Genomic DNA, 56,639 nt, shown 5'->3' on the forward strand with positions numbered 1-56,639 from the left:
GGAAGCAATCGATAGCGTCGGTTTTGTGAACTCACGAGCAGCATCGAACGCTCACAAGGGTTTTTGCGCGTGTCAGAAGCGCGAGTTCAGCATCCGTCGCAACGCGTCTTAGCGCGCCAACGACGGATATTTCAACGGCCTGCTAGATCGGCCTTGTGAGGCTTGATGAACACGTGGTTCATCTTGTCGTCGTCGATTTCCCACTGGACGCTGTCGCCCATCGCCGGGTCAGCAATTAGCTTCTCGCCCTTCTCCAGCTCGATCGTCGTAAGCTTGAGCGGTGCGGTCAGCACGCGGTAGATTTGGTCGCGGCTGTATGGGAACACGCCAATGCGCGCGTCGCCCGGCATCGTCAAAGGATCGGCCCCGCCGTTGAACGGATTGATCGGGCTCATGGGGTCGCCCGCGACCATCGCAGCATTAAATGCAGAATCGCTCACGGCTTTCTTAGCCGCAGCCGGTTGAGCAAGGAACGCTGCGCATGCAGCGAGAACGCACATGCCGATGACCGGCGGTTTATGGAGAGTGGTTGCGGTCATGCTTATGCGGTCCGCTCAAGGCGGAAGAACGGAATGAAGATGCCGAAGGGGTTCGTCGTCAGCGCTTGCTCGGCAGTGGGAGCGACGATTTGATAGCGCAGCGTGAGTGCGTACGACTTCACGTCCGGCTTACCCGTGGCGCCAGCCTGCGACGTCGTCGTCGTGAATTCGACAAGTACCGTCGAGTCTTCAAGCAACGCGATGTTGCGCACGTCGACTTCGCGGATCAGTTTCGGGTTTGCCGTGATCTGCTGGAACGGTGTGTCAGCCTTCAGCCAGTCGCGGAACTGACCGGCTGCCGCGCCGATCATTTGCGCCTTGACCGAGTTGATGTTGGCGGTCATGCGCGAAGTCTCGAGACGGTCCGACAGCACCGGCTCGATCGTGAACCAGCGAATCGCCATGTCTTTGACGGTCGTGCGCACAGCTTGCGAGTCGGGCTTGTAGGCGACCAGCTCGGTCACGATCGGATGGCCGCCGGTGTCAGCAGAGACGCCCACAACTCGAGTGACTGAAGGCGGAGGTTGGCGCGTCCAGACAGCACCGGCGGCGATAAAGGCCAGGCCGAACGAAATCAGCATCCAGCGGTTTGCTTCAAGCTTGAGCTTCGTGCTCGTCTCGAAAATCACCTTGCTTGGATCTTCTTCGGCGTATGAGCCGGGGGCCGTGGACAGCGCGGCCCGTCGCTTATTCTTGAGAAGACGCATGGCAACCCTTTGGAATGGTCACCATTGAAACAGCGTGCGCGTGCTTTTGTCGGCGGAAAGACGGCTTGTTTCGTGCGTCTTTGCACGGTGCGCCGTTCGGTACCGTGCTGCGGTCGGTTAGCGTTCGCTAGGAATTATCATGATAATTCTCGATCCGTGAGAACAGGCGCGAAAAGATGTCGCTTTCCGCTGCAGACCTAGGCCATGTATGTACTAGCCAAACGGCTCGCTCGGCGATCCTGCGAGTGGGGTGTAACATTTTCGCAAGTGTGCGGATTTGTTACACCCTCGTTTTGGACAGAAAAAATCTTTAGAAACAAGCGTTTATCGTTTAGGGGCTGACAAGCTAGGAATTATCATGATAATTCGTAGGCTCATTTGGCGATGTTCGGCGGACGTAACCACGGCACAGCGTTCCGGTGCCACGGCATTACATTCCGCTCCCAGACTCGACTGCGTTCCAGCGTTCCGCGCAAGGCACGCGATGCTTGCTCGTTGCGATCGAAGAGTCAATTGCTCACACTGGACGCTGTCGCCCATCGCGGGGTCGGCAATCAGCTTCTCGCCCTTCTCCAGCTCAATCGTCGTCAACTTGAGCGGGGCGGCCAGCACGCGGTAGATCTGGTCCCGGTTGTTGAACACGCCAATGCGTGCGACGCTCGGCATCGTCAAAGGATCGGCGCCGCCGTTGAACGGATTGGTCGGGCTCATGGGGTCGCCCGCGACTATCGCTGCATTGAACGGCGAGTCGCTTGCGGCCTTCTTGGCCGCAGCCGGTGGCCAGTCGCGGAACTGCCCCGCTGCCGCGCCGATCATTTGAGCTATCACCGCGTTGATGCTGGCGGTCATACGCGACGTTTCAGGCGGTCTGACAGCACCGGCTCGCTCGTGAACCGGCGAATCGCCATGTCTTTGACGGTCGAAGCGTCACTACGGTCACCAGCGTTGACCAGCAAATATCACGAATGCTAAGCCGTGACATACCGGTATGAGCTGTACCAAGGATGAGTAAGGCCGACGACAAACGCTGATACCGACCAGCTTTCTTGACCCTACCACGTCATCGCGTTCCGCTCGCGACCGGGATCTCCGTGGAGTCGTGCTCTGTTTCGCACGTCTTTTACGGTCGCTCGCAGATGAACCCTATGCTGTGGCGGACCGACTAAGTTGTGACGGAAGGAGCGTTTGGGCACATTTGTGCATCTGCGCATGTTTGCGGACTGCCGCGAGCGCCGTAGGAAATGTCACGATACCTACAGCCGGCTCGGGTCCTCGAGAGAGTGTTACGATTAGGAACAAAAAGGGAATTCGGCACAAAAAGCACTTATGCGCCGCTGTTCACGGACGTGCCGATCCTTGTAGTCACGTCAGCTCTTCGCAACTCGTCGAGCCTTCATCAAATGGCTTCCGAGACGTACGTACCCGGGATGAATAGCTTGTAAAGTATCGCCCTACCTTTGAAATGCAATCTAACCATGACGCTTCGTTGAATGGAGATTGCGATAAGGCTGGTGTGCTCAGGTTCTCGCATCCTGCGTGTATGAGGTCAGCCCGATCTTTGAACGATACAAAGTTGTGCCTCCGGGCTAGAGGTCTACTCGCCCTCGACGCGCTGTCCGAACTTTGGCGCACCCGCGTTGTTCGTCGCCGCGCATCGACACATCAACAAATCAATGACTGTCGACTTATCTACAAAATCGTTAGGAAAAAATCCGCTCCTGCTTGCCTCCGTCTATCAAAGCGGACTTGGGAGAACATGGCAGAATCAAACTCAGGCTGCCAAAGCGCTCGCCGGGCTCAAAGTAACTCGTGCACACATAAACCGAGCGGCGCGGCTGATTGCGATGCCGGAAGCAGTCCTGTCGCTTTTTTCATCGACGAAGGTTAGAGACGCAACTGCTCGCGAGTTGATACGGCTCGAAAACAAGTTCGGAAGGGATGAAGTGCAACGGCGGGCTGAGAGGATCGATGCCAATGGCCGAAGCTGGCAAGAGTTGGTAGCGATGCTAGAAGGGGTGCCCCCGCCTGTTCGAAGGAGGGCAGAGTGGAAGGACGTCTCGCCAATTGAGCGGGCGTCCCAGTTTGCGGACGGCTTGGCTTCTAATCTTTGGTCAACCATGGCAGAGGCGGCCACCATCACTGGTTGGGACCGGTCGACGCTTGCAAGGGCGATCGCAATCTCAAAGCTTCCATCAATAGTCCTCAGCTTGTTCGACGGATCATATATGTCGCTAGAGGTCGGCGAGACGCTGATCGGGATCCAGAGGACGGTCGGCGAAGAGAGACTGATTCGGAACGCAAGGGCGCTCCACGACAGGCCCAAGCGTCGCTCTACGGATGAACTGTTAAATGCACTGGCGGGGGCACGGGACTATTCCGACATGTCTCTGAGGATACGCGCAACGCCGACAAAGATCAGCTTTGAGATGACGTTCAACGTCGAAGATGCGAGGGGATTGCTAATCGACGAGGATGAGGTGAAAGGGTACATCCAAGCTTTTTTGATGTCGTCGCGGCGAGAGAAACGAAAAAAATAAAGACTCTGGACGCTTGCCAGTGCAACCGAGCGTGCGCATGTAACGAGACTTGTCCAACGAGAGTGCGGGCCAGTTACGCGGGACTCTTCAGAAAACGACTGTTCTCGCCTCGCGGATACATCGCTACGCTTCCGCGCCTCGCTTACCGCGACACGCGGACCTGCGGCTTGGTGCGTCCGGACGAACTGACCGAAGTCCCACGCAAGATCCGAATGTCCGAAGATATTGCAGTCGGATAACGCGGATGCGTCCAACTGAAGACGCTTGAGCGTCAGCTTGCCCTGCGCCGAAAAAACCTAATTATCGTATTTTTGGGTTGTAGCGGCTGTATCCTAATGTCGGGTTCTGGCTATTTACAGATGTCGAGTTTTTGACCGGTGGCAAGCTGGGGGCTGACCGTTCAGACGGGAGCCCGTCATGTCACCGAACGCACCTGTGAGTTTGACCATGGGCGAATGGGACAGACTGAAGGTTATCGAAGCGGTCGTCGAGACGGGTTTGAAGCCCGGACGCGCGGCTGAGCGCTTGGGTCTGACGGTGCGTCAGATCGAGCGCCTGCTGACGCGCTATCGGGAGCACGGACCGCAAGGCGTGGCGTCGGGTAAGCGTGGCCGACCGGGCAATCGCAAGCTGGACGACGTCCTGGCGCAGCGCGCCGTGAACCTCATCCGGGAACGCTACGCCGACTTTGGCCCGACGCTGGCCCGCGAGAAGCTCGAGCAATGTCACGATATTAGCTTTGCTTGGTTCATTGCCGCGCGTCTGCTTGGCGTCTCGCGCCGCAGACGTGTTCGACGGATGTATGCCACGCGATGATCTTTAACGCGTGCCTCTACGGCGTTTCCGATGGCGTCGGGTGCGCGACTTCAATTCTGCCGTTCAACACGTCGCACTCGAAGCGCGTCGGCAGGATGTCATAAAGCATCACGAGCGCTTCCCCGTCGCTGTAGTGCATGGCCGCTTGAACACGGCCTCGTCCGCCCGCCGATATCGGCCTGTCGATCCGCGCGGCGCGCCAGAACTATACTTCGAGCAGGAAGTGACCCCGCGCGGGTGCGATTAATCGATTCCCTGAAACGGTCGCGAGGCCCGCTCGCGCGCGGTCCGCCGCCCCCTTTGTCCGGGGCGATTCTGGCGAACCTGAGGACCCGCTATGGTTGACGACGCACGTCTCGACGAAAACCATTTACTTTCGGTTTTGCCAGAAGCAGAAAGGGTGCGCCTTGCGCCGCATCTCGTTCCGGTCGACATGACTTTGGGGCAGGTCGTGTACGAATCGGGCGATCGCCAGCGCTTCGTCTATTTCCCTGCGACATCCATCGTGTCTCTGCTCTACGTGATGGAGGATGGCGCGTCCGCAGAAATTGCGATCGTGGGTAATGAGGGGCTCATCGGCATCGCACTGTTCATGGGCGGCGAAACGACGCCGAGCCGCGCTATCGTGCAAAGCGCCGGGGCCGCCTTCCGGCTGGACGCGCAGATACTCAAAGAGGAATTCATCCGCGGCGGCCCCGTGCAGCGGCTGTTACTGCGCTATACGCAAGCCCTGATCACGCAAATGGCACAGACCGCCGTTTGCAACAGGCACCATTCGATCGACCAACAACTGTGCCGGTGGCTGCTGCTCAGCATGGACCGCCTGCCCTCCAATGAACTGAAGATGACCCAGGAACTGATTGCCAACATGCTCGGCGTACGGCGTTCCGGTGTGACGGAAGCAGCGCTTAAGCTTCAGGACGCCGGGCTCATTCGCTACGGTCACGGACACATCCAGGTGCTCGACCGGCCGGGGCTCGAAAAACGTGTCTGCGAGTGTTATCGCGTCGTGAAGCAGGAGTTCGACCGTCTGCTGCCCGATCTAAAGGCCGTCTAAATCGCGCCTCGCGCGGCGCTCTGTGCCACCGGCAAGGCGCCTTTGTTATTCCCTACTGCGTGCGCTTCGACGACAGCGCCGTGAGCTCCTGCATCGTCTGCTCGGCGCGCTTGCTGATCGCCGCTAACGATTCCGTCTGCGACTTCTGTGCCATTTCAGCAAGCTCGCGCATGTTTTCGAACGCCGTCTGCAGCGACTCCTGGATGAACGCCCCCCGCTTTGCCATCGCCTCCGCTGCATTGTCGCCGCTCATCCGGCCCGCTGCGGCCTGAATCGCCTGCGCGCTCGCATTGAGCATCTCTGTTTGCTTTCGAACCAACGCCTGCATGCCTTCATACGCGAGTGTGTTGGCCTTCGCGAGTGCTTCTACGTCCTTGCGCCGCGCTTCCAGCAACGACGTCATATCGACGCCGGGAAACTTGAAGCTCTCCAGGATCTTGCTGAAATCAGCGATCTGCGTAACAGGTGTTGCCATGGTGACTCTCCTTTCGACATGTTGTTGAACAATCAGTAGCGTGACTAGCTTGTGGCATCGTCCGCCATCGTCCGCTGCAGGATGACCGCGTGCCGGCTGAACGTCCGCGCCTCGCCATCGGAAACACGGTCCGCTCATATACTTCGTTGATGACATCGGCGGCCGACAGAAAGAACGCGAGCACGGCAGTGAGCAGACCGCCATATCCGCCCGCCATCCGCAACGCTACCGAGCCCGTCCATTCGCCACCGGCGAGCAGGAGAAAACGTGATCCATAACGCCAGAAAAATGAACTGGAGCGGCGCGCGCGGCGAGCGGAACGTGGCAAGCCACATGTAGAACATGAAGACGCCCCAGAGAAACAGATACCAGCCGATGAAGGCGGCAGGCACCTTCGCATGGAAGTCAAGGCGGCGCGAAATGTGATGAAGGGAGGCTGCCGATGCAGGCGATCGACGACGATCATGCCGCGCGGGGCCGTCTCGGGCGCCTTTCAGTGGGACTGCGGAGCGTCTACACCACAGTGCGCGCGCCCCGGGGCAAAGTCGGTACGGTAGCGTACGGGTTCGAGCGTACGCAGCGTGGAAGGGAAACCCGATTGGACGCTCGACGAGCAGCGTACCCACCACCGGGCGCTGCTCTCGACATGTGAAACCGCACTTCGCGACTGGCAAGTGCGGTCATAGCCTGCAAAAATGGCGAAGGCCGTTCAAAGGAAAACCGTCGAAATCCAGGGAATAAAGGCAATTGCGATCAGTCCAAGAAGCAGCATGCCGAGATAGATCCAGATCCGCCTGAGCCCCGCTTCCGGCGACACCTCGCCGATGATGCACGCTGCGTAATAGCACAAGCCGAACGGCGGCGCGAACACCCCGAGCCCCATTGCGAGCACGACGACCATCGCATAGTGCACTTCGTGTATCCCGAGCTGATGCGCAACCGGAAACAACAGCGGCCCGAACAGCACGATGGCGGGAATGCCCTCCAGCACGCTGCCAAGCACGATGAACGCAGCGATCGATACCAGCATGAAGCCCGCGGCACCGCCAGGGACTCTCGTCATCATGTTCGCAAGGTCGTGCGAGAAGCCGGACTGCGTCAACGCCCAGCCCATCGCGCTCGCCGCCCCGACGATGAACAGAATCGCGCCGGATAGTGCCGCCGTCTGCAGCAGCATCGGCATGATCGCTTTCCACTTGAGGCCGCCGCGATAGATCAGGAGGCCGATCACGAGCGAATAGGCGATGCCGATCGTCGATACCTCCGTCGCGGTCGCGATGCCTTCGACCACCGCGCTGCGAATCAGAAACGGCAGCAGTAGCGCTGGTAATGCGATTACGAACGTGCGACGCACCTGCGACCACGGCGCCCTCACCGCGCCAGCGCGGCTCTCCGCCGTTTCTTCCTCGCGCCCCGCACGCCACCACGCGACGACGCCGAGCACGAAAGCAAGTACGATCGCCGGCAAAATGCCCGCGGTGAAGAGCGCCGCGATAGATATGCCCGTCACCGACGCGATCGCGATCAGCACGAGCGACGGTGGAATCGTTTCGCTCATCGCACCGGACGCCGCGAGCAGCGACACCAACTCGCCGTCTTTCATCCCGCGCTTGCGCATCTCGGGGAAAAGCACGGGCGCAACCGCCGCCATATCGGCTGTTTTCGATCCGGAGATGCCCGAGATCAGCAGCATCGCTCCGAGTAGCACATACGACATGCCTCCCCGAACATGACCGAGCAGCGAAGCGAGAAACGCGACCATCACGCGCGCGACGCCCGTCACATGCACGAGTTGGCCGAGCAGCACGAACATCGGCACGGCGAGCAGGATCAGTGTGCTCATGCCCTCATCCATGCGTCCGACCACGACGCTGAGCGGCGTCGACGTGGTGGTCAGCAGATAGGCGCTCGTCGCGAGCGAGAACGCGAAGGCGATCGGCACGCCGGCCATCACCGCCGCGCCAAGCACGCCGACAAAAAACACGAGTAGCGCGCCCTGCCCCATGTGCGTCAAGGGCCCCTTGGCGAGAAAGCAGCCGAACGCGATCAGCAGGATGAGCGCCAGCGCACCGACGATATGACGCCGGTCATGCCGTGCAAGACGCAGCCCGCAACTGACCAATGCCGCCGCACAGCCGAACGGAATCGCCAGCGCTCTCACCGAGCCCGACCAGCCGAGCGCCGGCGTTTCGACGAATGCCTGATCCTGCACATAGTCGAACGCTGGATGCATCACGAGCGCGAAGAAGGCGGCCGCGGCAGTGACCGCCAGCGTCTCGGCCCACGCCTGTGCGCGCGGCGTCATGTGTGATACGAAAAAGGTCAACCGCATGTGACATGAACGCTGCACCGCGAGCGCGCTGCCCAGCATCGCAAGCCAGAGGAACAGGATGGACGCGAGTTCGTCCGACCAGATGAGCGGTTGATGAAACACCGCACGCGCGACGATGCCGACGAACAGCAGCACAACCTCGCCGACGACCGCGGCTGCGGCGAGCACTTCGATGCCACGGCGCAACCAGCGTTCGATGCCGGTCTCGCCGTGATTGTCGCGTACGAACGACGGCCCCGGCACCTCCAGATTGTGTGCGGCGCTCATGATATTTTCCCCGTCACCGCTTCGAGGGCACTCCAGGGACCGGCACCGAACTTGTCGCGCCATTGCGCATAGAAGCCGGCTTTCGAGAGCGCTGCGCGAAACGCGTCCCTGTCCGCGGGAACGAACGTCAGTCCCTTGCTGGAAAGCTGGGACTTCAGCGACGTGTTCAACCGCGCGACATCCGCACGCTGCTCGACACTCGCTCGATCGAATTCGCGTCTCACGATCGTCTTGAGATCGTCGGGCAGTGCGTTGAATGCGCGCGGATTGCCGAGCAGCCAGAACGGGTCCCAGATGTGGTTGGTCTCAGCCACGTATTTCTGCACTTCATAAAGCTTGCCCGCCTCAATCGTGACGAGGCCGTTTTCCTGGCCGTCCACGAGATGCGTCTGCAACGCGGTGTAGAGCTCGTTGAAGTTGATCGACGTAGGGTTTGCGCCTAGTGTCTGGAAGAGCGACGTGAACATCGGCGAGACCGGCACGCGAATGCGGTAGCCGCGCAAGTCGTCGGGTGCTTTGATCGGTTTCGTGGCGGACGTGATCTGCCGGAAGCCGTTGTCCGCCGCCTTCGACACCGACACATACCCGCTCTTGTCGATCTGCGTGCGAATGATCTTGCCGAGATCGCCATCGACGCCGCGCCAGACCTGATCGTAGTCGGAGAACGCGAAGCCGAGATTGGTGATCGCCGCGAGCGGAATCACGGTCGACATCACCGAGCCTGAGATGTTGAGGAACTCGACGGCGCCCGAGCGCGTCTGCGAGAGCAGATCGGTGTCCGAGCCGAGTTGCGATGCGGGGAAGAAGCGGATTTCGAGCCTGCCGCTGCTCGCCTCGCGTATGCGGTCGATGGCTTCCTTGAGCCGCGCATTGATCGGCTGATTAAGGGATTGCCCGGTGGCGAGCTTGTAGGTGAACTCTGCGGCGCGTGCGGGCCGGGTCCATATCGTTACCAGCGGAAGGGCGGCCGCGGCCTTCAACACCGCGCGTCGCGAGAGGCGGCGCGGCGAGTTCGACGTGCTCATGATGCTGTCTCCTGTTTATGAACTTGCGTGTCCACGCGCCACTTTGTCTGTATGGCGTCGCGGCACGTCGCGACACTTGTTCGACTCTCGTCGAGGCGCCGCCGGTCCTGCGTGTGCAAAATATAAGAGGCTTGTTGGTGAAGGACAATTCAATTATTTTGCGCAAAGGTGTAGCCAATCTAAAGGGTGAGTCATGTATCTGCCATTGCGGGCCATCAGTGTTTTTCATGCGGCTGCGAGTTCGGGGAGCATCTCTCGCGCAGCCGCGGAACTGAACGTCACACCATCGGCCGTCAGCCAGCAAATCCAGTCTCTGGAGACGCATCTGGGCACTACGTTGATGACGAAGGTCGGACGTGGTGTGGCATTGACCGAAGCAGGCGAGCGCTACTTCGCGATGATTTCAGAAGAGATCGACCGCATCGCCGACGCGACTCAGCGTATACGCGGGTTGCGCTCCGTCACGCTCCTGACCGTGCGCGCGACGCCAACGCTGTCCACCAAGTTTCTCCTGCCGCGCCTGCGCTCGTTCCTCGACGGTCATCCCGATCTCGAAGTGCGTCTTAACGGCACCAATGAAATGACCGACTTCGCGCAGGAATCCGTCGATATCGAGATTCGTCACGGCACCGGGCAATGGCCGGGCTTGTATGTCGAGGCGCTGACCGAGGAATCGTTCCTGCCGGTCTGCTCACCCGCGTACTGCGCACCGTCGAGTCTCGATGCCGCCGAACTGCGGCGCCATCGGCTCATCTATTCGATCAAGTCGCAGGTCCAGTGGCCGCACTGGTTCTCGGTGGCGCGCACAGAACCGCTCGATCCGGGGCAGCGCGTGCTCTTCGACCGCAGCCATATGGCGATCGATGCCGCCGTCGACGGCATGGGCATTGCCCTCGAAAGCACGCTCATGATGTGGCGCGAACTGCGCGACGGCACGTTGATCTGCCCTGTGCGTGAGCCTCCGGAGATACGGCTGACGACGCAGTGGGTCGTCTGTCCGTTCGAGCATCTGCACAAGAAGAAAGTGATCCTGTTCCTCGACTGGCTGCGCGCCGAGCGTGCCGCCTGGCAAGCCGCTTCGTAGCGTGCCGCCGCCCGCTGACGTTGAAGCCTGGCTAACAAATCGCCTCGGAAATGTTAATTGTTCTGGCTGAACCCCCTGACTACACTTGCTCGCAAGTAAGGCGCACCGCTGTCATGCCTTCGAACACGCCTCCCCGGCCACTCACCGCGCGCCGCGCTCGCGGCCACGATCCATAGTCTCGACCACAAAGGATTGCAAATGAATCTCTCCAGTCTGCTCCAGGCACGCAACGCTTCCGGACGCCCCGTACGCGTCGGCCTGATCGGCGCCGGCAAGTTCGGCTCGATGGTGCTGTCGCAGGCCCGCCATATCGAAGGGCTGCATGTCGTAGGCGTCGCCGATCTCGACGTCGGCAAGGCGCGCGCATCGCTTGCGCGAGTCGGCTGGCCTGCCGAACAATACGGCGCACGCACCCTCTCCGATGCCGTCGAGACCGGCGCCACCTGCGTCCTCGACGATGCCGCCGCACTCGCCGCCTGCGGGGAAATCGAATGCATCATTGAAGCGACGGGCCATCCGATCGCCGGCGTGCGTCACGCACTGGCCGCAATCGAAGGCAACAAGCATGTGGTGATGGTCAACGTCGAGGCCGACGCGATGTGCGGCCCGCTGCTCGCCGCCCGCGCTCGCGAGCGCGGTCTCGTCTACAGCATGGCATACGGCGATCAGCCCGCGATCATCTGCGAACTGGTGGACTGGGTGCGCTCGTGCGGCTTCGAGCTGATCTCGGCTGGCAAGGGCATGAATTTCGAGCCGCGCTATCGCTATTCGACGCCGGACACGGTATGGAGCTTCTTCGGCTGGACCGAGGAAGAAGTGGCCAAGGGCGACTTCAACCCGAAGATGTACAACTCCTTCACCGATGGCACGAAGGCCGCGATCGAAATGGCTGCGGTCGCGAACGGAACCGGCCTCGACTGTCCGGACAACGGCCTCGCCTTTCCTCCCGCTGGCCTGCATGATCTGGCGCGCGTCTTTCGGCCGGCGCAAGACGGCGGACGCTTGTCGCGCAGCGGTCTCGTGGACATCGCCGCGAGCCAGGAACCGGACGGCCGCGAAGTGCTCAACAACATCCGCTACGGCGTCTTCGTCACGTTCAAGGCGCCGAACGAATACGCGCGCGCGTGCTTCAAGCAGTACGGCCTGCTCGTCGATCCGACCGGCTGGTACGGCTCGATGTGGCGTCCGTTCCACATGATCGGTCTCGAAACCAGCGTGAGCGTGTTGTCGGCCGTCTTGCGCGGCGAGGCCACGGGTTCGTCCAAGGAATTCCGCGGCGACGCCGTGGCGACCGCCAAGCGCGACCTCAAGCCGGGCGAGACGCTAGACGGCGAAGGCGGCTACGCAGTCTGGGCCAATGCGATCCCGGCATCGAAGAGCCTCGCCATCGGCGGCCTGCCGATCGGGCTCGCGCACAACGTCAGACTCAAGCGCCCGGTCGCCAAGGACACCATCGTGCGCTTCGAGGACGTCGAACTGGAACGCGATCTCGATGTCGTCGCGCTGCGTCGCGAGATGGAGCAGAGCGCGCTCGGCAAGCCCGCGAAAGCAGCGTGAAGTGCGCACATCATGTGCATCGATTGGAGAGTCCAGCATGGATAGCCGAACGGAAGCATTCGTCGTCGTCGCGGAGTTCGAAGTGAAGGCCGAGTGTGTGCGCGACTTCCTTGCACTCGCACGCGACGACGCGCGGCACTCGCTTGCCGACGAGCCCGGTTGCCGGCAGTTCGACATCGTCCAGTTCGAAGAAACGCCGGCGCGCGTCATGTTCTACGAGGTGTACGACAATCGCGCCGCGTTCGATGCGCACTTGCAGACCTCGCACCTCGATCGGTTTCGTGCCGGCTTTCCGGCGCTGATCGTGAAGGAGCGCCCGGTGTGCTTCGGCCGTCGCGAGCCTGCATGATGCGCGCGAGCCTTGCAGTAGGTTTCATCGGCACGGGCATCATGGGCTTGCCGATGGCCCGGCGCGTGGCCGGCGCCGGCTACCGGGTCGCGGCGTGGAACCGCACCCGGGACAAGGCGGCGCCGCTCGTGTCGGCGGGCATCGAGGTGGTCGGTCATGCAAGCGAAACTGCGCGCGATGCGGACGTTGTCATCTGCATGCTGAGCTCGGGCGCCGCGTGCGACGACCTCCTGCTTGGCGACGACGGGATCGTCGCCAGGATGCGTGCGGGCAGCGTGCTGATCGTGATGAGTTCGATTCCTGTCGATACCGCGCAGCGCCACGCGCAGGCCGCAGCGGCGCGTGACGTCGGCTATCTCGACGCGCCCGTTTCTGGCGGCGAGAAAGGCGCGCAGGACGGCACGCTCGCGATCATGGCCGGCGGCGAGGCGGAGGTATTCGAACGCGTGCGCGCCGTGCTGCAGACGATGGGCCGTCCGACGCGCATCGGCCCGGCGGGCACGGGCCAGCTCGCGAAGCTCGTCAACCAGATGATGGTCGCGAGCACGATCGCCACCGTCGCCGAAGCGATGCTGCTCGCGGAACGCGGCGGCGCCGATCCCGCGCAGGTCCGCGCGGCGCTCCTCGGCGGATTCGCCGACTCGACGATCCTGCGTCAGCACGCGGCACGCATGATCGCGCAGGATTTCAAGCCGGGTGGGCCGGCCAAGTATCAGATCAAGGATACGAAGACGGCGCTCGGTTTCGCGCACAGCGTGGGGCTGGAGCTGCCGGTGCTGGGGCTCGTCGACGGCCTCTTCACCGACATGGTCGAGCATGGTGACGGTGAGCTGGATCACAGCGCGTTGATCCGCGAACTACGCAGGCGCAATGGCTTGCCGGTGGCGTGACGGCGTGACGAATGCATCGCGGCTTTTTCTCACGACTTCGCTTTTCGCATTCGCATCGCCGTTTCCGCGAACAGTCGATCACCACCTCGCGCAGCCAGCGATCGCCTTCGTCGCGGTGGACTTTCGACCGGCTTGACCCATTCGCCCCCCGCCGGGAACCCGGTCAATCGACCCTGCGCACCTTCCGGCGCCCCGTGCCGCACTCATACGCGTACGCATAGCCGAGCAACGCGGCCTCATCCCACTGCCGTCCGACGAAGATCAGCCCGAACGGGGAGCCCGACCGATAGTAGCCCGCCGGCACTGCGATGCCCGGCAGACCCGCGATATTGATCTCGCCGACCGTCGTCTCCTGGATGAGGTCCTTGCCGTGAAGCGGCGGAAGCTCGCATCGCATCTGCGGAAAGACGAGCGCGTCGAGCCGATGCGTGCTCATCACCCTATTGAAGATCGTCAGATAGCGCGCCTTCAGTTCGATGAATTCGGGCATCTCGGGCGGCAGCGACGGATCGGCCAGCGCCGAGCGGAAATCCGCGAGGCTATGCAGATAGCCAAGCACGCCTTCGGGGCCGAATGCATCGTCGTCCCTCGTCGCTTCGGCGAATTCCGCGAAGCTCTTGAGCGGCGCATGCTTGCCGAGCCGTTGCAGATACTTCTCGAGATCGTACGGAATGGATTCGAGACCGCGCGCATCGAAATGCTCCAGCGGCGGCGTCGGCTTCCTCAAGTCGGCGAAACCGGAGCCCGAGAAAGGATCGTCCATCAGGACCGCGCCCAGCCGCGTCAACTCATTCTTCACGCGCTCGTACAGCGCGGCGGCTTCATCCGAAAGCGGCTGCGTGCGCCATCCGGGGCCGTATAAGCCGATACGCTTGCCCTTCAACGCGTCCGGCTTCAGCGCCGACGCATAACCGCTCTCCGGTTGACGGCCGACGCTGGCGAGCGTCTTCGGATCTTCGCTCGAATAGCCGGCAAGCGCGTCGAGGCACAGCGCCGCATCCCGCACATTACGCGCAATCGGTCCCACGACGTCGCGATTACCGGACAGCGGAACGACGCCCGCGTTCGGCACGAGCCCGATGGTCGGTTTGATGCCGACGAGATCCTGCGCCGAAGCCGGGTTCTGGATCGATCCGCCGGTCTCCTCGGCGAGTCCGAGCACCGCCATGCCCGACGCCACCGCCGCTGCCGTCCCAGCGCTGCTGCCGCCCGGCACGCGGTCGGGCATTGACACATTTATGGTCGGCCCGGCCCAGCTATCGTTCGCATGCGATCCGGTGTGACTCAGAATCGGCACGTTCGTCTTCCCGAGCAGGATCGCGCCCGCGCGCCGCATGCGCGCAACGACCGGCGCATCGCGCTCGGGCATCAGATCGATGCCGCCCCGCTTGCTGTACAGCTTCGCCCATCCCGCCGTGGTCGGAAAGCCGACCATGTCCATCGGATCCTTGATGACCACCGGCACGCCCGCGAGCGGCCCCAGGGATTCACCGGCAGCACGCCGTTCGTCGATTCTGCGCGCATCGTCGATTGCATCCGGGTTCAGGAAGATCAGCGCGTTGTACTTCACGTTGTCGCGCTCGATTCTGTCGAAGCAGGCACGCGTCAGTTGCTCGGCCGTAAACGTGCCCGCCCGAAAACCCGCCTGCACGGCGTCGACCGTGAGAGCGTCCAGATCGATGTCCTTTGCACTGCCCTGTTCCATTCGATGCTCCTGTTGAATTGCCGCTCAAAGCTGCACGCCGCGCGTGAGCGCACCATCGACGACGAAGTTCGCCCCGCTCACGAAGCTTGCCGCCGGACTCGCGATAAACGCCACCGCGTTGGCGATTTCCTGCGGCCGGCCCATGCGTCCGGTCGGATTCAATGCGAGCGCGCGTTCGAACAGCGCTGCATCGTTATGTTCGATCCAGTCCCATACGCCGCCCTCGAAATACACGTTGCCCGGCGACACAGTATTCGCTCGGATGCCCTTCGACGCGAGTTGATTCGCGAGCCCCTGCATGTAGTGAACGAGCGCGGCCTTGAATACGCCGTACGGCCCCGCCGCGAAGTCGATCTCGCGTCCCGACACGCTGGATATCGCGACGATCGAAGCGGCCCGGCTCGCCTCGAGAAACGGCATGGCGGCATCGACGAGATTGACCGTTCCGAGCAGGTCCGTCTCGAATTCCTTGCGCCACGATCCGATGTCGTTGCCGATCGCAAGCGCACTCACGTTGGCCACGATGATGTCGAGCCCGCCCCACTGCGCACCGACACGCGCGACCCACGCCTTGAGCGCATCGCCGTCCGATACATCGATGGCCGCGCCCGATGCCCGTGCGCCGCTCAGTTCGGCGAGCACGCTCGCGGTCGCTTCGACGGCGGCTTCGTCGCGCGCGCAGATAGCCACATCCGCGCCTTCCGCTGCCAATGTTCGTGCTATGGCAAGCCCGATGCCCTTGGTGCCGCCGGTGACGATCGCCTTCAAGCCTTTCAGTTGCAGGTCCATGTTTGCCGCTCCTGTGCGTGTCGATCAGAAAACGTGACGGCGCGCTCACTCTTTCTCGCGTCCGTCCCCGGATGTCATGCCGCGCGCAATCTGCAACACTTCGCCCGCCTGAATGACGGAATGACAGATGTCGTCGATGGTCACGCGCTTCTCCATCGCCTGGGCGCGCAGCATGTCGTATGCATCGCGCTCACTCACGCGATGCATGATCATCAGAATGTTTTTGGCTTCCTGCAGATGCCGGCTGTCGAGCAGTTTCTGTTCGAGCTTGGCGATGCGCTGCGCGTGCTGACGCGAACGCTTCGCGTGATGCAACGCCATCACCACGGTCGACAGCAATCCCGATGCGCGAATCGGCGTGGTGACGATGCCATCGGCGCCGAGCTTGATGGCCTGATCGATGAACGTCGGATTCTCATAGGCCACCACGCAGATCAAGGGCGGCGCATCCGGTCCGGACCATTCGCCCTTCGGCGCACGCTCTTCCGGCAGTAGCGCGCGAAACACGAGGTCGACGCATTCGGGCAGCGTGTCCGTCGGCGGCCAACATCGCTCCACCTGAAAGCCCATGCGCCGCAGATGGTTCGCGAGCGTTTGCCCGTCGTCGTCATCCGGATGGAAAACGACCACGCGCGCATTGCGCTCGAGGATCGAACTGGTGAGGCTTCGCTGGCCTCTGTCCGCGCGCGCGCTCACGTCAGTAATCCCGCGTGCTCAACTTCGTGACCCAGTCCCCGAGCGTCTGACGCGTCATGTACGGATCGGGGCCGACAGCGAACTTCGATTCGCGCAGGATGGTGAACTGGCCGTGCGCATTCGCCCGGCCGATGCGCGGATAAAGCGCCATGTGATGATTCACGGGATCGATGCGCACGCGGCCTTGCGGCGCGGTGAATTCCGAACCGAGCAGATGCGGCATGATGGTCGCAAGCTCGTCCGAGCCTGCGCGCGCGAATGCTTCGGCGAACATGTGCATCTGGTAATACGCAGCCTCCCAGTTCATGTCCGTGGGCGTATCCGTGCCGTAGCGCGACTGATGATGCGCGACCGCGCGATGATTCTCTTCGGTGTCGATGCTCTGGAAATAAGGCGCCGCCGTGATATGCCCCGCCGCGATGCCGCGTTCCATCGCGTGAATTTCGGTCTCGGAGGTATTGAGACTGCCGATGGGCATCGTGGCCGGATCGAAGCCGGCATGCGCATAGGCATCGTAGAGGTACGGCACGGTCTCCCCGATCACCGTGCAGAAGATCCAGTCCGGCGACTTGCGCCTGATGTCCGCAATGACGTGCGCGAACTGATCGCGCGTCGCATCGAGCGGCAGATACCGCTCGCCGAGAATCGCGCCTTCAGGATGCTGAAGCAGCAGTTCCTGCATCGTACGATTGCACTCGTACGGATAGACATAGCTCGAGCCGACGAAGTACACGCGCGCGCCGAACGTCTCGGTCATGAAGTCCGCGAGCTGCACACCATTCTGATTGGGCGACGCGCCGCTATAGATGATGTTGTCCGAATACTCGAAGCCCTCGTACATCTGCGCGTAGATCAGCAGACGGTTGTGCTTTTCGACGACGGGCAGCATCGCCTTGCGACTGGTCGACGTATAGCCGCCGAAGATGGTATTGACGCCGTCCTTCACGATCAGCCGCTCCGCAAGCTCACGAAACGACACCGGATCGGAGCCGGGATCGTAATGAAGGACGACGAGTTCGCGTCCGTCGATACCGCCGCGCGCATTGATTTCCTCGACAGCGAGGCAGGCGCCGCGCCACTGAGACTGCTCCAGCAACGCGGTCGAACCGCGCGTCGAGCACAGCAGGCCCACTTTGATGGGGTCGGACAAAGCCATTTCGTGACACGCTCTCTAATGCGCGCGAAGCGGTCCCTCCGCGCTTTGGTCGTCTCTGCTTCTATTCGTCTGACAGATGTTTTACTTGAGGTAGTGCTTGGCGACCATCGCGCCAACCGTGTATTTTGGATCGACAAAATTGCCGAGGCGAACGCGCCCGACCTGACTCAGCATCATGTACGCGTCCCACTTGTCGAAGCCATACTCGGCGGCCATCCATAGCACGAGTTCGCGATAGGCGATGCGCGTCGCATCCTCAAGCGGCCGCGCGCTGCCGATGCTCATCAGCGCATCCTCGTTTTCGAGCCGCGGCCAGTCGATCTTCCATCCTTTGATGAGATCGACGCGAACGGTCGTCGTGCTTTGATACTCCACTGCCGTGCCGCACACTTCGCCGTCGCCCTGACAGGCATGCGCATCGCCGATAAAGAGACGCCCGCCGGGCGAGCGAACCGGCAGATACGTGATGCTCCCCGGCCCCATGTCCGGCACATCCATGTTGCCGCCGTGATTGTCGGGCGTGAGCGAATTGATCGAATCTATTTCCGGCGAAAGACTCAACGTGCCGATATGCGGCTTATACGGCAACGTGTTGCGCTTGCTCCAGTACACGTTCTCTTCGTCGATCCTGATCTTGCGCACGACTTCCGGCAAAGGCTCGTTGAGCAGCGCGGTGTAGTCGGTGCCCGTCAGTCCGCCGAAGTTCGGAATCATGCAGCAGAAGCCGTGCGGATCGTCGCCGCGCGGCGCCATCTTCTCGATGTACACCGCGACCACATCGCCCTTCTCCGCGCCTTCGATCATGATCGGCCCGTTCTGCGGATTGAGAAACGGCACCTGGAGCACCTGAGAGGGCTTGTCGGTCTCCTCCCTGATCTTGCCTTCGAAGGCATCGCGCGTTTCCACCACGACGCGATCCCCGGGCTTCACGTGCAGCACCGGCTGCGAATACGGCCCGATGGTGTAGTGATATGTCTTCTGCTTCTCTTCGGTGAGGTGATGCTCCACCGGTTCCCGATCCGCGCCGACACCGCGCTTCATCATGATCGATTCTTCAAGCCATTTCATGTTCCGCTCTCCGTCACAGTGCCAGATACTGGCGAATCAGTTGCTCGTCTCCGAGTTGCGCGGGGCTCAATGTTTCGACGATACGGCCCTTGTCCATCACGCAGCAGCGTGTCGCGATACGCTCGACCATGCCCATGTCCTGCTCGACGAGCACCACGCCGATGCCCGTCTCGCACGCGATCTGCTGCAGCGTCTCGCCGATCAGATCGACGATCGACGGCTGTATGCCTTCCGAGGGTTCATCGAGCAACAGCACCTTGGGCGCGCTGATGAGCGCGCGCGCAATGGCGAGTTGCTGCTGTTCCCCGCCGCTCATGGTCCCGGCCTTCTGCGTGTAGCGTTTCTTCAGGATAGGAAAATAGCCGACGACCTGCTCGCGCATCTGCGCTGCCTGCGCGCGATTCGCCTGCGCGCCGACCTGCAGGTTTTCGGCGACCGTCAGCGCGCCGAATATCTCGCGGCCTTGCGGCACGTAGCCCATGCCTTTCTGCGCGCGAACGTACGGTTTCTCGTGGCCGATCGCTTCGCCGTCGAGCCTGATTTCACCGGCATCGAGTTTGACGAGACCGATCAGCGCGCGCATCAGCGTGGTCTTGCCGACGCCATTGCGCCCGATCAGCGCCAGCACCTCGCCTCGCCCGATGCCGACCGATACGCCGTTGAGCACCCGGCCGCCGCCATATCCCGCTTCCACGCCTGACACCTCGAGCAACGCGCTCATTTCTTCTTCCCCAGATAGACTTCCGCGACATCGTCGCGCGCGAGGATGTCTTCGAGCGGCCCGTCCGCGAGCAGGCTTCCGCCGTGCAGGACCGTCACGCGCGACGCGATCTGCTTGACGAAGGTCATGTCGTGCTCGACCACCATCATCGTAAGACCGGCCGCCGACAGACGCTTGATCAGCTCGCCCGTCGCGTGCGTTTCCTCCACCGACATACCCGCCACGGGTTCATCGAGAAACAGCAGTTTCGGCCGCAGCGACACGGCCATCGCGATTTCGAGCCACTGCTTCTTGCCGTGTGACAGATTGCGCGCGAGCACGTGCTCTTCGTTTTCCAGCATGAAGCGTTGCAGCAATTCGTCGAGGCTTTCGGGGCGATCGTCCTTTGCGCGATGCAGCGACAGTGTCAGATGCTGGCGCACGTTCAGGTCCGGGAACACGCCGGGAATCTGGAACTTAATGCTCATGCCCATGCGGATGCGCTCGTGCGGGAGCACATGGCTCATGTCCTGGCCAAGAAACATCACGCTGCCTTCCGAGGGACGATGCTCGCCCGTGATGAGCTTGAAGAACGTGCTCTTGCCCGCGCCGTTCGGCCCGATCACGCAGCGAATCTCGCCCGCGTCGATCCTGAAGTCGATACCGTTGATGACGTGCGCGCCGCCGAAGTGCTTCTTGAGTCCGCGCGTTTCGAGTAGCGTCGTCATGACTTCCCCTCCTCTCGCTTGAGACACGCGCCACCGTGGCGGGTGCCGTCGCTCGTGCGGCTGGAGAAACGTTTGAGCTGCCGCGTGACGAAGGGCAGCAGGCCTTCGGGCGCGGCCAGCACGACGATCAGCAGGATCGCCCCTAGCAGGATCAACGCGTACTGGCTGCCGTACACCGCGAGATTCTGCGAGAGCCAGACGAGCAACGCGGTGCCGAGAATGGTTCCGCCGATGCTCTTGCGGCCCGACGTCGCGACCCAGATGACCGGCATCGCGGCGGCCGTGAGACCCATCGTCGATGGTGTGATGTAGGCGCCCCAGATGGTGTACAGCGCGCCCGACACGCCACCCAGCGTGCAACCGAGCACGAACACGAGCAATTGATGACGGCGAATATCGACGCCCAGCATCTCCGCACGTTGCGGGTTCTCGCGGATCGCGATGAGCGTGAGACCGAAAGGGCCGTCGAGCAGCTTGCGCATGACGGCGTACACCGCGATCAGCAGGATCAGCACGAGGTAATAGAAGCTCGCGTTCTCCAGCGTGAGCGGTCCGCCCGGCCAGGGAATCGTCAGCGGCGACATGCCGCCCATGCCGTTGTAGCCGTTGAGCCGCGCCTCGCCGATCGCCCACTGCGGCCCGGCCGTCTGCGACATGAAGGTCTCGAGCACGAGCGTCACCGAAAGCGTGACGATGCCGATGAACACGCCCTTGATGCGGCCATAGAAGATCATGTATCCGATCAGCGTCGCGACCGCGACGCTCACCGCCAGCCCCGCGCCGAGACCGAGCCACGACTCGAACCACGTGTCGTTGTAGTTCAGCGTGAAGATGCCGTAGCTATATCCCGACAGCCCGAAGAAGGCCGTCTGTCCGAACGACAGGATGCCGCCATAGCCCCACATCGCCGCAAGGCCGACCGCGCTGAATGCCCATAGCAGGCAGTACGCGAGATTGCCGCTGGTGTTCGCATCGACGACGAGCGGCAGACACAGCGCAATGAGCCACGGCACGGTTTGCAGCGCACGCGGGCAAGCGCTCATGGATGGCATTTTCGTTTGCTTCACGTCTGCCTCCTAGCGCAAGCGGGTGAAGAGATTACCGAGGCCTTGCGGCATCAGCCGGATCACGACGATGACCGTCACCAGCAGGCCGATCTGCCCGAACAGTTGCCCGTAAGACGCCGTGAGCCCCGTCTGGATGATGGCGAGCACGCCAGCGGCTGGTGTCGTACCGGCGATCACGTTCGCGCCGCCGACCACCACCGAAACGAAAGCCTGCACGATGAAGTTACTGCCCATCGTCGGCACCGCCGTCATCGTCGGGGCGTAGAGCGCGCCGGTGAGACCCGCGAGCCCTGCGCCGAGCGCGAAGGTCAGCGTGTAGAGCCGGTCCGTGCGCAGGCCGAGGCATTGCGCGATATTCGCGTTCTGGATCGTTGCGCGTGCGCAGACGCCGTAATTCGTCTTGAAGAACAGCAGATAGAGGCCGAAAAGAATCGCCAGCGCAATGAGCGGCAGCACGGCGCGATAAGTCGAAAACGAATAATCGCCGAGCGAGAACGAGCCGAACGGCGTGCCGATGCCTTCGATGGATGGACCGGCGACGAGCAGCATCGTCTGCTGCACGATGAGGCTGATCGCCCATGTCGCCACGACGGAATCGAACAGCCGGTCGTAGAGGTGACGGATCACGAGCCTTTCGACGATCACGCCCGCGAGCGCCGCGGCGATCGCGCCGAGCAGCATGGCGAGCGGCAGCGGCACGCCGCGCTTCGCCGCGATGATGGTGACGTACGCCCCGCACATGATGAACTCGCCGTGCGCGAGATTGATGACGCCCATCATGCCAAAGATCACCGCGAGACCGAGCGCCGCGAGCACCAGATAGGCGAAGTTGTCGCCGAACTGATAAACGAGCGAATAGACATTCGGTAGAGTGGCCATGCATCCTCCACGTTCAGGAGGCCGGCGCCCTGCGTCTGTCGAACGCGCGCCGGCCTCGGATCAGGACTTCTTGGGAAGATTCGACGGCGTGTACTGACGGTGATCGGGCTTGTTCGGCAGATCGCATCCGACCTTTCCGAGCCAGTACGGCTGGACGTCGTCCCACACCTTCGGAATGTCTACGGAGTGATCTTCCTTCACGTGCACCAGATAGATCGTGTGGCTCGCGTGGTGGCTCTTCGGATCGATGCAGACCTTGCCCTGCGCGCCCGTCGTGCAGATGTCGCCGCTTTCCAGCGCCTTGCGCACCGCATCCTGACTCGTCGACTTCGCCTTTTCCACGGCCGCCTTGTAGAGGTAGATGGCGTCGTAGGCGTTCGCCGCTTCCTGGTTGATGTACGGCTCGTTCGGGAACTTGGCGTGAAAGCGCTTCTTGAAGTCGTTGCTCGCCGGTGAATCCACTTCTTCGACGTAATTCGCGGTCACGTACATGTCCTTGAGCGCGGGCGGTTTGAAGCGCTTGTGCTCGTATGCCTGACCGACGTTGACCGAACTCGCCATCGGAAGGTTCAGATGCGCCGACGCCTGTTGCTCGTAGTACGAGGCCTGATTCGCGCCGACCAGCAGCGTGACCACGAAGTCGGGCTTTGCCTTTTGAATGTTCTGGATCGTCTGGCCGAACTGCGACACGGACAGCGGAATGAATTCCTCACCAGCCATCGTGCCGCCGTTTTCCTTGACGATATTGCGCACCCATTCCGCCGAAATCTGCCCGAAGTTGTAGTCGGCTGCGATCGTGTACACCTTCTTGCCGTACTTCTGCATCATCCATGGAATGAGTGTCGAGAATTGCTGCTCGGGCACCGCGCCGGTGACGAAAGTGTTCGTATCGCAGACGCCGCCTTCGTACTGGTTGTCGTACCAGTAAAGCTGATGGGCACGGTCCATGATGGGCCGAATCGCTTCGCGCGAGGCGCTGGAGAACGCGCCGAAGATGACATCGGGCTTGTCCGTCTGGACGAGGCGCCGCGCGAGTTCCTGAAACTTGGTGTTGTCCGACTGCGTGTCGTACGCGATCAGCGTCACCGGACGTCCGAGAATGCCGCCCTTCGCGTTGATTTCATCGACCGCGAGTTGTGTGGCGTGGATCTTCGGAATGGTTGCCAGTGCGAAGTTTCCCGAAGCGTCCTCGAGCAAGCCGATTTTCACGGGATCGGCGGCGCTCGACGCGAGCGAAGTCACTGCAAGTCCTGCGGTGAGGGCGAGACGCATCCAGCCCGACGGCTTCAGCAACATGCGGGTTCTCCAGTGATGAGCGCTATAACAAGGGGGAAATTTCGGACAAAAAAAAGCCCCCTGACGAACCGTCGGTTCGTCAGGGGGCTTCTGTGCCGAGTCCTCGGGCGGACATCTTTGTCGGGCCTCGAGGAATGGGCCCAGTCTAAAGCGCCGTATTTTTGCTTGTCAACATTGATCAAAAATCTTCAGGCAGGCCATATTGGCGCATCACTCGAGCAACTGGCTTGTGATTGGCTGCAAGGCCGCGAGAAGCGAGCCATCCCCTGATGGAACGGGACGCGGGCCGCTGATAATCAATGAGCTCTCGCTGTCCCTCACGAAACGCAGGCGCGGCAATTTTTCAAGAAGGTCGATTTCCGTCGTCAGCTGCCCGACCTTTCTATCGAGCGTGGAAATCTTCGCCTCATGTGTCTCGATACCACGGCCCGATGGAGCCGGAGGATATCTGATACACCGGACGGCGAATGTAACCGGTATCATTTCGCGACACGATACACAGCGTCTGCTTGTAGGGAATCTCCCTACACAGCCCGTTTTCCAGCTTTGCATGAGCCACATTAAAGTAAGGTCCTATCCGGTTTCATCCTGAAACCGCACACACAAGGGGGTCAAATGAATGAAGAGGCAAGCGCACCTGCCGAGAAGCGAAGCCTGGACACACTGGCCGCTATCGGCTGTTCGAAGGTTGTAGCCGGATTGTGGCGCGTTCGCGAGTGGAACATGTCCGCCGCTCTACTGAAACGCTACGTGCAGGAAAGCATGACGCTGGGTGTCACGACGTTCGATCACGCCGACATCTATGGCGGCGGCGAAGTCGAAGCGCTTTTCGGCGATGCGCTGACGCAGACGCCGTCGTTACGCGACAGAATGCAGATCGTCAGCAAAGCGGGAATCAGGCCGCGCGGTTCCTCTGCGGGTGCCGTCCGGGTCAAACACTACGATACGAGTCGCGCCTATCTGCAAGCAGCAGTCGAACGCTCCTTGCAGCGTCTGAAGACCGATCATCTCGATCTGTTTCTCATTCATCGCCCGGACCATCTGGCGAACAACGACGAGATCGCCGACGCGGCAGAAAGCCTCATACGGCAGGGCAAAATTCGCGCGTTCGGCGTTTCGAATTTTACGACGCGACAGTTCGATTCGCTTCGCGCCAAAGTCCCGCTCGCGACCAACCAGATCGAGTTCTCCCCTTTCGAACTTCAGGCATTGGACGATGACGTTTTTACCGGGCTGTCATCGGCATCGGTGTCGCCGATGATCTGGTCCGCGCTCGGAGGCGGACGTCTTTTCTCCGAGACCGACGAACTCGCGCTCCTGCTTCGCCGCGAGTTGACTACATTGGCGGAGAAATACAACGCATCCTCCTGGGTTTCGATCGTCTATGCGTGGATCTTCACGCTCCCCTGTGCGCCCTACCTGCTCGTGGGTAGCCGACGCGTGGAGTCGTTGCAGCAGGCGCTTGAGGGTCTTCGCATCGGGTTGAGTCGCGAAGACTGGTACGCAATCCTCGAAGCCGCGCGCGGGAAACCTGTTCCATAAGACATCGGTGCCGGCAAGAAACCAGCGCTGTTACGGCCTCAAATCGCTACAGAAATGCCAAACCCGAGATTACCCCGATGGAGCGTCATCAACAGTGAGACCATAATGAGACCGGTTACATTGTTTAGGGCAGGTCCGCCCGCCCTTGGTCCGAACCGAGAAACACCATGCAACGAATCACCCCTGACGAAGCAGCGAGCCTGGTGCGTACGGGCGACACTCTCCTGATCAGCGGATCGGGCGCCGGGCATGCCGTACCCGAGGCATTGCTCGCGGCAGTCGGACAGCGGTTCCGCAACGAACAACAGCCGCGCGGCCTGACATCGATCAGCGTAGTAGGAATCGGAGACCGTATCTCGCTGGGCGCCGATCATCTCGCACAGGTCGGGCTGATCAAGCGCGCCATATCGGGCGCGCTCATCGATTCGCCGGGCCTGTTGAAGATGGCTGCAAACGATCTGATCGAGGCCTACACGCTGCCGCAGGGCGTCCTCTCGCAGCTTATGCGCGAACTGGCCGGCGGACGGCCGGGATTGATCACGAAAACGGGCTTGCATACCTTCATCGATCCTCGCCAGCGAGGTGGCCGACAAAGTCCGAGGACGGAAGAACAACTCGTCGAACTCATTCACCTCGACGGCGAAGAGTGGCTCCGCTTCAAACCGCTTCCCATCGATGTTGCGTTTCTCCGTGGCACCACAGCCGACGAGGACGGCAATATCACCATGGAACAGGAGGCCGTGCTGGGCGAAATGCTCGCCATGGCACAGGCAACGCGCCGTGCTGGAGGCGTGGTCGTCGTGCAGGTAAAAAGAATGGCACGCAGCGGCACGTTGCCGCCCAAACACGTCAAGATTCCGGGCATTCTGGTGGATTTCGTCGTGGTCGAGGCCGAACAGCGACAGACCTACGCCACCTACTACGATCCGAGTTATTCGGGCGAATTGCGCGTGCCAGTTGCCGAGATCAAGCCCATTGCGTTCGGCCCGCGCAAAGTAATCGTGAGACGGGCGGCGATGGAACTGTATCCGTCCGCTATTTGCAATCTCGGCGCCGGAGTCTCGACGGGCTTGTCGACCGTCGCAGCCGAAGAAGGATTGCTCGATGCCGTCGTGCTGACGAATGAACAAGGGCTGATTGGAGGCGCGCCCATCACGGGCCGTGACTCGGGCGGAGCGCAGAACTTCGCCGCCATGATCGAGCAGACGTCACAGTTCGATTTCTACGATGGCGGTGGCCTCGACCTCGCCTTTCTCTCCTTTGCGGAAGTGGATGCGCAAGGTAACGTCAATATCAGCCGCTTCGGCGACAAGATCGTCGGGGTGGGAGGCTTCGTCAATATCAGTCAAAACGCGAAACGCGTGATTTTCAGCGGCACCTTCACGGCCGGCGGTCTGGAAGTGCAATGGACGCATGGCCGCGCGACTGTCATTCGGGAAGGTCAGCATCGCAAGTTCGTGAGCGCGCTCGAGCAAATTTCCTATAGCGCTGCATTCGCCAGACAACGCGGAAACTCCGCTTTGTTCGTGACGGAGCGGGCCGTGTTCCGGGCTGGAGAGGCGGGGCTTGAACTGGTCGAAATTGCGCCGGGCATCGATCTCGAGCGCGATATCTTCGGGCAAATGGCATTCAGGACGCCCGTCGCTTCGGATGTGCGGGAAATGGACGTCCGACTCTTCGGCACGGGCCTCATGGGTCTCGCCGAGGACATGTCACGTAAGGAGCGACGCTATCGCTCCGAGCGGGTTGCCGAATGGTCCCGCACGCATGGCTGACAGGTTCGCCAACTTTCACGCTTCAGCGGAAGTTGTCTCGAGACGATCATTGAAATCGGGTAAGGCGCGTGATCAAGTCCATTGAAGCCCTAAACGTTAAGCCTTTAGGGGTTGCGGGCGTGAGGAAGAACTCGCGAAGGCCGTTGTGTCGCTGGCAACGGGATGTCTTCCGTTCAGTACAGGAGAGGCCATTCATATCGATGGCGGGCTTCACATCCATCGTGTCTGACTTGTTCGCAGCATGACCGGATTGGCGGCTTCTTAGCCTAGACCCGTGGGCTTCCGCTAGCTCACGCAGCGATCATATTGCTCGCGGTCGCCAACTTGCTGGAACGCGTACGCAGCGGCCAGAAGGACGCCAGTTCCGTCGCGGCCTGCATGACCAACGGCGCCATCTCGGCGATACGGCTTTCCGTCATGCGCGCGCTCGGTCCCGCCACGCTGACGACGCCCAGCGCCGGGCCGCCGCTCGGTGGACGAATGGCCGCCGCTATCGCGCTCACGCCCGGCTCGCCTTCGTTCAGCGCGATACCGTATCCGCGATTCCTCGTCGCCTCGATCTCTTGCAGAAGCGCGTCCAGCGAACGGATGACGTTCGGGCCGTACTTCTCGGCATCGCCGAATCCCACACGCAGCACATTCTCCGCCGCTTGCTCGGTGGCCAAGGTAGCGAGCCATGCCTTGCCCGTGGCCGTCGCGTGCAGCGGCACGGTGTTGCTGCCCAGCGTGGGTTGATAAAGCAGGCCGCCCGTTGCGCCCTGCGCGTGCGCGACCCATGTCAACGAGGACCCGTCGACCACCGCCAGTCGCACAAACTCGCGGGACTGGCCCGCGAGACGATCGACCAGCGGCTGGCAGATATCCGGGATGCCTGTGGCGACGAAAAATCGCTGCCCCAGGATGGCGAGCCGCATCGAGAGTCGATAAAAACCGGTCTCCGCGTCCTGTTCGGCCCATCCGAGATCGACCAGAGTCGCGAGCAATCGATGGGCACCACTCTTCGGCAGATCCAGTCGCGTTGCGATCTCACCGAGCGGCATCGTAACAGCACCGTCCGCGAGCAATTCGATGATGTCAAGGCAGCGCTCTGCGGGAATATGAGCCATAAGATTACCGGTCAAAAAAAGAAACTACGTGCGTGCGACGAAGAAGTTCATGATGGCGTCGATCTGGCCGGAATGCATATCCCGGCCATCCGCCCACTGACAGCCATGATCGAGCGCCGCCTGAATGAAGGCGGTCGGCGACGAGGACAAGACGACATCGCCCATCAACGTGTCTGAAGTCACCGCACCCGGATCGCCCGGCAGGCCGTCGCCCGAACGCATGCCCACAGGCGACGCATTCACGATCATGTCGATATCGCTACGATCGTCGCTTGCGGTCTGCACATCGCACTCGGGAAACACCTTCGCCAACGACGCAATGAGCGATTGCGTCTGCCGCGGGTCCAGATTGACGATCCGAATCGATTGCACGCCGGCGTTTGCGAGCGCGCATGCGATAGCGCTTCCCGCCCCGCCCGCGCCAAACTGCAGCACGCGCCGGCCGCGAACGCGCGCGCCCTTCGCAAGAAGACCTCGAACGAAGCCTTCGCCGTCGAACATGTCGCCTGTCCAGGAACCGTCGGCCTCGCGCCGCAACGCATTGACGGCGCCAATGCAGGAGGCCGTCGGGCCGAGGCGGTCCGCGAATGCCGCCACGCGCGCTTTCAAGGGCGCCGTGACAAGGAAGCCATCGAGGTTGCCCAGAGCCATCAACGCGGGAATGATCTCCGCACATCGGTCAGCGGGCACTTGCATCGGAACCAGAACGGCGTCGATGCCTGCGGCCGCGAACTGCTCGGTGTACACCTGCGGCGAGCGCACCTGAACAATCGGATCCCCGACGATGCAAAACAACCGGGTCTTTCCCGTGATGGTAGGCGCGCTCATCGCTGGGCGCCTCCAGCGCGGGAATTATGCCATTTCGCAACGCGCTCGGATCGGTAGCGCCTTGCCTTGCCATGTACGTCCGCGCCAAGCCCCATGAGAGCGGGATTGAAGATTCGCGCGTCCATTTCCTTGAGCACCTTCGACACAGCCGGTCTGAATCCCATGTGCGCAATCACGTCGCGTTCCACATCGACGCCCGGTGCAATCTCGATCAGCTCGAGCCCATGCTCGCCGATCGTGAATACCGCGCGTTCGGTGACGAAGAAAGCAGTTTGACCCTTCGCGCGCGCCATCGACGCGCTGTAGCAGATCTGCTCGAGCTTCGGCACGAATTTCTGATGCCGCCCCTCCTGCCTGATGATCGTGCGGCCCTGCTCCCAACCCACGTCGAGATCTCCTGCGGTCAAGGTGCCGCTGAAGACCATGCATCGGGCGTTCGCACTGATATTGATGAAGCCGCCCACGCCGATGATCTTGTCGCCGAATCGGGACACGTTGACATTGCCCTGCGCATCGACCTCTGCGAACGAAAGGAACGCGACGTCGAGTCCGCCGCCATCGTAGAAATCGAACTGCGCGGGCTGCTCGATCATGGCGGCGAAATTCTGGCCGCCCCCGGAATCCCTTCCGGTGATTGGTGCGCCGCCGATGATCCCCTGTTCGTTGGTCAGATAAACCGCGTCGAGCAAACCTTCCTCGGCGGCCACGGTGGACAGGCCCGTCGAAATTCCCGCGCCGAGATTGCAGATCGCGCCCGGGAAAAGCTCCATCGCTGCGCGTCTGACAATGACTTTACGGGCGCCGAACGGCAAAGGCTTGATGCCTTCCACCGGAATCCGCAGTTCGCCGGAGTAGCTCGGGTCATAGTACGTCGCGTAGGTCTGCCGCTGCTCGGCATCCACGACCACGAAATCCACCAGAATGCCGGGGATTTTCACCTGCTTGGCCGGCAAGGTTCCGCGCTTGGCCATCCGCTTGACCTGAACCACGACGATGCCGCCCGCGCGGCGCGTCGCCTGCGCCATGGCGAGCATTTCGCCGAGGACCGCTTCCTCCTCCATCGTGACATTACCGTCTTCATCTGCCGTCGTCCCGCGAAGGAATGCGACGTTGACCGGCACGGGCTTGAAGAAGAGCCACTCCTCGCCCGCGAGATCGACGACTTCGACGAAGTCCTCCGGCGTACACGGGCTCTGTCGCGCACCTTGCTGGCGCGGATCGACAAACGTATGGAGTCCCGTCTTGGTCAGGAGCCCGGGGCGCCCGGCGGCCATGTCGCGCATCAACTGCGAGAGGACGCCTTGAGGAAGCGTGTAGGCTTCGATCTTGTTTTCGGCGGCCAAATGCACCAGTCCGGGCGAGTCGACCAGCGCGCTCGTGATCGCACGACGCAACAAGCCCTCGTGCGCCAGATGGCTTGCGCCCAGCGCCGCGCGGTCTCCCACGCCCACTACGCTCACGGACGTGAGTCCCTGCGGCTTGCGTTCTTCGAGAAAGCGCCGCTCCACGGCTGCAAGCAACGCCTCCGGCACCGAATGCCCCCCGCCCGATCCGCTGATGAGGATCGCGTCCCCGTCCTCGATCAGCTTCGCCGCTTCATCTGCAGTTATTCTTTCCATGATCCGCCCAGTCTTTCGTGGTCACTCGACGTGCGCGGCCGCCTGCTGCGAAGCGGCCCGCAAGGTCGATCACTGTTCGCCCCAACGCAGAACGCGCTGTTCCTGCACACCGAGCCCGTCCACGCCGAGCCGCATGACGTCGCCGGGCTTCAGATAAGCCTCCGGCTTCATGCCCAGGCCGACGCCCGGCGGTGTGCCGGTGGTAATGATGTCGCCCGGCTGCAAGACTACGTACTGACTCGTTTCGGAAAGAATCTTCGCGATCGAAAAAATCATGTCGCTGGTCGACGAGTTCTGGATGCGCTTGCCGTTCAGTTCGAGCCAGAGCCCGAGGTTCTGCACGTCAGCGATTTCATCGGACGTGACGAGCCACGGACCGATGGGGCCGAAGGTGGGAAACATCTTTCCTTTCTGCCACTGGCCGCTTCGTTCGAGCTGGAACTCGCGCTCCGACACATCGTTGCAGATGAAATAGCCCGCGATGTAATCGAGCGCCTCGGACTCCTCGACATAGTGAGCGCGCTTGCCGACGACGAAGGCAAGCTCCACTTCCCAGTCGGTCTTAGTCGACCCTTTGGGAAGGAGCACCGGATCGTTCGGACCCGACACGCAGGACGGCGCCTTGCTGAAGATGATGGGATCCGTCGGGATCGGCGCGTTTGTCTCGATGGCATGCTGAACGTAGTTCAGGCCGATGGCCAGGAACGTCCCGGGTTGCGCGATGCACGGCCCAAGACGCGTATCGGCTGCGACGACCGGAAGGCTCTGCACGTCGATCTCTTTCAACTGCTGAAGGCCATCGCCCGCAAAAAACGCGGGATCGAAATCCTTGCAACGGTCGCCGAGGTCGCGAATCTGACCTTGCGCGTCAATGATGCCCGGGCGCTCCTCGCCGGGTTGCCCGTGTCTTACCAGTTTCATCGCAGTCTCTCTTGAGTGGTCTAGCGTTCAAATGTCTGCCGGAGCATGTGCCAGCCGGCAGATCTCCAACGAATAAGTTGTGCCGTCGGGGCGCACCGTCACACCGAGCGATTCGAGCTTCCGGGCGTCGAGAAGATCACGGGCGCTTTCGGCCGCTTCCGGTGTGGTGGTTTCGACGAGTACTACCCAGGCGGGCACGTCGAACTCACGCGTGCTCGACTCAGCGGTGTCGATATGGCTGCCGGATTGATCGGCCATGTAGAGATGGCAGGCGACGACGCTCGTCAACGCAGCGGCACGCGGAAACACCTCCGTGCAGAGATATGTCTTCATCGCTTCGGCCCGCGCCGCGGGCACATCCAGACGCAATGCGAGCACATGACCGCCGCTACTCGACCCGACCGAGTGCACGATTCGGCATACCGCTCTGGATGTGTTTCGGAAGTAGCGCAACGTATCGACCGTTGCGGGCGTCGGCGCGTTCAGACGTTCGAGATAAGCCGGCGACACCACCACGTTCAGATCGACCGCCTCGTACATGGTCAGCCACTCGGGCGAGTGACCCGAGCGGACATACCGGCGTCCGCGTCGGAAGCCAGGAATCGAAAGCCTTTCGGGGATGTGCTCCTTGTCATGCCACTCATAAAACTGCTCGCGGCCTTCGGATACCACATCGTTCCAGACGAGAACTGCGCCGTCGCCCAGCAAGGCCGAGTCAGCGGCCTGCGCGTTTTCGGTCATGCCGATTTCCAGGTTCGTAACACTCATGATCTTTGCTTAAGCCTTAATGGCCCTTGAACGACGGTGGGCGCTTGGAGAAGAACGCATCCACACCTTCATGCAGGTCTCTGCTGTCGAATATCTTCTGGAGCGCCACGGTCGACATCGACAGGCCCGCATCGAGCGGGAAATCTTGCGCGGCATCGACGAGTTCCTTGGCGAGGCGATTCGACACCGGCCCTCGCGCGGCGATGGTTCCCGCAAGTTCGAGCGCGGCATCCAGCGCGGTTCCGTCATCTGTCACGCGATCGACCAGACCCCACGACAGCGCCTGCGCGCAATCGATGGTTTCGCCTGTGAACAACATCAGCTTGGCTCGCGCCGGGCCGACTAGGCGCGTGAGTCTCAGCGAACCGCTACCGGCGAGCCCGCCCAGACGCGATTCGGTCAGGCCCATCGCCACGCCGTGTCGCGCCACGCGCAGATCGCAAGCCAGGGCGAGTTCGAGACCGCCGCCGAGCGCTGCGCCGTCGATCGCCGCGATAGTCGGCATCGGCAGGCGCGCCAGTTGACGAAGCACCATGTCTTCGAAAAGGATCTTCTTTTCACTGGCCTGTTCGCGAACGCGCGCGAATTCCTTGATGTCGCTGCCCGCGCAAAAGGCGCGCGACTGACTTCCATGCAGAATCACGCAACGGATATCGGCCATCGCGGACACTGCCGAGAACGCCTCGTTCAACTCGCGCAACAAACCGGTCGTGACCAGATTCAGCGGCCCATGACTAATCCCCACGGTGGCGATAAAACCGTTCACCTCGGTCGTGACCAACCGGCTGACGTGTTCCGTTGCTGTGCTCATGTCGTCCTGTCGTTTGCCAGATTTACGATGCGGCCGATGTAGCCTTAGGCACCTCGATGCCGTGCAGCACGCCCATGCGTTCGAAATGCCCATAGATGCGGTCGACGTAGGCCGCAAATTCCGGCGCGTCGCCCAGCACAATGGGACGCGGCCGCGGCAGATGGACCGTAATCTCGTCGACCACCTCACCGGGATTCGGGCTCATCACCAATATGCGGTCTGACAACCCCACCGCTTCTTCCACGCTGTGCGTGATGAAGACGACGGTCGGGCGGCGACGCAGCCACAGCGCCTCAAGGTCCATCCGGACCTGAAGCCGGGTCAATGCATCCAGTGCGCCGAACGGTTCATCCATCAAAAGGACGGACGGATCGTGAACCAGCGTTCTGACGAGCGAGACGCGCTGCCGCATACCGCCCGACAACTGCCGCGGATACTTCTGCATCGCATGCGTCAGACGCAATTGCTCGAACAGATCCTTTGCACGTGCCTCGATCTTCTTCTTCGGCAGGCCGCGGATGTCGGCCTGCAGCATCACGTTTTCGAGCGCCGTTCTGAATTCGAGCAGCAAATGATCCTGAAACGCGATCCCGACATCGGTGATCGGCTTCGTCACCGGCTTGCCGTTGACCAGAATCTCGCCCTGACTCTGCCTGAGCAGACCCGCGATCATCAGCATCAAGGTGCTCTTGCCGCATCCGGAAGCGCCGACGATGGAGACGAACTCGCCCGGCTGGATGTCGATATTGATTTCCTTGAGCGCCTGAAACGGCTTGTCGCTGTCTTCGCCGAAGGTCTTGGCGACGCGTCGAATACTGATCGGTACGCCGGACTTCGTCGCAGTGTCCCGCTGTTCTGCAACCTGATTACTCATGACTTCCGCTCCTCGCCGCTCGCGGCGGACGAATTACTTGCTGCGACAGCAGAAAGGGGAACCTTGGACACCAGCAAAGCTTTTTTGCCCTTCTGAACGACCCGGTTGTCCTGATCCACGACCGAGACATCGAAGGTCGCGATGGCTTGCGTCGGCCGCGACTTGCTCTCGCGAAGCTCACTGATCTCGTAGTTGACGAAGATCGTGTCGCCGACAAAGATGGGGTTGAGAAACTTCCATTCGTTGATCCCGAGAAACGCGATCGCGGTTTCGCGCAACTCGCCCGTGCGCGCCCACATCAGGCCGTGCGCGTAAGCGAGCCCGAGCATGCCGTGCGCGACGCGGCGGCCGAACTGGCTGGCTTGCGCGTACACATCGCTCGTATGAAGTTCGGAGAAGTCGCCTGTAAGGCCTGCGAACCCGACCAGGTCCGCATCCGTGATCGTTCGTCCGGGGCTGCGAAATTTCAATCCGACTTCGAGGTCCGAGTAACGCAGTCCCATGTTTCGCTGTTCAGTCATGACGGTCCTTTAGTTACTTCTTTAGTCACTTGCACGCACGCATGGCCGACGTCGGCGGAAGGAAATCGTTCGTGTAATACGACTTCGGGTCGCGACCCGCGGGCAACAGACCGACCTGCGACAAGAGATCCTGCGTCTTCACCCACTGCGCGTCTTCCGCTTTACCTACGTACTTCGCGCCGCCGCTGCAAAAGAGCGGCGTGATGGCCGCAAGCTCTGCTGTCGCCGTCTTCTCCGACAGATTCGGGAAGACCGCCTTCAGATCCTTGATTGCCTTGGCCGGGTTATCGAGCGCGAAGCTCCAGCCTTTCAGGCTCGCAGCAACGAACTTCTTGACCACCTCGCTGTTCTCCTTGAGATAGGTTTCGTTCGCGAAGATCGACGTGCTGACGGTCGGCACGCCGTAGTCCGCGAAGCGAAAGTTGGTCAACTGCGCGCCTTGCGCTTCCAGCTGAATCTGATACGAATCGATCGATCCGAGGATCGCGTCGACTTGCCCTTGCAACAAGGTCGGAACCATGGACGTCAACGGCATGTTGATCAGGTTCACCTCCGATTCCTTCAGCCCGTTCGCCTTCAGGAAAAGCGGAAGCATCGTCGTTTGAGACGAACCGGACGGAACGCCCACCTTCTTGCCTTTGAGGTCCTTGATCGAGTTGATATTCGTCTTCTTCAGCGCCGAGACTTCGTTAGGGTTGGATTGATAGACTGTCGAGATGACCTTCATCGGCGCGCCCTTCGCGATGAGCTGACTCACCGCGACGGCATCGGCGTAGGCCAACTGCACGCGATTCGCGGCCACGAGTTGAGCTGTATTGCCCGATCCATTGCCTTCGATCAACGTGACGTCAAGGCCCGCTTCCTTGTAGTAACCCTCGGTCAGCGCCGCGGCAAACCCCGCGTTCGAGCCCCCTGCGACCCAATTCAGCTGGAATGTGACAGGCGTCGCTGCGACGGCGGTGGCACTCACTCCAAAAACCAACGCTGACGACACAGCGCTTGCGGCCAGCGTGCGGCTGATAAAACGAAGCATCTTGTTAGTCTCCAAAGGTGTTGGTGTTGGCCACGGCGACATCGGGCCAATCGCTCTTTCGTTCTCGACGTCAGTTTTTATCGCGCTGCCAGGGTGTCATCGCCCATTCGGCGAATTCGACGATGTAGTTGATGGCAATGCCGATAAAGGTCAGCACGGCAATCACGGCGAAGGTCAGTCCGATGTCCATCGTGCTGGTCCCTCGGAGCAGCACGTAGCCCAAACCCTTGTTCGCTCCGACGAACTCGGCGACGATCGCAGCCGTTGCGGCGATGGTGGCGGACGTCTTGATGCCGGAGAAGATGACCGGCAGCGCTGAGGGAAGGCGCAGATAGCGAAAGGTTTGCCACGAGCTCGCGCCCATGGATTGCGTCAGATAGAGCAGACGATTGTCCAGAATCTGAAAGCCGCTGACGCTGGCCAACAGCAAAGGGAAGAAGGTCATGAGGACGGTGAGCAGCACCTTCGACTCGATGCCGAAGCCGAGCCAGACCAGGAACAGCGGCGCCACTGCGATCTTCGGCACGAGCTGGAGAAACATGAGCGGCGGATAAACCACCTGTTTCGCAAGCGGCGACAGCGCGATGACGAGCCCTACCGGGATTGCAGTCACTATCGTCAATCCGAAGCCCCAGACAATTTCCGTCACCGTGACGATCGAATTGCTCCAGAGCTGCGGATATTCCTCGACGAGTCGTGAAAAAACCAGCCCGGGACCAGGCATGACGTACGCGGGGATGTCGAAGAGGCGCACCGCCGCCGCCCAGATTGCGATGATGGCCACGAAGGTCAACGGTGGAAGCAGATTCCAGCCGAGCCGCTTGACTTTGCGCATTCCGGCGGACGGACGTGCTTTGGGACGTTCGGCCGCTCCGGGTTGCCCTCCGTTTCCGCCTTGCAGGCCATCGACCTGCCGCGACGATAACTTCATTGACATCTGTGTCTCCTTCCGCGAGTGAAGTGCAGCGATAGTTCAAGCATTCTCGTGCGCGCCGATCCGATCAGCGTCTGGTGCCTGTAAGACACCAAGATACTACGACGTTCGTTGATTGAACTCTATTCAATCTTGAATGAAAGCTATGTAGGGGGTTTCCCGCATCGTGGTGTAACCCGCGCGAGCATTGGACCGATGTCCTTCCTACAGGTATACCCGGATGTCGAATACGGCTGGATCCTTTGAACCTACTTTGGGCCCGACGCGGTCACCGCGCGACGTCGCGAGAATGGATCCCAGCAGCGGCGAGCAAACCGCTTAGCGACACTTCTGTTATTTCTGTTCTGTTTGTCGCGAGGGGGCCGATCAGATGTTTCACGGATCTCAAGAGTCGTTGTCTCTTCAGATCGAGGGGCCCCGCTATCAATAGGTCTACTACGTACATGATCGAAAGAAGCATTTCTTTGCATCGAAGGTGCACTGCCGCTCATCGTCAGAAAACATCGCCGAGGCAATGAATCGAGGCGGGAAAAGTCTTCGCTTAATGGCGGAGTAACGAGGAAAGGCGTTGATATAATCGATGATCTCGCGCGAATCCGACCATCCCCACGCATGGCGAAGAGCAAACTAATATCAGCGGAAGCGGCCGAACCCCACGCGGCCGCAAAGCGCTCGCGCACCTCGGGGGTGACCTTGCGGGACGTCGCTCGCTTTGCCGGCGTGTCGTCGGCGACCGTTTCCAGAGTGATGAACAATCCAACGGTCGTCTCGGACGAGTTGCGCTCGCGAATCATGGTCGCGATCGATCATCTCGGCTGGGTGCCGCACGCCGCAGCGCGAGCACTTGCAACTCAACGGACCGGAACAATCGGGGCAGTCTTCCCAACGTTGGCCAATGAGCATTTCGCTTCAGCCATACAGGCACTCCAGGAGTCACTCGAACAGGCTGGATACACGCTTCTGCTCGGTTGCTCGGAGTACGACCTCGATCGGGAATATCGACAAGTCAGAACCATGCTCGAACGCGGAGTCGATGCCGTCGTACTGGTGGGCGAAGCTCATCATCGAGATCTGCAACCCCTTCTATCGCAGCGTCAGATTCCGTTCGTCAACACATTCGTTTATCGAGAAAACAGCGACGCGCTTTGCGTGGGTGTAGATAACTACCGCGCATTCTTCGACTTCACGACTTATCTTGTTGGTCTGGGGCATCGCCGTTTTGCGATGCTATCGCAGCACACCGATACCAACGATCGCGCGCAGGCCCGACGTGAAGGGGTGCGCGATGCGCTTGCAGAGCACGGATTGGGAATATCCGCCGCTCACATGGTCGACGGCGTGTGGGGCGCGCGCGTCGGGCGACAACTCTTTTCGAAAGTGATGAACACGCCGCAGCCGCCGACCGTGGTGATTTGCGGCAACGGTTCGTTTGCAATGGGCGCAATGCTGGAAGCGATGCATCAAGGCTACAAGATCCCCGGCGACCTGAGCCTCGCCGGATTCGACGATTTTGAGCTTATGTCCGAGCTACCGATACCGATTACTACCGTCCGTGTCCCGAGCGCCGCAATCGGAACAAATGCTGCAAAGATGATTCTTTCCGAGCTTTCAGAACCAGGTACCGCCCGAAGCGTTGAATTGGAGGCCGAATTAATCGTGAGAGCGTCATCGGGCGCACCGCCGAAGGCCCAGAAGAAGCGTACTTGAGCACTGCTGCTTCGCCTCTTCGTCGCCGCTGAACGAAACCGCTCGCGCGGTAGAGGCGCGCTCACCTGACATGGCCACTGTCGAGGACCTGCGGCGCTACCGACTTTATCTGGTCGGCCACGGCACATCGGCCGTGTCGCTGACCACGCGATCACCGGCCTGAAGTTCTTCTTCACAGTCACGCTCGACCGGCCCGAGTTGATGGTCAGTATGCACCCGTGCACGTGCCCCGCGGATTGCCCGTCGTACTCAGCCGGCGCTTCCTCGAAGCGCTCGAAGTGGCCCAGCGGCACGGCGAGCTGCAGTTCTTCGGCGAGTACCGGTCTCGCTAGACCCGCCACCTTTGCCCGGTGGTGGCGCCGCTACGTACCTGCGAATCGGTGGTCTACGCCAAGCGCCCGTTCGCCGGACCCAAAGCGGTGCTCGGGCACCTCTCACACCAGACGCACCGCGTCGCCATCTCCAACCAGCGCCTGATCGCCTTCGATGGGCGTGGCGTGACCTCACGCCCGTCTCTTATTTTTTTCCCGATTGCGTTTATTAATTGTATATCCATATAATAAACTGCGTCGAAACCGGTGAGCCCCCGCTTCGCGCAGTTCCGGCATCTGGCCGGCCTGGTGGCATTCATGGACGGTGTGAGCCGTCGACAACGAGGAGTTGTTCATGTCGCAAGCAGAGCTTCAATCCGGCCCGGCCTTTCCGCCGCGGGCGGAGCATCCATCGGTTTCCGATCGCGGCGATGCGTGGAGCGGGGACGTGCCCGTCGAAGCGTTCATCGACGCACATCGCTTCTCGCGCTTCCAGTGGGTCTTGATGGGCGTGTGCTTCCTGATCGTACTGATCGATGGCATGGACACCGCGGCCATCGGTTATATCGCGCCTGCGCTCGTCAGGGGCTGGGGCATCTCGAAGGCTGCGCTCGCGCCCGTGCTGAGCGCCGCGCTCTTCGGTCTCGCCGCAGGCGCGGTCATCTCCGGCCCTGCCGCCGACCGCTTCGGGCGCAAGAGCGTGCTCATCGCCGCGACGGCCTTCTTCGGTGCGATGAGTCTCGCCACCGCGTTCGCGGGCTCCATCGAGTCGCTCGTGACGCTGCGCTTTCTCACCGGCATCGGCCTTGGCGCGGCGATTCCGAACAGCATCACCCTGGTCTCCGAATACGCGCCGCAGCGCAGGCGCGCGATCATCGTCAATACGACGTATTGCGGCTTCACGGTAGGCGCAGCGCTCGGCGGCTTCATGTCGTCGTGGCTGATTCCGGCGTACGGCTGGCATAGCCTGTTCGTGGTCGGTGGCGTGCTGCCGTTGATCCTCGTGCTCGGCGTCGTGTTCTGGGTGCCGGAATCCGTACGCTTTCTCGTGAAGCAGGGCGCGTCCAAGGAAAAAATCGGTGCGCCGCTCGCGAAAATCGCGCCGCTCGATCTGTCGGGCGTCCAGTCGTTCCGCCTGTCCGAACGCATGCAAACGCACGCGAAGACGTCCGTCGGCGCGATTCTCTCCAGGGACTTTCTCACCGGCACGATCATGCTGTGGCTCACGTACTTCATGGGCCTCGTCATCTTCTATCTGCTGATGAGCTGGATGCCGCTCCTGATGAACGAAGCGGGCTTCACGCCCGAACGCGCCGCGCTGCTGACCGCGCTCTTCCCGCTCGGCGGCGGCATCGGGACGGTGGTGTCCGGCTGGCTGATGGATCGCTGGAACGCGAATGTCATCGTGATGCTCGGTTACCTGCTGACTGCGGCGTTCATCTTCGTGGTCGGGCAGGCGATCGGCAGCGTCGGCCTCGTCAGCGCGCTGATCTTTCTCGCCGGCACGACCATGAACGGCGCGCAATCGTCGATGCCCTCCCTCGCCGCCATGTTCTACCCGACACAAAGCCGCGCGACCGGCGTCTCGTGGATGTACGGCGTCGGGCGCTTCGGCGGCATTGCGGGCGTCGCGCTCGGCGGGCTGTTCGCGCAATGGAAGCTCGGCTTGCCGGGGGTGTTCGCGCTGCTCGCGGTGCCTTCGGTGATCGCCGGCCTCGCGCTCTTCGTCAAGCTGAAGGCGCATCCGGCGACCGGGCAAATGTGACCATCGCGGACCGTCCTTATCGCGAGCGGTCCGCTTTCCACGCTTCAATCAACGCAACGACAGGAAGTAAGAGATGAGCCAGGAACTCGAAGTCTTGACGGGCAAATTGCATGGACTCACTGCCGCGATCAGCGTGATCGCCGCCGCGCTGCCGCAGAGCGCATGCGTCGATGTTCAGGAGACGCTGCGCGACATGATCGGCGAAACCGCAAGCGCGGACTTGCCGCAGGCCGCGCTCACGTCGATGCACGCAACGCTCACGCACGTGATCGAATCGATGGAAATCGGCCTGCGCCGCTGATCGACCGTGTTTCAGGCCGCCCGCGGGGCCCGGGCGGTCTTCGCTGCTTTCACCGTTTTCTTCGCGGGGGCGTCCGCCGTTTTCTTCGCGCGGCTCGTCTTTGCAGGCTTCGTCGCCACGCTCGCCTGCGCCTCCAGGCCGCCGACGATAAAGCTCGTCAACTGCTCCAGCGTCTCGTTCGCGTCCCACGGATCGCATGCGCCCTTGGCCAGCATATCGAGCCGGTGCGTATCCGAGAAAGCGTACAGATAGGCGCCGATCATCGCGGTCACGCGCCAGTAAAGGTCTTTTTCAGGCAGGCCGGGCAACGCAGTGCGCAGGGCTTCGACGTAGGCATCGGTGGAATCGCCATAGGCCGTGCTGCGCAGGCTGTAGGAGATCTCGGGCGGTTCAGTATGCAAACGCGCCTGAAGGCGGATGAATGCGCGGCCGCCATCGGACTGGCGCAGCGCGACCAGCGGCTGCAAGAACGCTCGCACGATGTCACGCACGTCCGGCTTCGCGCCGCCATCGCCCAGTGCGCGCAGAAGATTGACCCGCTCTTCCGACACCAGCGTGGCGCGGCGCAAAAAGACCTGCTCGAACAGCTGCTGCTTGGTGCCGAAGTAGTACGTGATCAGCGCCTGCGTGACGCCGCACGACGCCGCCACTTCCTTGAGCGACGTGCCCGCGTAGCCGCGCTGCGAGAAATCGACTTCGGCGGCATCGAGGATGTTCTCGCGCTGGTTCACGTTGCCCGCCGGGCGGCCGAGCCGTTTGCGTCCGGCCGAATCTCCGTGTGCGCGAGCGTGGGTAGTCTGGTCTTTCGTCATGCGGGGCCGTCTTGCGTTGAATGGAAGGCCGCTCGATGCATGCGGCTGCGGTCGCCGCATATTTTACGGTCGTTCAAACGCCTATCCCTAATTTCCTTCAGCAGTCACATCGCCACACGTCCGCCGTTGCATTTATTTATACGGCCATATAATATTGATCGCGCATCTACACGGATTCACTTTTCAGGAAGGACGAGACCATGAGCAGAACACTTCGCGTCGGCGTGATCGGCGGCGGAATCGGCGGCATCGCCCTCACGGGCGCGCTCGCGCAGCAAGGGATCGAAGTGCGGCTTTTCGAGCGCGCGAGCGCATTCGGCGAGGTCGGCGCGGGCATTCAGATGACGCCCAACGCGGTGAAGGTGCTGCAGGCGCTCGGCCTCGGCGACGCGCTGCGCGACGTGGCCTTCGTGCCGCAAGCGATCGTCGGCCGTAACTGGGAGACGGCGCGCGAGAACTTTCGCACGCCGCTGGCCGCCGTCTGCCCTGCTCTCTATGGCGCGCCGTTCTATCACGTGCATCGCGCGGACCTGCATCGCATTCTGACTTCGCTCCTTCCTGCCGATGCTGCGCGTCTTTCGACCGGTTGCGTCGACATTCGTCAAGGCAAGGACGGCGCGGTCGCCGTGTTCGACGACGGCAGCGAATTCGAAGCTGATCTGATCGTCGGGGCCGACGGCGTGCGGTCGATCGTCCGCAGCAAGCTCTTCGGCGAGGAGGCGCCGCGCTTCACCGGCAACATGTGCTTTCGCGCGGTCGTGCCGTTCGACGAGATGCCCGACTTCGTGAGCCCCGATTCTTCGTTCTGGCTCGGGCCGAACGCGCACGTCGTGACGTACTTCGTGCGTCGCGGCAAGGCGGTCAACATCGTCGCGGTCGCGGAGACGGAAAAGTGGGTCGAGGAATCATGGAATGCGGCAAGCAGCCGCGAAGAGTTGCTCACGACGTTCGAAGGCTGGCATCCGAACCTGATCCGCCTTTTCGAGCGCGCCGATTCGGTCTTCAAATGGGGCCTCTTCGATCGTGATCCGATGCAAACCTGGTCGCGCGGCAGCGTCACGCTGCTCGGCGATGCCGCGCATCCGATGCTGCCGTTTCTCTCGCAAGGCGCGGCGATGGCGATCGAAGACGGCTACGTGCTGGCGCGTTCGTTGAAAGCGCACGGTAGCGATATCGCGAATGCATTGCGCGACTACGAGGCCGAACGCCTGCCGCGCACGAGCCGCGTGCAACTCGAGTCGCGTGAACGGGGCCGCACGTATCACCTGCCGAGCGCGTTCGCGCAACGCAAGCGCGATCTCATCTACAAGTTCAAGTCGTATCTGAATCCGCAGGCATCGGGCATTCAGGCGAACTGGGTCTATGCGTATAACGCGACCGGCTTCGCACCCCGCGCGCTCACCGCCGCCTGATCACATCAAGAGGTTATTCGACATGCCCGCAAAGACTTATCGCATCGGCCAGATCGTCCCGAGTTCGAACACGACGATGGAAACCGAAATTCCCGCCATGCTGACGGCGCGCCAAAGCATCCAGCCGGAGCGCTTCACGTTTCATTCGAGCCGCATGCGGATGAAGAAGGTCGTCAAGGAAGAACTCGCGCAGATGGACGCGGAATCCGACCGCTGCGCCGTCGAACTGTCGGATGCGCGCGTCGACGTGCTCGGTTACGCGTGCCTCGTCGCGATCATGGCGATGGGACGCGGCTATCACCGCGCGTCGCAGCAACGCTTGCAGGCGCACACCGCCGCGAATGGCGCCGATGCGCCTGTCGTTACCAGCGCGGGCGCGCTCGTCGATGCGCTCGAGGTGATGAAAGCGAAGCGCGTGGTCGTCGTCGCGCCGTACATGAAGCCGCTCACCGAGCTGGTGGTCGATTACATCCGGCATGAAGGCTTCGAAGTGATCGACTATCGCGCGCTCGAAATTGCCGACAACCTGGAAGTCGCGCGCCATGATCCGCGCAATCTGCCGGACATCGTGAAGACGCTGAAGTACCACGACGCGGATGCCATCGTCCTGTCCGCCTGCGTGCAGATGCCGTCCCTGTCCGTCGTCCCGATGGTCGAAGCGATGACCGGCAAGCCCGTCGTGACCGCCGCCATCGCCACCACATATGCGATGTTGCGGCAGCTCGACTTGCGGCCCATCGTGCCGGGCGCCGGGGCGCTCCTTTCCGGCGCTTATTGAGCGAGGGCGCAGCGATGCAATCGACGTTTTTGTACGGCGCGAATGTCAACGCGAACGGCATACGCCAGCATTATCTGCGCTATGGCGGGGCGAGCGGCCCGCGCATGGAGCGCGATGCGGTCGTGATCGTGCCGGGCATCACGAGTCCCGCGGTCACATGGGGTTTCGTCGGCGAGCGGCTCGGCAGGCACTTCGACACGTATGTGCTGGATGTGCGGGGCCGCGGCTTGTCGAGCGCATCGCCGGAACTGGATTACAGCCTCGACGCGCAAGCCGGCGACCTGCTCGCTTTCATCGACGCAATCGGGCTCGGGCGCGCGAGCGTGCTCGGGCACTCGATGGGCGCGCGCATCGCCTTGCGCGCGGCGGCACGCTCGCAACGCGGCACGCTCGCGCGGCTGGCGCTCGTCGATCCGCCCGTGTCGGGTCCGGGACGACGGGCGTATCCGTCGGCGTTGCCGTGGTATGTGGATTCGATCGCGCTTGCACGCAATGGGCTCGATGTCGAAGGCATGCGCCGCTTTTGCCCGACGTGGACGGAAGAGCAACTGCGCCTGCGCGCCGAATGGCTGCATACCTGCGACGAACGCGCCATCCGCACGAGCTTCGAAGGTTTCCATACCGACGACGTTCACGCCGACATGCGGCACGTGAAGCAGCCCGCGCTGCTGATGGCGGCGGGCCGTGGAGACGTGATCCGCAGCGAGGACATCGACGAGATTCGCGGTTTGCTGCCGCACGTCGAAGTCGTCAAGGTGCCGGAGGCCGGCCACATGATTCCGTGGGACGACGAGGAAGGCTTCTATCGGGCCTTCGGTTCGTTCTTCGGCGCAGCGCTCGAATAACCATCGCACATCATCATGCCAATTAGCGACTACCAACTTGTCGAAGCCTGGAAGCAGGTGCTCACGCTCTCGCGGCTCGAACCGCGGCAGACCGTGACCATTTTGACCGGCGCGGCGACGCATCCGCAAACGCTCGCGTGCGCGTTGATCGCGACGCAGTCGATGGGCGCGGTCGTCAACCGGCTCGACTTGCCGCCCGTCAACGGCGAGAAGGCGCTGAGCCGCGACGCCCTCGCCTATCTCGGCGAAACGCCGCTCACCGGCAACCGCGCGGCGATCGCGGCGCTCAAGGCGAGCGACCTCGTGCTCGATCTGATGACGTTGCTTTTCTCGCCCGAACAGCACGACATCCTCGCGTCGGGCACGAAGATTCTGCTCGCTGTCGAGCCGCCGGAAGTGCTGGTCCGCATGACGCCGACGCCCAATGACCGAACGCGGGTTCTCGCTGCGGCGAAGCGGATCGAAGCGTCGCGCGAAATGCGCGTGACGTCGAAAGCCGGTACGGATCTGACTTGTCCGATGGGCGAGTTTCCGGCGATCGCCGAATACGGTTTCGTCGATGAACCCGGCCGCTGGGATCACTGGCCAAGCGGATTCGCGCTGACTTTCCCGAACGAAGGCGGCGCGAACGGGCGCATCGTGATCGATCGCGGCGACATTCTCTTGCCCCAGAAAACCTATTGCGCCGAGCCGATCGTGCTGACGGTCGAAGCCGGTTATGCGCGCGAGATCGAAGGCGGCGTCGACGCCGACCTGCTGCGCGAATACATGGAAACCTTCGATGACCCCGAGGCCTACGCGATCTCGCACATCGGCTGGGGCCTGCAGAAGCGCGCACATTGGTCCACGCTCGGCCTGTACGACCGTGAAGCGACACTGGGCATGGACGCCCGCGCGTTCGACGGCAATTTTCTGTTCTCCCTCGGGCCGAACAACGAAGGCGGCGGCAAGCGCACGACCGCCTGCCATATCGACATTCCGTTGCGACGCTGCACCGTCTCGCTCGATGGCGTGGACGTCGTGCGCGACGGTAAAACCGTGGAGGATGAACAATGAACGACGCCGTCTATGCACGTCAGGGCTTCGGGCAAACGCTGGAAATCACAGGCCCGATCGGGCTGTTGATCATCGACTTCGTGAACGGTTTCGCCGATCCGGCGGTGTTCGGCGGCGGCAACATTCCCGAAGCGATCGAGAACACCGTGCCGCTGCTGAAGGCGGCGCGCGAAATGAAATGGCCGGTGGCGCATAGCCGCATCGTCTACGCGGACGATGATTCCGATGCCAACGTGTTCTCGCTCAAGGTGCCGGGCATGCTGACGCTCAAGGAAGACACCCCGGCAAGCGCGATCGTGCCGCAGCTTGCGCCTGCACGCAGCGAACTCGTCGTGCGCAAGAACGTGCCATCAGCGTTCTTCGGGACATCGCTGGCGGCGTGGCTTGCGATGCGGGGCGTGTCCACGCTCGTCGTCGCGGGATGCGTGACCAGCGGCTGTGTACGCGCAAGCGTCGTCGACGCGATGCAGTACGGATTCCGTCCTGTGGTGCTGTCGGACTGTGTGGGAGATCGCGCGCTCGAGCCGCACGAGGCCAATCTCTTCGACATGCGGCAGAAATACGCTGCAGTGATGACGTCAGCGGAACTGCTGGCGTCCGTTCGCTGAAGGGCGGCGTTCGACGGCACCGGGCTACGCGAGTTAAACAATGGTCCGGTCTGCGCGAAGTTGCCCTGACCGTTGCGCTCTGCACCTGATATGCAGCGCGACTTCCCAGCCCTTCGGCAACCGTTGACTGAGGCGAACCGTCATTGCGCCGCCGGCTTCCGCCAAGCGGCGAGGTAGCAGCACTGATACCAATAGCCGTATTCCTTGAAATGCGAAGCCGGCCGCGTTGACTAAACCGAGACAGAAAAGAAGCCCACCGATAGGCTCGGGCGGCCGGGTTTCCCAAAAAGACGCAGAGTTGAATTCGCGCCGCAGGAAGTCGCGCCCTAGCGCTTCGCCCCGGAAGAAACTGCAGACCCGAGCCGCAGACGTGGCGGGTTCAACCCTTTGCGCCTGACCGAGGGATGAGTTTTTCCGACCTCAAGGAAACCGGCATGCGTATTGCGCAACGTCACCATCGCCCGAAACGATCTGACGGAGAACACATCATGCGACTGCTTACGACAAAAGACGGCCTGCCGCGGCTGTCGTGGGGTTCCATCATCGCTGGAGTGATCCTTTCGATGATTGTCTATCTGATCATGAGTGCGCTCGGCACAGCCATCGGTGCATCACTGCTGGCGCCGTTGTCGAAACCAGACCCGTGACCCGCCGAAAAAAGCCGACGAACCTTTCCTGCGCGTAAGTCCGCATATCCTCGCCGACGGCCTCCGACTGCATAGCTGCACGCTCTACACTGATGCTCAACAGTTCTACGAAGCGCCGGCCTTGTTGAATAGCTAGTCGGGACTCGCATGTGGCGATGGGATCGCCTCAAGCCGGCGAAGCATCGAGCGCCTCGTCTTGCCGCGCCCTGTTCCACAGCACTAGTTCTTCGGCTGGGATCGCCGGTGCGAACAGGAAGCCCTGCAACTCATCGCAGCCGATCTTGCGCAATACCTGCGCTTGATGGCCGGTTTCCACACCTTCGGCCACCACGCGCAAACCAAGCTCATGCCCAAGATCGACGATCGCCTTGACGATGGCAAGATCAGCGGACGCGTCGAGCATGTCTCGCACGAACGCGCGGTCGATCTTCAGACGGTCGAGCGGAAACCGGTTCAGATAGCTGAGACTCGAGTAGCCGGTGCCAAAGTCGTCGAGCGAGAGCTTGACGCCTAGCCCGCGAATGGCGTGAATGGCTTGCGCGTAGTGTTCGGCGCCATCCATGAGAACCGTCTCGGTGATTTCGAGTTCCAAGCAATGCGGCGGTACGCCATGCGCGAGCAGACTCTTGCCAAGCGCCGCAACGAGTTCCGGCTCGCGTAGCTGGATCGCCGAAATGTTGACAGACGCGCGTATTTCGAGGCCCTCTTCGTCGCGCCAGGCGGCGAGCTGTCGGCATGCTTCCTCGATCACCCACGCGCCAATGGAAACGATGAGGCGCGTGTCCTCCGCCACCGGGATAAACACCGCCGGACCGATTTCACCCAGTACCGCGCTCTTCCAGCGCAGCAGTCCTTCGACGCTCGCGAGCGCACCGGACCGCGCTTCGAGGCACGGCTGCCACTCGAGCCGCAACTCGCTGAGATCAATAGCCGTGCGCAAACCCGTTTCCAGCGCGAGCCGATGACGCGCCTGTTCGGCCATGTCGGCCGCGAAAAACTTGACCTGATTTCGTCCGGCAGACTTGGCCTGATACATCGCGGCGTCGGCGTTCTGCATCAATGTATCGATGTCTTCGCCATCATCCGGGTACAGTGCGACGCCGATGCTGCTTGCAACCTGCAGTGTCAACCCGCTCACTTCATGCGCTTCGCGAAGCAGCGGGAGTAGCCGCTGTGCGATGCTGCGCGCCACTTCGCTCGCGTGACCGACTCCGTTGAGCAGTACCGTGAACTCGTCTCCGCCCAGGCGGCTCACGGTGTCGTGGGTGCCGACCGCATTGAGCAGGCGTCGCGACACGGACCGCAACAAGCCGTCACCGATGTGATGCCCGAGCGAATCGTTGATGTTCTTGAAACGGTCGAGATCGATGAACAGCACCGCGACGCGCTGCCGCGTTCGCTGCGCTGCTGCAATGGCGACCCCGAGTTTCGCGGCAAAGAGTGCACGGTTGGGCAGTTCGGTGAGCACGTCGTGCTGCGCGAGAAACTGAATGCGCGCTTCGCTCTTCTTGCGGTCCGTGATGTCGATAAGCGTGCAGATGTAATGCGATACGGTGCCGCGCTTGTCGTGTACTGCGCTGATCATGAGCCACGCCGGATAGTCACCGCCCTCGCGGCGGCTTATTTGCGCCTCCCCGTGCCACGTACTGCTGCGCCCGACGCGTTGCAGGAGGTTACCCAGCGGGCCGTTTTCGTCGTCCTGCGTCTGCGTGTCGATGAAGGCCGGCGGCTTGCCCGCCACGTCGTCCATCCGATAGCCAGTTGCGCGAAAGAACGAAGGATTCGCGGTGAGCAGATGCGCCTCGGCGTTCAGGATGACGATCGCCTCGGACGATGCCTCGAATACCTTGCCCCACAGTTCCAGCCGCTGCTCCATGAGCTTGATCTGATTGATCGGCGTGAAGGCGGTGAGAATGGCGTCGCGTCCCTGGAAGTCGAGACGGCGCGCAGACAGCATCGCCCAGCTCGGCTGAGAGGTGGCTTTCCAGTGAACTTCGAATTCGTCGATGGCTTCGCGGTCGGAAAGTTGCTGAAAAAAGCGCGCGCGGGTGGCGGAGTCGAGGCCCTGAGCCCACGGGTCGGTGCTGCTTCCATTGAGCCAGAAGAGTCCTGGAGCATTGGCGTGCAATACCTCGTGGCCGGGAATAGCGGTGACTACCATCGGCACGGGCGTGGCTTCCACGAGCGCTGATTGCGCGGCTGACGCGCGGGCGGTCGCCGCCAATTCCTTCTGCACGACGCGTTCGCGGTCCAGCTGCGCAAGCATTTCGTTGAAGCCGCGCACGAGTTGGCCGATCTCGTCCTGACTGTCCCAGTCGGCGCGCTTCGTGTGATCGCCGGTACGGCGCACCACATCCATTACGCGCGCGAGTTTGCGTAGCGGCGACGAAATCTGCTGCGCGACGCAATAAACTAGCGTAAGGATGGCGCACAGCAGGAAAAGCGCCGTCCCCAAATGCAGCCACATGCGCGAAAACAGGGCGTGCACGCGCGCATGCAGCAGGCCGTCGAGCTGCTCGCCGGTATCGCGCCAGAGGTCGTCTACGCTTTGAACCAGCGCTTGCTGCGCGCTGTCGACGATCATCAGCACCGCTGCATCCGGCGCCACGTTGTCGTCCACCACCACCCGCGCCGCATGCCTGAATGCCTCGACGGCAGTGCGCATACGATCGAACGACGGGGTGAGCGTGCGCTCGAATTGACGATTGGCCGCCCCCGCCTCGGCGTAGTCCGACCGCAAACCCTGCATGACGCCGTCGAGTTGCCCTTCGAGGACCAGATAGCGCGAACGCACTTCCTCTCGCGAGCGCGCGTGAACGCCGTTGTGCAGATGGCGGCCGATGCTGTTCACCGCGGTCAGCAGTGCGGGATAACGCAAGATCGAGAGCGACATCGCGTAGTAGCTGTCGAGATCCGGGTCGAGAATCAGGTTCGACTGATTACCGATGCGCGTTATCAAATCGCGGGAGGCGGTCAGCGCCTGGTCCGTCGACGCGATCCTGAGTTCACGCTCGTGCGCCATCGTCTGCAGAGCGGTCCGCAGCGCGTTGCTGGGCTCTGCGCTTCCCATCTGCGCGCCGTATTGCTGCTCGGCACGAACGAGCCTGTCGACCTCTGCATCGAGTTGCGCCGCCGTCGGCGGTTTGCCCGCGCCCGCCATTGCGATGGACGTGATGCTATGTTCCACCTCGTGAACATACGCGTTGCCGACAATCTCCTTGTTTGAAAAATCAATCGCCAGATACTTTTCGTGAATCAGAATCCCGCTGATGTAGATCACCGCGCTCAGATCAAGCAGGTAGATGAGCAGCAACTTGTGCCCCACGCGCAAACGCGCGAGCAGCTTGAAGAAAGGATTCCGTTTCATGGGCGAGACGTTTGCAAGCGTGCGAGAAAAGTCATGCAGGCGGGCGCTCGCAGGGCAGCGAATGGCCGCCGGCGATCGCGTTCGCCCACCTATCTATTACGCCTCTTACGGCTCGCCAAAATTAACCTTTAATTAAAGTTTTAATGCGCCGATTAGCCCCGAAGAAGTGCATGGCCATGCACGCGTTTAGTGCCAGAAAAGTCAATCTCAGCGCATCATCCCGGCATGGCGAGACACATCAAACCGCACTAAGCGACTCTTGCTTGTTCCTCGATCTGAACCGGTTGCGATAATCGACCGGACTAATCTGCAGACGGCGCAGGAACGTACGGCGAAATTTGTCGGTGTCCTCGAAGCCGCATCGGTGTGCGATGACTCTCAGCGGCAAGTCCGTGGCTTCCAGGTAGCGCCGCGCGGCATCGATGCGCGCATTGGCGAGATAAGTCATCGGCGTGATGCCGCAATCCTTTGCGAAGATACGCGAGAGATTGCGCGCGCTCATATGCACGCGTTCGGCGAGCGACGCTACCGTATGATCCACATGCAGGTTATCCAGCATGAATTGCTGGACCTCGATAGTCTGCGAACCCGGCGAAGCCTGCGTTTCCAGCAGCGGACTGAACTGGGACTGCCCGCCCGAGCGCCGCAGATAGACGATCAGATACTTGGCGACATCGAGCGCCATTTGCCGACCGAAGTCGTCTTCGATCATCGCGAGCGACAGGTCGATGCCCGCCGTGACACCGGCCGTCGTGTAGATGCTGCCGTCGCGAACGAAGATATGATCCGGCTCGATGCGCGCCTTCGGAAAAGTGCTGGCGAGCCGGGGCACGTCCATCCAGTGAGTCGTCACCAGTTTGTTGTCGAGCAGCCCCGCCGAGCCGAGGGCGAACAACCCGTTGCAGATAGCGGACACGCGGCGGCACTGCCGATGCTGCGCGCGCAGCCAGTTGCTCAGCGCCGGATCGTCGAAGGCGTCGAAGATGCCGAGCCCGCCCGGCACGATGATGGTGTCGAACTCCGGGCAGGGATCGAAGATCGTACGATCCGGCACGGTCGTCAGGCCGCTCGACGATTGGACCGTGCCGCGCGTCGTGCCGACCATCATCATTTCGTACTCGCACTCGCCTCCGCTCAGCACCTTGACTTCGGCGAACGCATCCTTCGGCCCGGCGATGTCGAGCAGTTGAAATCCAGGAAAGACGAGCATTCCGACCTTGATGCGTTTCATCGCGGATATCCGGATCCTCTGAGAACAGGCTTGTTCATGGGCATGCCTCGACGCGCGCGCGCTGCGCCGGGCAGCGCCATGCGTTCTGCCGCCACACCGAATGCCGCGCCGATGACCGTCCAGATAATCGCCTGCATGCCGATCGACGCCACCCGGAACTGCCACAGCAACGTGGCGGGAAACTCGGCGGGCACTTCGTCGATAGCCGGCAACAGCGCGAGCATCGCAGCAGTCATGATCGCGAAAGCCAGCAGACCGGCGAGCGTCGCGTCGGCATCGCCCCATTTGCGCGACAGCGCTTGGCGCAAAGCTATCGACAGCAGTGTAATGGCGACGGAAATCCCCATGCAGAAAAAATAAAGCGCGGTGCGAATGCCGATGGTTTCCGGGGCGCCCACCGAAGGCGGATTCGGCGGGTATTTCAGCGCCGGCAGCACCACCAAGGCGGCGAAAGCCGCGAGCGCAAGGCATGCCGCAAGCGGCCGCGCGCCCATGCTTCCCGCGCGTCCCCACGCATAGGCAAAGCACAACGCAAAGAGGCCACCGAATGCAGCGCCGTACGCGAGTACGCCGGTCAGCAAGCCCACGCCGGCTTGCGTTTCACGACTGACGATTTCAGGCTCGGGCGCATCTCCTGCGTGAGCGTGCTCGTGTGCTTCATGGGCCTCGAAAGCGATCGCGCGTTCGACCTGCGGCTCGCCCGCCACTCGCGCGAAGCAGAACGCCAGCAGTCCCGCGATGAGGCCCACGAGCATGCCGCGCATCAACAGTTTGCCGACCATCGTCGTCTCCTCGTCAGTGGCAGGGGAAGCCCAACAGATGGCGTCCGTCATGCACGAACTCGTGAATGGCGGTGCCCTGAAAGATCGCGGTAGCACCCTGCTCCGCGCCGACGAAATACAGCGCCAGCAGCATCAGCAATCCGCCAAAGATCATCCACGGCAGCAGTTCGCGCAGCGGAATCGGTTCGAACGTGTCAGTGGAATGCAGGACAGCTTGATTCATGAAGTACCTCCGGAAGAGTCAGAAAAATGTCAGCGGCTGCGCGCCGCGACGATAGCTTCGATCTCTCGGCGCGACAGCACGCCGCTCGTCTCGACCACGTTCAGCAGCGCTTCGAGAAAACGTTCGTAGTAGTCCCAGCGCGGCTGATTCGCGCATTCGATTGCTTCCCACTTCGCGATGGACGCGATCAGGCTCTGGCGAAAGTCCTCCCACTCGAAACATCCCGCCTTCGATAGCGAGAGCGCGAGGCCGAACACATCGCGCTCCCAGCGATTGGTGAACAGCAGCTTGCCGTCGAGACGCGGCGGCGAATCCGGTGCGCCGAGCATCGACGCGGCAGCGTATTCTTCGAAACGCGTGAACATGACACGCTCCTCAGGCTGCGGGCGCTTCGACGAGTGCAACGCCCATCATCGACTCGGGCGTAACGAGCGCGGCGAGTTCTTCCTCACTCAGATGCTCCGTGTTTGCGGGGCGCTCGGGCACCACGAACCAGCGAATCTGCGCGCTGCTGTCCCACACCTTCACCTCCTTCGTGGCGGGCACCTGTACGCCGAATTCCTGCAAGACGGCGCGCGGTTCGCGCACGCCGCGCGCGCGAAATACCGGGTCCTTGTACCAATACGGCGGCAAGCCGAGCACCGGCCACGGATAACACGAACACAGCGTGCAGATGATCAGGTTATGCACGTTCGCATCGTTCGCGACCGCGGCCATATGCTCGCCTTCCGCGCCCGTCATGCCGAGTGGAAGCGAGAGTTCGGCAATCGCCTTCGGCGTGTCCTCGACGAGACGCCTCGCGTATTGCGGATCGACCCATGCGCGCGCGACGATCTTCGCGCCGTTGAACGGGCCGGCCATCGTCTCGAAGTGTTTGAGCACGACATCGACGGAGTCGGTGGCAATCACGCCTTTTTCGATCAGCAAGGCTTCCAGCGCACGCACTTTGGCGGCGCTCGATGCTTCGCGGTCGTCGGAAAATTCGAAGAGTTGGCTCATGGGTTCGCTCGTGGTTGGCTTGTATTCGAGTTCATTCGGCTGCCTGCACGTAGGCTTCGTACAGGTCGGCGTAAATGGTCGTGTTCGGCTCGCTTTTGCCGGCGCCCCAGATCGACGCGGCGTCGAAGGCAACGCGATATACAGGCATCGGCGCGCCGATACCGTCCGCGCCCGTCGAGACGAAATAGGAGAACGCGCCGGGATAGACGAGATCCACCACGCCGGTCTTGTTGCGCAGATACCCCGGCAAGCGCGTGTGGTCCACCGCTTCGGGATCGGCAATACGCACGACATCGCCAGCTCGAAAGCGCGCCGCGCCGTCGAGCGCGTGATAGCCCGAGTCGCCGTTCTGCAGATAGGCGTCAATCTGCGCGGCGAGTTCGGCATTGGGGCGATCGGGTAAAGGCGCGTCCGGGTGCGCGCTGTAGTGGGCGGTTTTCTCTGCGAGTTCCTCCGCCGACACATACCCCTGATCGACGAAGAACTGAGTGATGCCGCCGAGCCATTTCTCGTAGTAGCGATATTTGAAGTACTCGAACGGCTGCATGTCTTCGGCGCCGGTGCGCAGCGAGGCCCAGGTCCAGTTGCTTTTGAAGGCGGTGGGCAGCGTATCGACCGGATAGCGATGCGGCGCGTCCGACAGATGCGCACTCTCCGCCATAATGACCGTATGAATGCCGAAGATGCGCTTTTCCCATGGCTCGACGAATACGCGCTTTTCAGTGCTGACCGGCCCCAGATTTTCGATGCCGCCAAGATGATGTTGTAGCTTCACGTTGTGCTCCGCTTGAATAGGAACGGTCTCATCCGAGCCGATGCTCGCGTCTGAATTGCAGGGCTTCGCCGACGACTTCCGAGACGAAGCCGAAGACTGCGCCGGTAACGAGCGCGGCGGCCGCGATCAGCGCCGGATTGCCGATGCCCGCCGTCGTGATCGCCTTGCCTGTGGCCACCATCGTGCCGACGGTCGAGGCGAAGCCCCAGACGATCGCAGGCAAGACGTCGAGCAATTTGATCTTGGATGCCTGAACCATCGCCGCGCTGCCGATGCCAACCAGCACCGCCACCGCGATCGCGCCGCCGCTCGTCGTCGCAATGCAGAGCAAGGTAAGCGAAGCGATCACGAGTCCCGTGAGATTCGACGCCACGCTCTTGACGAAGCCCGCGCGCCCGCCGCCGAGCACGAAGAACGACGCCCAGGCGATGAACGTCACCCAGACGGGAACCGGAAAGATCGTGCCGGTGAGCCATGTATCGACGACCGCCAATACGCCGATGCTCACCGTGTATGCCTCTGGCTTTTTCATGCGTAGCTCCTTGAAGAAGAAATGAATGAAGGCTTCAGTTCATGCAACTCAGAAGTCCATCGCGCATTCGCGCGGCGTCGATGTTGCGGCCAATCATCACGAAACGGCTCTCTCGTGTTTCGTCGCGCATCCACGCACGGCCGAACGTGGTGTCGAGCAACATATGCACGCTATGAAAATGCAGGCGTCGCGGTTCGTCGTGCATGTTGAGCACGCCTTTCATGCGAAGAAGCTGTGTGCCTTGCGTTTGCACGAGCTGATTGATCCACCGGTTGAAACGCGTCGCATCGATGCCACCGGGCACCACGATCGCGCACGATGCAATGCTGTCGTCGTGTTCGTGATCGTGGCTGTCTTCGTCGAGCAGTTTCGGCTCGATGGCAAGCAGGTTGTCGACCGAAAAGCTCCGCGTGCCGAAAAGCGCATGCGCGTCGATCCTGGAACGCTGCGCGTACTCGATGCGTGCAGTCGGATTGAGCCGGCGAATCCCGGCGACGAGCGCATCGACGGCATCGGACGAAACGAGATCGGTCTTGTTGACGACGATGCGGTCCGCGAACACCACTTGCTCCCGCGCGATATCGTCATGAAGCTGGGCCCGCGCGTGCATCGCATCGACCACGGCGACGACCGATTCCAGTTCCACGCGCTCGCGCAGGTCGGGATCGGCGAGAAAGGTCTGTAGCACCGGCGCGGGATCGGCGAGGCCCGACGTTTCGATGATGAGCCGCTCCAGGCGATCGCCGAAGCGCATCAACATGTCGCGCACGCTGGCGACGAGATCGGTGCGGACCGTGCAGCAGACGCAGCCGTTGTTGATCTCGATCACGGCGCGTTCATCGGCGACGATCAACTGGCCGTCGATACCGACTTCGCCGAATTCGTTCACGACGATGCCGATCTGCATCGGCCGCGTGGATTCGAGCAGATGATTCACGAGTGTCGTCTTGCCGGCTCCAAGGAAACCGGTAATGACGGTGGCAGGCACTTTGGCGGGTCGCATGAGGGCATCCTTCGCGTGCGTCGATTAGGAACGCCTACCCTTTAGCGGCTTCCGTTCCGGTTTCCCGCGCGTGGCCGCAATCGGGCGATACTTGGCGCGGCGTGCCTGACCGCATGTCCGTTGTCTTCCAAAGTGACACGGACGGACAAAAGCGCAGTTAAGGCGACGAAACAGATTGGTGCGCGACGCGCATCGCCGAAGTGCAGGCGATGCCCTCTTCTCGCCCGCCGACACGAGCGGACGCGACCAGCCAGTCCCTTCGTGAGAGATTCGTGAACGTTATGGATAGATGGACAGGCCGCTCGTCTCAGTTATGCAAGCGATGCGGCAACGACGTGACGCCGCGCAGGTGGTTGCGCGTTCAGCGCCAAGGCATCCAGTGCGTGCTTGACTCGACCAATCAAGTCGCCGGATTGACAGGGGAGGTATCGGAGGTCCTGAATCGCGCCGATCAACGCTTTATCCGTTCGATCTCAACCTGACGAAGATCAACTCTTCTTGTAGTTCGCAAACACGTCCTTGCGGATCGAACCATGTACGCCCCAGTTCGCGTCGACCACCTGCGTCACGCCGAAGTCCGCCGCTACCGACATCAGCGCAATGGCTTCGTCTTCGCTCAAACCATGCACCGTCATCAGGAAGCGGCGTAGCTTGCGAAAGGCGTCGCGCATGGCTTTGTCGAGGCTCGCATGCTGCGCCACTTCTACCTGCGCGCTAGTCCCGAGTTCGGCCAGATAGTTGGGGAACGTGAAGCCATACACCGACCATTGCTGATCTGTCTCGAGCAGCGGATGCGTGAGCCCTTCGAGCAGCGTGCCTTCGAGGTCCGCTTTCTTATGCAGGATGAATTCGAAGTCCCCCGTCAAGGATGTTTCGATCGCCGTGCCGCCTAGCTCGCTGTCGCCCTGCGCGGCGTGCGGGTCGCCCACGGAGAAGAGCGCGCCCTCGACCGCCACCGGGTAATACATGGTCGCGCCCCGGCCGATGCGCCAGTCATCGATGTTGCCGCCCGTGTAGCTCGGCGGAATGGAACT

At 61.8% G+C, this 56,639-nt stretch carries 56 protein-coding genes and 2 pseudogenes (1 of these 58 running past the window's edge); 20 read left to right on the top strand and 38 right to left on the bottom strand.

Annotated elements, in window-relative coordinates; translation table 11 throughout:
- Positions 1-143: 143 nt before the first annotated feature.
- The 3 genes and pseudogenes from NCS58_RS21660 to NCS58_RS21670 form a co-directional block, all read right to left on the bottom strand.
- Positions 144-539: pseudogene (locus NCS58_RS21660) on the bottom strand (TrbG/VirB9 family P-type conjugative transfer protein); the annotation flags it as partial.
- 2 nt (positions 540-541) lie between these two features.
- The gene (locus NCS58_RS21665; protein WP_061121464.1) at positions 542-1,246 is read right to left on the bottom strand and encodes a type IV secretion system protein; all 705 of its coding nucleotides are present in this window, start codon (positions 1,244-1,246) and stop codon (positions 542-544) included.
- A 324-nt stretch (positions 1,247-1,570) separates the two neighbouring features.
- Positions 1,571-2,095: a TrbG/VirB9 family P-type conjugative transfer protein gene (locus NCS58_RS21670; protein ID WP_250477553.1), complete on the bottom strand. Its 525-nt coding sequence runs from the start codon at positions 2,093-2,095 to the stop codon at positions 1,571-1,573.
- 824 nt (positions 2,096-2,919) lie between these two features.
- Here NCS58_RS21670 and NCS58_RS21675 point away from each other — a divergent pair.
- Both NCS58_RS21675 and NCS58_RS21680 read left to right on the top strand, forming a co-directional pair.
- Positions 2,920-3,783, top strand: a complete 864-nt coding sequence (locus NCS58_RS21675; RefSeq protein WP_061121463.1) for a hypothetical protein — start codon at positions 2,920-2,922, stop codon at positions 3,781-3,783.
- 417 nt (positions 3,784-4,200) lie between these two features.
- Positions 4,201-4,599 (top strand): helix-turn-helix domain-containing protein, encoded by a 399-nt coding sequence (locus NCS58_RS21680; RefSeq protein WP_409219319.1) that lies wholly within the window; start codon positions 4,201-4,203, stop codon positions 4,597-4,599.
- A gap of 16 nt (positions 4,600-4,615) precedes the next feature.
- On the opposite strand, the gene NCS58_RS34195 is transcribed toward NCS58_RS21680, so the two are convergent.
- Positions 4,616-4,738, bottom strand: a complete 123-nt coding sequence (locus tag NCS58_RS34195; RefSeq protein WP_284502351.1) for a hypothetical protein — start codon at positions 4,736-4,738, stop codon at positions 4,616-4,618.
- A gap of 198 nt (positions 4,739-4,936) precedes the next feature.
- Here NCS58_RS34195 and NCS58_RS21685 point away from each other — a divergent pair, with 198 nt between their 5' ends.
- Positions 4,937-5,656, top strand: a complete 720-nt coding sequence (locus tag NCS58_RS21685) for a Crp/Fnr family transcriptional regulator (RefSeq protein WP_061121461.1) — start codon at positions 4,937-4,939, stop codon at positions 5,654-5,656.
- A gap of 52 nt (positions 5,657-5,708) precedes the next feature.
- Here the strand turns inward: NCS58_RS21685 and NCS58_RS21690 are convergent, their stop codons facing one another.
- From NCS58_RS21690 to NCS58_RS21705, 3 genes are all read right to left on the bottom strand, one after another.
- Positions 5,709-6,131: a phasin family protein gene (locus tag NCS58_RS21690; protein ID WP_061121460.1), complete on the bottom strand. Its 423-nt coding sequence runs from the start codon at positions 6,129-6,131 to the stop codon at positions 5,709-5,711.
- 709 nt (positions 6,132-6,840) lie between these two features.
- The gene (locus NCS58_RS21700) at positions 6,841-8,730 is read right to left on the bottom strand and encodes a TRAP transporter large permease subunit (protein ID WP_061121459.1); all 1,890 of its coding nucleotides are present in this window, start codon (positions 8,728-8,730) and stop codon (positions 6,841-6,843) included.
- The gene (locus NCS58_RS21705) at positions 8,727-9,755 is read right to left on the bottom strand and encodes a TRAP transporter substrate-binding protein (protein ID WP_061121458.1); all 1,029 of its coding nucleotides are present in this window, start codon (positions 9,753-9,755) and stop codon (positions 8,727-8,729) included. Before NCS58_RS21705 ends, NCS58_RS21700 begins: the two co-directional genes overlap by 4 nt.
- 193 nt (positions 9,756-9,948) lie before the next feature.
- On the opposite strand from NCS58_RS21705, the gene NCS58_RS21710 reads away from it, so the two are divergent.
- From NCS58_RS21710 to NCS58_RS21725, 4 genes are all read left to right on the top strand, one after another.
- Entirely contained in the window at positions 9,949-10,839 is an 891-nt protein-coding gene (locus tag NCS58_RS21710) for a LysR substrate-binding domain-containing protein (RefSeq protein ID WP_061121457.1), read from the top strand.
- A 198-nt stretch (positions 10,840-11,037) separates the two neighbouring features.
- Positions 11,038-12,396 carry an NAD(P)H-dependent oxidoreductase gene (locus NCS58_RS21715; RefSeq protein ID WP_061121456.1) on the top strand — a complete coding sequence of 453 codons (1,359 nt, stop codon included), beginning with the start codon at positions 11,038-11,040 and terminating at the stop codon, positions 12,394-12,396.
- 37 nt (positions 12,397-12,433) lie between these two features.
- Positions 12,434-12,745, top strand: a complete 312-nt coding sequence (locus NCS58_RS21720) for a putative quinol monooxygenase (RefSeq protein WP_061121455.1) — start codon at positions 12,434-12,436, stop codon at positions 12,743-12,745.
- Complete coding sequence (locus NCS58_RS21725; protein WP_250477555.1) at positions 12,742-13,635, top strand: NAD(P)-dependent oxidoreductase; 894 nt, start codon at positions 12,742-12,744, stop codon at positions 13,633-13,635. Before NCS58_RS21720 ends, NCS58_RS21725 begins: the two co-directional genes overlap by 4 nt.
- Positions 13,636-13,798: 163 nt before the next feature.
- Here the strand turns inward: NCS58_RS21725 and NCS58_RS21730 are convergent, their stop codons facing one another.
- The 10 genes from NCS58_RS21730 to NCS58_RS21775 all read right to left on the bottom strand — a co-directional run bounded on the left by NCS58_RS21730 (position 13,799) and on the right by NCS58_RS21775 (position 23,719).
- Entirely contained in the window at positions 13,799-15,340 is a 1,542-nt protein-coding gene (locus NCS58_RS21730; protein ID WP_250477556.1) for an amidase, read from the bottom strand.
- Between the two features lie 24 nt (positions 15,341-15,364).
- The gene (locus tag NCS58_RS21735; RefSeq protein WP_061121453.1) at positions 15,365-16,129 is read right to left on the bottom strand and encodes an SDR family NAD(P)-dependent oxidoreductase; all 765 of its coding nucleotides are present in this window, start codon (positions 16,127-16,129) and stop codon (positions 15,365-15,367) included.
- A gap of 45 nt (positions 16,130-16,174) precedes the next feature.
- Positions 16,175-16,825, bottom strand: coding sequence for an ANTAR domain-containing response regulator (locus NCS58_RS21740; protein ID WP_061121452.1), 651 nt, complete (start codon positions 16,823-16,825; stop codon positions 16,175-16,177).
- Position 16,826: 1 nt separating this feature from the next.
- Positions 16,827-17,981: a transporter substrate-binding domain-containing protein gene (locus NCS58_RS21745; RefSeq protein ID WP_061121451.1), complete on the bottom strand. Its 1,155-nt coding sequence runs from the start codon at positions 17,979-17,981 to the stop codon at positions 16,827-16,829.
- Positions 17,982-18,062: 81 nt separating this feature from the next.
- Positions 18,063-19,049: an acetamidase/formamidase family protein gene (locus NCS58_RS21750; RefSeq protein WP_061121450.1), complete on the bottom strand. Its 987-nt coding sequence runs from the start codon at positions 19,047-19,049 to the stop codon at positions 18,063-18,065.
- Between the two features lie 13 nt (positions 19,050-19,062).
- Positions 19,063-19,770 carry an ABC transporter ATP-binding protein gene (locus NCS58_RS21755; RefSeq protein WP_250477557.1) on the bottom strand — a complete coding sequence of 236 codons (708 nt, stop codon included), beginning with the start codon at positions 19,768-19,770 and terminating at the stop codon, positions 19,063-19,065.
- The gene (locus tag NCS58_RS21760; RefSeq protein ID WP_061121448.1) at positions 19,767-20,477 is read right to left on the bottom strand and encodes an ABC transporter ATP-binding protein; all 711 of its coding nucleotides are present in this window, start codon (positions 20,475-20,477) and stop codon (positions 19,767-19,769) included. Before NCS58_RS21760 ends, NCS58_RS21755 begins: the two co-directional genes overlap by 4 nt.
- On the bottom strand, positions 20,474-21,544 hold the full coding sequence (locus tag NCS58_RS21765) for an ABC transporter permease subunit (RefSeq protein WP_061121447.1): 1,071 nt from the start codon (positions 21,542-21,544) through the stop codon (positions 20,474-20,476). The genes NCS58_RS21760 and NCS58_RS21765 overlap by 4 nt, the downstream gene beginning before the upstream one ends.
- 9 nt (positions 21,545-21,553) lie before the next feature.
- Entirely contained in the window at positions 21,554-22,423 is an 870-nt protein-coding gene (locus tag NCS58_RS21770; RefSeq protein ID WP_061121446.1) for an ABC transporter permease subunit, read from the bottom strand.
- Positions 22,424-22,483: 60 nt separating this feature from the next.
- Positions 22,484-23,719, bottom strand: coding sequence for an urea ABC transporter substrate-binding protein (locus NCS58_RS21775; protein WP_061121445.1), 1,236 nt, complete (start codon positions 23,717-23,719; stop codon positions 22,484-22,486).
- 615 nt (positions 23,720-24,334) lie between these two features.
- Between NCS58_RS21775 and NCS58_RS21780 the strand changes: the two genes are divergently transcribed.
- Together NCS58_RS21780 and NCS58_RS21785 are read left to right on the top strand one after the other, a co-directional pair.
- Positions 24,335-25,261: an aldo/keto reductase family oxidoreductase gene (locus NCS58_RS21780; RefSeq protein WP_086961581.1), complete on the top strand. Its 927-nt coding sequence runs from the start codon at positions 24,335-24,337 to the stop codon at positions 25,259-25,261.
- Between the two features lie 167 nt (positions 25,262-25,428).
- Entirely contained in the window at positions 25,429-27,036 is a 1,608-nt protein-coding gene (locus NCS58_RS21785) for an acyl CoA:acetate/3-ketoacid CoA transferase (protein WP_061121442.1), read from the top strand.
- Positions 27,037-27,326: 290 nt separating this feature from the next.
- Here NCS58_RS21785 and NCS58_RS21790 read toward each other — a convergent pair whose 3' ends face one another.
- The 10 genes from NCS58_RS21790 to NCS58_RS21835 all read right to left on the bottom strand — a co-directional run bounded on the left by NCS58_RS21790 (position 27,327) and on the right by NCS58_RS21835 (position 36,454).
- Entirely contained in the window at positions 27,327-28,142 is an 816-nt protein-coding gene (locus NCS58_RS21790; protein WP_061121441.1) for an IclR family transcriptional regulator, read from the bottom strand.
- A gap of 24 nt (positions 28,143-28,166) precedes the next feature.
- A complete protein-coding gene (locus NCS58_RS21795) occupies positions 28,167-28,970 on the bottom strand; it encodes a shikimate dehydrogenase (RefSeq protein WP_061121440.1) in 804 nt (267 codons plus the stop codon).
- Positions 28,967-30,589, bottom strand: a complete 1,623-nt coding sequence (locus NCS58_RS21800) for an acyl CoA:acetate/3-ketoacid CoA transferase (RefSeq protein ID WP_061121439.1) — start codon at positions 30,587-30,589, stop codon at positions 28,967-28,969. The genes NCS58_RS21795 and NCS58_RS21800 overlap by 4 nt, the downstream gene beginning before the upstream one ends.
- Positions 30,590-30,658: 69 nt before the next feature.
- The gene (locus tag NCS58_RS21805) at positions 30,659-31,510 is read right to left on the bottom strand and encodes a fumarylacetoacetate hydrolase family protein (RefSeq protein WP_061121438.1); all 852 of its coding nucleotides are present in this window, start codon (positions 31,508-31,510) and stop codon (positions 30,659-30,661) included.
- A gap of 27 nt (positions 31,511-31,537) precedes the next feature.
- A complete protein-coding gene (locus NCS58_RS21810) occupies positions 31,538-32,251 on the bottom strand; it encodes a hypothetical protein (RefSeq protein WP_250477560.1) in 714 nt (237 codons plus the stop codon).
- 43 nt (positions 32,252-32,294) lie between these two features.
- Complete coding sequence (locus NCS58_RS21815) at positions 32,295-33,089, bottom strand: enoyl-CoA hydratase/isomerase family protein (protein WP_061121436.1); 795 nt, start codon at positions 33,087-33,089, stop codon at positions 32,295-32,297.
- 22 nt (positions 33,090-33,111) lie between these two features.
- Entirely contained in the window at positions 33,112-33,963 is an 852-nt protein-coding gene (locus NCS58_RS21820) for an ABC transporter ATP-binding protein (RefSeq protein WP_061121435.1), read from the bottom strand.
- The gene (locus NCS58_RS21825; protein WP_250477561.1) at positions 33,960-34,484 is read right to left on the bottom strand and encodes a MaoC/PaaZ C-terminal domain-containing protein; all 525 of its coding nucleotides are present in this window, start codon (positions 34,482-34,484) and stop codon (positions 33,960-33,962) included. The genes NCS58_RS21820 and NCS58_RS21825 overlap by 4 nt, the downstream gene beginning before the upstream one ends.
- Before the next feature lie 25 nt (positions 34,485-34,509).
- The gene (locus NCS58_RS21830; RefSeq protein WP_250477562.1) at positions 34,510-35,454 is read right to left on the bottom strand and encodes an ABC transporter substrate-binding protein; all 945 of its coding nucleotides are present in this window, start codon (positions 35,452-35,454) and stop codon (positions 34,510-34,512) included.
- Between the two features lie 133 nt (positions 35,455-35,587).
- Complete coding sequence (locus tag NCS58_RS21835) at positions 35,588-36,454, bottom strand: ABC transporter permease (protein ID WP_061121432.1); 867 nt, start codon at positions 36,452-36,454, stop codon at positions 35,588-35,590.
- 609 nt (positions 36,455-37,063) lie between these two features.
- On the opposite strand from NCS58_RS21835, the gene NCS58_RS21840 reads away from it, so the two are divergent.
- The 5 genes and pseudogenes from NCS58_RS21840 to NCS58_RS21860 all read left to right on the top strand — a co-directional run bounded on the left by NCS58_RS21840 (position 37,064) and on the right by NCS58_RS21860 (position 40,535).
- Complete coding sequence (locus NCS58_RS21840) at positions 37,064-38,158, top strand: LacI family DNA-binding transcriptional regulator (protein WP_061121430.1); 1,095 nt, start codon at positions 37,064-37,066, stop codon at positions 38,156-38,158.
- Between the two features lie 58 nt (positions 38,159-38,216).
- Positions 38,217-38,430 (top strand): annotated as a pseudogene (locus NCS58_RS21845) (integrase); the annotation flags it as partial.
- 81 nt (positions 38,431-38,511) lie between these two features.
- Entirely contained in the window at positions 38,512-38,718 is a 207-nt protein-coding gene (locus tag NCS58_RS21850) for a transposase (RefSeq protein ID WP_409241437.1), read from the top strand.
- A gap of 106 nt (positions 38,719-38,824) precedes the next feature.
- The gene (locus NCS58_RS21855; protein WP_250538879.1) at positions 38,825-40,234 is read left to right on the top strand and encodes an MFS transporter; all 1,410 of its coding nucleotides are present in this window, start codon (positions 38,825-38,827) and stop codon (positions 40,232-40,234) included.
- A 73-nt stretch (positions 40,235-40,307) separates the two neighbouring features.
- Positions 40,308-40,535, top strand: a complete 228-nt coding sequence (locus tag NCS58_RS21860; RefSeq protein ID WP_061121429.1) for a hypothetical protein — start codon at positions 40,308-40,310, stop codon at positions 40,533-40,535.
- 11 nt (positions 40,536-40,546) lie between these two features.
- On the opposite strand, the gene NCS58_RS21865 is transcribed toward NCS58_RS21860, so the two are convergent.
- Positions 40,547-41,347, bottom strand: coding sequence for a TetR/AcrR family transcriptional regulator (locus tag NCS58_RS21865; RefSeq protein ID WP_061121428.1), 801 nt, complete (start codon positions 41,345-41,347; stop codon positions 40,547-40,549).
- A 200-nt stretch (positions 41,348-41,547) separates the two neighbouring features.
- Here NCS58_RS21865 and NCS58_RS21870 point away from each other — a divergent pair, with 200 nt between their 5' ends.
- The 6 genes from NCS58_RS21870 to NCS58_RS21895 all read left to right on the top strand — a co-directional run bounded on the left by NCS58_RS21870 (position 41,548) and on the right by NCS58_RS21895 (position 46,693).
- Positions 41,548-42,759 (top strand): FAD-dependent monooxygenase, encoded by a 1,212-nt coding sequence (locus NCS58_RS21870; protein ID WP_061121427.1) that lies wholly within the window; start codon positions 41,548-41,550, stop codon positions 42,757-42,759.
- Between the two features lie 22 nt (positions 42,760-42,781).
- Complete coding sequence (locus NCS58_RS21875) at positions 42,782-43,537, top strand: Asp/Glu racemase (RefSeq protein WP_061121426.1); 756 nt, start codon at positions 42,782-42,784, stop codon at positions 43,535-43,537.
- 14 nt (positions 43,538-43,551) lie between these two features.
- Positions 43,552-44,382 (top strand): alpha/beta fold hydrolase, encoded by an 831-nt coding sequence (locus NCS58_RS21880; protein WP_061121465.1) that lies wholly within the window; start codon positions 43,552-43,554, stop codon positions 44,380-44,382.
- Between the two features lie 15 nt (positions 44,383-44,397).
- Positions 44,398-45,438, top strand: a complete 1,041-nt coding sequence (locus NCS58_RS21885) for a hypothetical protein (protein WP_061121425.1) — start codon at positions 44,398-44,400, stop codon at positions 45,436-45,438.
- A complete protein-coding gene (locus tag NCS58_RS21890; RefSeq protein ID WP_061121424.1) occupies positions 45,435-46,046 on the top strand; it encodes an N-carbamoylsarcosine amidohydrolase in 612 nt (203 codons plus the stop codon). Before NCS58_RS21885 ends, NCS58_RS21890 begins: the two co-directional genes overlap by 4 nt.
- A 404-nt stretch (positions 46,047-46,450) precedes the next feature.
- A complete protein-coding gene (locus tag NCS58_RS21895; protein ID WP_061121423.1) occupies positions 46,451-46,693 on the top strand; it encodes a hypothetical protein in 243 nt (80 codons plus the stop codon).
- 166 nt (positions 46,694-46,859) lie between these two features.
- Here NCS58_RS21895 and NCS58_RS21905 read toward each other — a convergent pair whose 3' ends face one another.
- The 10 genes from NCS58_RS21905 to NCS58_RS21950 form a co-directional block, all read right to left on the bottom strand.
- On the bottom strand, positions 46,860-50,060 hold the full coding sequence (locus tag NCS58_RS21905) for an EAL domain-containing protein (RefSeq protein WP_250477565.1): 3,201 nt from the start codon (positions 50,058-50,060) through the stop codon (positions 46,860-46,862).
- 238 nt (positions 50,061-50,298) lie between these two features.
- Complete coding sequence (locus NCS58_RS21910) at positions 50,299-51,291, bottom strand: GlxA family transcriptional regulator (protein ID WP_061119072.1); 993 nt, start codon at positions 51,289-51,291, stop codon at positions 50,299-50,301.
- A complete protein-coding gene (locus NCS58_RS21915; RefSeq protein WP_061119071.1) occupies positions 51,288-52,073 on the bottom strand; it encodes a CbtA family protein in 786 nt (261 codons plus the stop codon). Before NCS58_RS21915 ends, NCS58_RS21910 begins: the two co-directional genes overlap by 4 nt.
- 13 nt (positions 52,074-52,086) lie before the next feature.
- Positions 52,087-52,296 carry a CbtB domain-containing protein gene (locus NCS58_RS21920; protein WP_061119070.1) on the bottom strand — a complete coding sequence of 70 codons (210 nt, stop codon included), beginning with the start codon at positions 52,294-52,296 and terminating at the stop codon, positions 52,087-52,089.
- Between the two features lie 29 nt (positions 52,297-52,325).
- Positions 52,326-52,661, bottom strand: a complete 336-nt coding sequence (locus tag NCS58_RS21925; protein ID WP_061119069.1) for a nitrile hydratase accessory protein — start codon at positions 52,659-52,661, stop codon at positions 52,326-52,328.
- Between the two features lie 10 nt (positions 52,662-52,671).
- On the bottom strand, positions 52,672-53,295 hold the full coding sequence (nthA, locus tag NCS58_RS21930; protein WP_061119068.1) for a nitrile hydratase subunit alpha: 624 nt from the start codon (positions 53,293-53,295) through the stop codon (positions 52,672-52,674).
- A 31-nt stretch (positions 53,296-53,326) separates the two neighbouring features.
- Entirely contained in the window at positions 53,327-54,070 is a 744-nt protein-coding gene (gene nthB / locus NCS58_RS21935) for a nitrile hydratase subunit beta (RefSeq protein WP_250538880.1), read from the bottom strand.
- Positions 54,071-54,098: 28 nt separating this feature from the next.
- Positions 54,099-54,602 carry a DUF1097 domain-containing protein gene (locus NCS58_RS21940; RefSeq protein WP_061119066.1) on the bottom strand — a complete coding sequence of 168 codons (504 nt, stop codon included), beginning with the start codon at positions 54,600-54,602 and terminating at the stop codon, positions 54,099-54,101.
- Positions 54,603-54,636: 34 nt separating this feature from the next.
- Positions 54,637-55,605: a GTP-binding protein gene (locus NCS58_RS21945; protein ID WP_061119065.1), complete on the bottom strand. Its 969-nt coding sequence runs from the start codon at positions 55,603-55,605 to the stop codon at positions 54,637-54,639.
- A 488-nt stretch (positions 55,606-56,093) separates the two neighbouring features.
- Positions 56,094-56,639 carry the 3' portion of an acetamidase/formamidase family protein gene (locus tag NCS58_RS21950; RefSeq protein ID WP_061119064.1) on the bottom strand. It continues 705 nt past the right edge of the window, so only the last 546 of its 1,251 coding nucleotides appear in the window; the start codon falls outside the window, past its right edge; its stop codon occupies positions 56,094-56,096.

This window comes from Caballeronia sp. INML3B, from assembly GCF_023631305.1.
GTDB lineage: Bacteria > Pseudomonadota > Gammaproteobacteria > Burkholderiales > Burkholderiaceae > Caballeronia > Caballeronia turbans.

Coding starts and splice junctions, on each gene's coding strand:
- NCS58_RS21910 (WP_061119072.1), bottom strand. CDS start 51,291: ATGAAACGCATCAAGGTCGGAATGCTCGTCTTTCCTGGATTTCAACTG.
- NCS58_RS21855 (WP_250538879.1), top strand. CDS start 38,825: ATGTCGCAAGCAGAGCTTCAATCCGGCCCGGCCTTTCCGCCGCGGGCG.
- NCS58_RS21665 (WP_061121464.1), bottom strand. CDS start 1,246: ATGCGTCTTCTCAAGAATAAGCGACGGGCCGCGCTGTCCACGGCCCCC.
- NCS58_RS21710 (WP_061121457.1), top strand. CDS start 9,949: ATGTATCTGCCATTGCGGGCCATCAGTGTTTTTCATGCGGCTGCGAGT.
- NCS58_RS21805 (WP_061121438.1), bottom strand. CDS start 31,510: ATGAAACTGGTAAGACACGGGCAACCCGGCGAGGAGCGCCCGGGCATC.
- NCS58_RS21920 (WP_061119070.1), bottom strand. CDS start 52,296: ATGAATCAAGCTGTCCTGCATTCCACTGACACGTTCGAACCGATTCCG.
- NCS58_RS21745 (WP_061121451.1), bottom strand. CDS start 17,981: ATGGCTTTGTCCGACCCCATCAAAGTGGGCCTGCTGTGCTCGACGCGC.
- NCS58_RS21915 (WP_061119071.1), bottom strand. CDS start 52,073: ATGGTCGGCAAACTGTTGATGCGCGGCATGCTCGTGGGCCTCATCGCG.
- NCS58_RS21885 (WP_061121425.1), top strand. CDS start 44,398: ATGCCAATTAGCGACTACCAACTTGTCGAAGCCTGGAAGCAGGTGCTC.
- NCS58_RS21820 (WP_061121435.1), bottom strand. CDS start 33,963: ATGAGTAATCAGGTTGCAGAACAGCGGGACACTGCGACGAAGTCCGGC.
- NCS58_RS21800 (WP_061121439.1), bottom strand. CDS start 30,589: ATGGAAAGAATAACTGCAGATGAAGCGGCGAAGCTGATCGAGGACGGG.
- NCS58_RS21750 (WP_061121450.1), bottom strand. CDS start 19,049: ATGAAATGGCTTGAAGAATCGATCATGATGAAGCGCGGTGTCGGCGCG.
- NCS58_RS21690 (WP_061121460.1), bottom strand. CDS start 6,131: ATGGCAACACCTGTTACGCAGATCGCTGATTTCAGCAAGATCCTGGAG.
- NCS58_RS21780 (WP_086961581.1), top strand. CDS start 24,335: ATGAATGAAGAGGCAAGCGCACCTGCCGAGAAGCGAAGCCTGGACACA.
- NCS58_RS21715 (WP_061121456.1), top strand. CDS start 11,038: ATGAATCTCTCCAGTCTGCTCCAGGCACGCAACGCTTCCGGACGCCCC.
- NCS58_RS21895 (WP_061121423.1), top strand. CDS start 46,451: ATGAGTTTTTCCGACCTCAAGGAAACCGGCATGCGTATTGCGCAACGT.
- NCS58_RS21755 (WP_250477557.1), bottom strand. CDS start 19,770: ATGAGCGCGTTGCTCGAGGTGTCAGGCGTGGAAGCGGGATATGGCGGC.
- NCS58_RS21825 (WP_250477561.1), bottom strand. CDS start 34,484: ATGACTGAACAGCGAAACATGGGACTGCGTTACTCGGACCTCGAAGTC.
- NCS58_RS21945 (WP_061119065.1), bottom strand. CDS start 55,605: ATGCGACCCGCCAAAGTGCCTGCCACCGTCATTACCGGTTTCCTTGGA.
- NCS58_RS21685 (WP_061121461.1), top strand. CDS start 4,937: ATGGTTGACGACGCACGTCTCGACGAAAACCATTTACTTTCGGTTTTG.
- NCS58_RS21775 (WP_061121445.1), bottom strand. CDS start 23,719: ATGTTGCTGAAGCCGTCGGGCTGGATGCGTCTCGCCCTCACCGCAGGA.
- NCS58_RS21670 (WP_250477553.1), bottom strand. CDS start 2,095: ATGACCGCCAGCATCAACGCGGTGATAGCTCAAATGATCGGCGCGGCA.
- NCS58_RS21735 (WP_061121453.1), bottom strand. CDS start 16,129: ATGGACCTGCAACTGAAAGGCTTGAAGGCGATCGTCACCGGCGGCACC.
- NCS58_RS21785 (WP_061121442.1), top strand. CDS start 25,429: ATGCAACGAATCACCCCTGACGAAGCAGCGAGCCTGGTGCGTACGGGC.
- NCS58_RS21700 (WP_061121459.1), bottom strand. CDS start 8,730: ATGAGCGCCGCACACAATCTGGAGGTGCCGGGGCCGTCGTTCGTACGC.
- NCS58_RS21790 (WP_061121441.1), bottom strand. CDS start 28,142: ATGGCTCATATTCCCGCAGAGCGCTGCCTTGACATCATCGAATTGCTC.
- NCS58_RS21810 (WP_250477560.1), bottom strand. CDS start 32,251: ATGACCGAAAACGCGCAGGCCGCTGACTCGGCCTTGCTGGGCGACGGC.
- NCS58_RS21815 (WP_061121436.1), bottom strand. CDS start 33,089: ATGAGCACAGCAACGGAACACGTCAGCCGGTTGGTCACGACCGAGGTG.
- NCS58_RS21925 (WP_061119069.1), bottom strand. CDS start 52,661: ATGTTCACGCGTTTCGAAGAATACGCTGCCGCGTCGATGCTCGGCGCA.
- NCS58_RS21875 (WP_061121426.1), top strand. CDS start 42,782: ATGCCCGCAAAGACTTATCGCATCGGCCAGATCGTCCCGAGTTCGAAC.
- NCS58_RS21940 (WP_061119066.1), bottom strand. CDS start 54,602: ATGAAAAAGCCAGAGGCATACACGGTGAGCATCGGCGTATTGGCGGTC.
- NCS58_RS21680 (WP_409219319.1), top strand. CDS start 4,201: ATGTCACCGAACGCACCTGTGAGTTTGACCATGGGCGAATGGGACAGA.
- NCS58_RS21720 (WP_061121455.1), top strand. CDS start 12,434: ATGGATAGCCGAACGGAAGCATTCGTCGTCGTCGCGGAGTTCGAAGTG.
- NCS58_RS21890 (WP_061121424.1), top strand. CDS start 45,435: ATGAACGACGCCGTCTATGCACGTCAGGGCTTCGGGCAAACGCTGGAA.
- NCS58_RS21840 (WP_061121430.1), top strand. CDS start 37,064: ATGGCGAAGAGCAAACTAATATCAGCGGAAGCGGCCGAACCCCACGCG.
- NCS58_RS21860 (WP_061121429.1), top strand. CDS start 40,308: ATGAGCCAGGAACTCGAAGTCTTGACGGGCAAATTGCATGGACTCACT.
- nthA (WP_061119068.1), bottom strand. CDS start 53,295: ATGAGCCAACTCTTCGAATTTTCCGACGACCGCGAAGCATCGAGCGCC.
- NCS58_RS21795 (WP_061121440.1), bottom strand. CDS start 28,970: ATGAGCGCGCCTACCATCACGGGAAAGACCCGGTTGTTTTGCATCGTC.
- NCS58_RS21865 (WP_061121428.1), bottom strand. CDS start 41,347: ATGACGAAAGACCAGACTACCCACGCTCGCGCACACGGAGATTCGGCC.
- NCS58_RS21835 (WP_061121432.1), bottom strand. CDS start 36,454: ATGTCAATGAAGTTATCGTCGCGGCAGGTCGATGGCCTGCAAGGCGGA.
- NCS58_RS21730 (WP_250477556.1), bottom strand. CDS start 15,340: ATGGAACAGGGCAGTGCAAAGGACATCGATCTGGACGCTCTCACGGTC.
- NCS58_RS21760 (WP_061121448.1), bottom strand. CDS start 20,477: ATGACGACGCTACTCGAAACGCGCGGACTCAAGAAGCACTTCGGCGGC.
- NCS58_RS34195 (WP_284502351.1), bottom strand. CDS start 4,738: ATGCACTACAGCGACGGGGAAGCGCTCGTGATGCTTTATGACATCCTG.
- NCS58_RS21705 (WP_061121458.1), bottom strand. CDS start 9,755: ATGAGCACGTCGAACTCGCCGCGCCGCCTCTCGCGACGCGCGGTGTTG.
- NCS58_RS21770 (WP_061121446.1), bottom strand. CDS start 22,423: ATGGCCACTCTACCGAATGTCTATTCGCTCGTTTATCAGTTCGGCGAC.
- NCS58_RS21870 (WP_061121427.1), top strand. CDS start 41,548: ATGAGCAGAACACTTCGCGTCGGCGTGATCGGCGGCGGAATCGGCGGC.
- NCS58_RS21725 (WP_250477555.1), top strand. CDS start 12,742: ATGATGCGCGCGAGCCTTGCAGTAGGTTTCATCGGCACGGGCATCATG.
- NCS58_RS21675 (WP_061121463.1), top strand. CDS start 2,920: ATGACTGTCGACTTATCTACAAAATCGTTAGGAAAAAATCCGCTCCTG.
- NCS58_RS21905 (WP_250477565.1), bottom strand. CDS start 50,060: ATGAAACGGAATCCTTTCTTCAAGCTGCTCGCGCGTTTGCGCGTGGGG.
- NCS58_RS21880 (WP_061121465.1), top strand. CDS start 43,552: ATGCAATCGACGTTTTTGTACGGCGCGAATGTCAACGCGAACGGCATA.